At 70.3% G+C, this 52894-nt stretch carries 52 protein-coding genes; 30 read left to right on the top strand and 22 right to left on the bottom strand.

Annotated features, from left to right (window positions below; all coding sequences use genetic code 11):
* On the top strand, positions 1–718 hold a 718-nt coding region (locus tag ON31_RS15890; RefSeq protein ID WP_157533686.1), incomplete at its 5' end, for an HNH endonuclease signature motif containing protein.
* Positions 719–1027: 309 nt separating this feature from the next.
* On the opposite strand, the gene ON31_RS15885 is transcribed toward ON31_RS15890, so the two are convergent.
* Positions 1028–1246 carry a hypothetical protein gene (locus tag ON31_RS15885; RefSeq protein ID WP_115061674.1) on the bottom strand — a complete coding sequence of 73 codons (219 nt, stop codon included), beginning with the start codon at positions 1244–1246 and terminating at the stop codon, positions 1028–1030.
* A 505-nt stretch (positions 1247–1751) separates the two neighbouring features.
* Between ON31_RS15885 and ON31_RS15880 the strand changes: the two genes are divergently transcribed.
* A complete protein-coding gene (locus ON31_RS15880) occupies positions 1752–4064 on the top strand; it encodes a hypothetical protein (RefSeq protein WP_115061673.1) in 2313 nt (770 codons plus the stop codon).
* A 22-nt stretch (positions 4065–4086) separates the two neighbouring features.
* Positions 4087–4455: an arsenate reductase family protein gene (locus tag ON31_RS15875; RefSeq protein ID WP_039814492.1), complete on the top strand. Its 369-nt coding sequence runs from the start codon at positions 4087–4089 to the stop codon at positions 4453–4455.
* A 54-nt stretch (positions 4456–4509) separates the two neighbouring features.
* On the opposite strand, the gene ON31_RS15870 is transcribed toward ON31_RS15875, so the two are convergent.
* The 4 genes from ON31_RS15870 to ON31_RS15855 form a co-directional block, all read right to left on the bottom strand.
* Positions 4510–6279: a DUF4873 domain-containing protein gene (locus ON31_RS15870; RefSeq protein ID WP_039814491.1), complete on the bottom strand. Its 1770-nt coding sequence runs from the start codon at positions 6277–6279 to the stop codon at positions 4510–4512.
* Complete coding sequence (locus ON31_RS15865; protein WP_039814489.1) at positions 6276–7175, bottom strand: AurF N-oxygenase family protein; 900 nt, start codon at positions 7173–7175, stop codon at positions 6276–6278. Before ON31_RS15865 ends, ON31_RS15870 begins: the two co-directional genes overlap by 4 nt.
* A gap of 50 nt (positions 7176–7225) precedes the next feature.
* Positions 7226–7996 carry a helix-turn-helix domain-containing protein gene (locus tag ON31_RS34710; protein ID WP_051037323.1) on the bottom strand — a complete coding sequence of 257 codons (771 nt, stop codon included), beginning with the start codon at positions 7994–7996 and terminating at the stop codon, positions 7226–7228.
* A gap of 111 nt (positions 7997–8107) precedes the next feature.
* Positions 8108–8563 carry a nitroreductase/quinone reductase family protein gene (locus ON31_RS15855; RefSeq protein WP_039814487.1) on the bottom strand — a complete coding sequence of 152 codons (456 nt, stop codon included), beginning with the start codon at positions 8561–8563 and terminating at the stop codon, positions 8108–8110.
* A 144-nt stretch (positions 8564–8707) separates the two neighbouring features.
* Between ON31_RS15855 and ON31_RS15850 the strand changes: the two genes are divergently transcribed.
* Positions 8708–9400 carry a TetR/AcrR family transcriptional regulator gene (locus ON31_RS15850; RefSeq protein ID WP_039814485.1) on the top strand — a complete coding sequence of 231 codons (693 nt, stop codon included), beginning with the start codon at positions 8708–8710 and terminating at the stop codon, positions 9398–9400.
* Positions 9401–9444: 44 nt separating this feature from the next.
* On the top strand, positions 9445–10161 hold the full coding sequence (locus ON31_RS15845) for a TetR/AcrR family transcriptional regulator (RefSeq protein WP_039814483.1): 717 nt from the start codon (positions 9445–9447) through the stop codon (positions 10159–10161).
* Between the two features lie 30 nt (positions 10162–10191).
* Here ON31_RS15845 and ON31_RS15840 read toward each other — a convergent pair whose 3' ends face one another.
* Positions 10192–11403, bottom strand: a complete 1212-nt coding sequence (locus ON31_RS15840) for a cation:proton antiporter (RefSeq protein ID WP_039814481.1) — start codon at positions 11401–11403, stop codon at positions 10192–10194.
* Positions 11404–11459: 56 nt separating this feature from the next.
* Positions 11460–12695, bottom strand: a complete 1236-nt coding sequence (locus ON31_RS15835; protein ID WP_081592481.1) for a DUF418 domain-containing protein — start codon at positions 12693–12695, stop codon at positions 11460–11462.
* 192 nt (positions 12696–12887) lie between these two features.
* On the opposite strand from ON31_RS15835, the gene dop reads away from it, so the two are divergent.
* From dop to ON31_RS15775, 12 genes are all read left to right on the top strand, one after another.
* Entirely contained in the window at positions 12888–14387 is a 1500-nt protein-coding gene (gene dop, locus ON31_RS15830) for a depupylase/deamidase Dop (RefSeq protein WP_039814479.1), read from the top strand.
* 161 nt (positions 14388–14548) lie between these two features.
* Positions 14549–14740, top strand: coding sequence for a ubiquitin-like protein Pup (locus tag ON31_RS15825; protein ID WP_029927979.1), 192 nt, complete (start codon positions 14549–14551; stop codon positions 14738–14740).
* On the top strand, positions 14737–15597 hold the full coding sequence (gene prcB / locus ON31_RS15820; protein WP_039814477.1) for a proteasome subunit beta: 861 nt from the start codon (positions 14737–14739) through the stop codon (positions 15595–15597). Before ON31_RS15825 ends, prcB begins: the two co-directional genes overlap by 4 nt.
* Positions 15594–16367, top strand: a complete 774-nt coding sequence (gene prcA / locus ON31_RS15815) for a proteasome subunit alpha (RefSeq protein ID WP_039814475.1) — start codon at positions 15594–15596, stop codon at positions 16365–16367. The genes prcB and prcA overlap by 4 nt, the downstream gene beginning before the upstream one ends.
* Before the next feature lie 190 nt (positions 16368–16557).
* On the top strand, positions 16558–17916 hold the full coding sequence (pafA, locus tag ON31_RS15810) for a Pup--protein ligase (RefSeq protein WP_029927975.1): 1359 nt from the start codon (positions 16558–16560) through the stop codon (positions 17914–17916).
* A 372-nt stretch (positions 17917–18288) separates the two neighbouring features.
* Positions 18289–19281: a helix-turn-helix transcriptional regulator gene (locus tag ON31_RS15805; protein ID WP_039814473.1), complete on the top strand. Its 993-nt coding sequence runs from the start codon at positions 18289–18291 to the stop codon at positions 19279–19281.
* 56 nt (positions 19282–19337) lie between these two features.
* A complete protein-coding gene (locus ON31_RS15800; RefSeq protein WP_051037331.1) occupies positions 19338–20255 on the top strand; it encodes a helix-turn-helix transcriptional regulator in 918 nt (305 codons plus the stop codon).
* A 35-nt stretch (positions 20256–20290) separates the two neighbouring features.
* Entirely contained in the window at positions 20291–21364 is a 1074-nt protein-coding gene (locus tag ON31_RS15795) for a 2-dehydropantoate 2-reductase (RefSeq protein ID WP_051037322.1), read from the top strand.
* 62 nt (positions 21365–21426) lie between these two features.
* Positions 21427–21684 (top strand): Sec-independent protein translocase subunit TatA, encoded by a 258-nt coding sequence (tatA, locus tag ON31_RS15790; protein WP_029927968.1) that lies wholly within the window; start codon positions 21427–21429, stop codon positions 21682–21684.
* A 91-nt stretch (positions 21685–21775) separates the two neighbouring features.
* Positions 21776–22744: a twin-arginine translocase subunit TatC gene (gene tatC / locus ON31_RS15785; RefSeq protein WP_039814471.1), complete on the top strand. Its 969-nt coding sequence runs from the start codon at positions 21776–21778 to the stop codon at positions 22742–22744.
* Positions 22745–22747: 3 nt separating this feature from the next.
* Positions 22748–25441 carry a DEAD/DEAH box helicase gene (locus tag ON31_RS15780; protein WP_039814469.1) on the top strand — a complete coding sequence of 898 codons (2694 nt, stop codon included), beginning with the start codon at positions 22748–22750 and terminating at the stop codon, positions 25439–25441.
* Positions 25442–25498: 57 nt separating this feature from the next.
* On the top strand, positions 25499–26206 hold the full coding sequence (locus tag ON31_RS15775; RefSeq protein ID WP_039814468.1) for a DUF4333 domain-containing protein: 708 nt from the start codon (positions 25499–25501) through the stop codon (positions 26204–26206).
* Between the two features lie 109 nt (positions 26207–26315).
* On the opposite strand, the gene ON31_RS15770 is transcribed toward ON31_RS15775, so the two are convergent.
* Positions 26316–27269, bottom strand: coding sequence for a 5'-3' exonuclease (locus ON31_RS15770; protein WP_039814467.1), 954 nt, complete (start codon positions 27267–27269; stop codon positions 26316–26318).
* A 75-nt stretch (positions 27270–27344) separates the two neighbouring features.
* Here ON31_RS15770 and ON31_RS15765 point away from each other — a divergent pair, with 75 nt between their 5' ends.
* Complete coding sequence (locus ON31_RS15765) at positions 27345–28472, top strand: M24 family metallopeptidase (RefSeq protein WP_039814465.1); 1128 nt, start codon at positions 27345–27347, stop codon at positions 28470–28472.
* 22 nt (positions 28473–28494) lie between these two features.
* On the opposite strand, the gene ON31_RS15760 is transcribed toward ON31_RS15765, so the two are convergent.
* Positions 28495–29154 (bottom strand): phosphate signaling complex PhoU family protein, encoded by a 660-nt coding sequence (locus tag ON31_RS15760; protein ID WP_039814464.1) that lies wholly within the window; start codon positions 29152–29154, stop codon positions 28495–28497.
* Between the two features lie 94 nt (positions 29155–29248).
* Entirely contained in the window at positions 29249–29668 is a 420-nt protein-coding gene (locus ON31_RS15755) for a PPOX class F420-dependent oxidoreductase (RefSeq protein ID WP_029927955.1), read from the bottom strand.
* 65 nt (positions 29669–29733) lie between these two features.
* Here ON31_RS15755 and dprE2 point away from each other — a divergent pair, with 65 nt between their 5' ends.
* The 3 genes from dprE2 to ON31_RS15740 all read left to right on the top strand — a co-directional run bounded on the left by dprE2 (position 29734) and on the right by ON31_RS15740 (position 32126).
* On the top strand, positions 29734–30483 hold the full coding sequence (gene dprE2 / locus ON31_RS15750) for a decaprenylphospho-beta-D-erythro-pentofuranosid-2-ulose 2-reductase (RefSeq protein ID WP_039814462.1): 750 nt from the start codon (positions 29734–29736) through the stop codon (positions 30481–30483).
* Positions 30480–31721, top strand: coding sequence for a bifunctional cobalt-precorrin-7 (C(5))-methyltransferase/cobalt-precorrin-6B (C(15))-methyltransferase (locus ON31_RS15745; protein WP_051037320.1), 1242 nt, complete (start codon positions 30480–30482; stop codon positions 31719–31721). Before dprE2 ends, ON31_RS15745 begins: the two co-directional genes overlap by 4 nt.
* 75 nt (positions 31722–31796) lie before the next feature.
* The gene (locus ON31_RS15740) at positions 31797–32126 is read left to right on the top strand and encodes a hypothetical protein (RefSeq protein WP_228809709.1); all 330 of its coding nucleotides are present in this window, start codon (positions 31797–31799) and stop codon (positions 32124–32126) included.
* A 42-nt stretch (positions 32127–32168) separates the two neighbouring features.
* Here the strand turns inward: ON31_RS15740 and ON31_RS15735 are convergent, their stop codons facing one another.
* Positions 32169–32510, bottom strand: coding sequence for a putative quinol monooxygenase (locus ON31_RS15735; RefSeq protein WP_051037317.1), 342 nt, complete (start codon positions 32508–32510; stop codon positions 32169–32171).
* A 62-nt stretch (positions 32511–32572) separates the two neighbouring features.
* Here ON31_RS15735 and ON31_RS15730 point away from each other — a divergent pair, with 62 nt between their 5' ends.
* The 3 genes from ON31_RS15730 (at position 32573) to ON31_RS37965 (ending at position 34332) form a co-directional block, all read left to right on the top strand.
* The gene (locus tag ON31_RS15730; protein WP_085996432.1) at positions 32573–32905 is read left to right on the top strand and encodes an ArsR/SmtB family transcription factor; all 333 of its coding nucleotides are present in this window, start codon (positions 32573–32575) and stop codon (positions 32903–32905) included.
* 81 nt (positions 32906–32986) lie between these two features.
* Positions 32987–33589, top strand: a complete 603-nt coding sequence (locus ON31_RS37970; RefSeq protein WP_039814459.1) for a DUF8020 domain-containing protein — start codon at positions 32987–32989, stop codon at positions 33587–33589.
* Positions 33586–34332 carry a cobalt-precorrin-6A reductase gene (locus ON31_RS37965; protein WP_039814510.1) on the top strand — a complete coding sequence of 249 codons (747 nt, stop codon included), beginning with the start codon at positions 33586–33588 and terminating at the stop codon, positions 34330–34332. Before ON31_RS37970 ends, ON31_RS37965 begins: the two co-directional genes overlap by 4 nt.
* On the opposite strand, the gene ON31_RS15715 is transcribed toward ON31_RS37965, so the two are convergent.
* The 5 genes from ON31_RS15715 to ON31_RS34705 form a co-directional block, all read right to left on the bottom strand.
* A complete protein-coding gene (locus tag ON31_RS15715; RefSeq protein ID WP_039814508.1) occupies positions 34325–34867 on the bottom strand; it encodes a PadR family transcriptional regulator in 543 nt (180 codons plus the stop codon). The genes ON31_RS37965 and ON31_RS15715 overlap by 8 nt on opposite strands.
* 40 nt (positions 34868–34907) lie before the next feature.
* Entirely contained in the window at positions 34908–36449 is a 1542-nt protein-coding gene (cobJ, locus tag ON31_RS15710; RefSeq protein ID WP_039814458.1) for a precorrin-3B C(17)-methyltransferase, read from the bottom strand.
* Positions 36446–37081 (bottom strand): precorrin-8X methylmutase, encoded by a 636-nt coding sequence (locus ON31_RS15705; RefSeq protein ID WP_029927935.1) that lies wholly within the window; start codon positions 37079–37081, stop codon positions 36446–36448. The genes cobJ and ON31_RS15705 overlap by 4 nt, the downstream gene beginning before the upstream one ends.
* 519 nt (positions 37082–37600) lie before the next feature.
* On the bottom strand, positions 37601–38797 hold the full coding sequence (gene cobG / locus ON31_RS15700) for a precorrin-3B synthase (protein ID WP_039814457.1): 1197 nt from the start codon (positions 38795–38797) through the stop codon (positions 37601–37603).
* Positions 38798–39035: 238 nt separating this feature from the next.
* Positions 39036–39266 carry a hypothetical protein gene (locus ON31_RS34705; protein ID WP_051037314.1) on the bottom strand — a complete coding sequence of 77 codons (231 nt, stop codon included), beginning with the start codon at positions 39264–39266 and terminating at the stop codon, positions 39036–39038.
* 296 nt (positions 39267–39562) lie between these two features.
* Here ON31_RS34705 and cobN point away from each other — a divergent pair, with 296 nt between their 5' ends.
* The 3 genes from cobN to ON31_RS15680 all read left to right on the top strand — a co-directional run bounded on the left by cobN (position 39563) and on the right by ON31_RS15680 (position 44702).
* The gene (gene cobN / locus ON31_RS15690; RefSeq protein WP_039814455.1) at positions 39563–43387 is read left to right on the top strand and encodes a cobaltochelatase subunit CobN; all 3825 of its coding nucleotides are present in this window, start codon (positions 39563–39565) and stop codon (positions 43385–43387) included.
* A 242-nt stretch (positions 43388–43629) separates the two neighbouring features.
* Positions 43630–44166 (top strand): DUF8020 domain-containing protein, encoded by a 537-nt coding sequence (locus ON31_RS15685; protein ID WP_051037312.1) that lies wholly within the window; start codon positions 43630–43632, stop codon positions 44164–44166.
* A 152-nt stretch (positions 44167–44318) separates the two neighbouring features.
* Positions 44319–44702 (top strand): PPOX class F420-dependent oxidoreductase, encoded by a 384-nt coding sequence (locus tag ON31_RS15680; RefSeq protein ID WP_039814453.1) that lies wholly within the window; start codon positions 44319–44321, stop codon positions 44700–44702.
* A 170-nt stretch (positions 44703–44872) separates the two neighbouring features.
* Here ON31_RS15680 and ON31_RS15675 read toward each other — a convergent pair whose 3' ends face one another.
* Positions 44873–45256 (bottom strand): PPOX class F420-dependent oxidoreductase, encoded by a 384-nt coding sequence (locus ON31_RS15675; protein ID WP_039814451.1) that lies wholly within the window; start codon positions 45254–45256, stop codon positions 44873–44875.
* A 9-nt stretch (positions 45257–45265) separates the two neighbouring features.
* Positions 45266–45850 (bottom strand): PadR family transcriptional regulator, encoded by a 585-nt coding sequence (locus tag ON31_RS15670; protein WP_039814450.1) that lies wholly within the window; start codon positions 45848–45850, stop codon positions 45266–45268.
* A gap of 117 nt (positions 45851–45967) precedes the next feature.
* Here ON31_RS15670 and ON31_RS15665 point away from each other — a divergent pair, with 117 nt between their 5' ends.
* A complete protein-coding gene (locus ON31_RS15665; protein ID WP_039814448.1) occupies positions 45968–46687 on the top strand; it encodes a DUF8817 family protein in 720 nt (239 codons plus the stop codon).
* A gap of 77 nt (positions 46688–46764) precedes the next feature.
* Here the strand turns inward: ON31_RS15665 and map are convergent, their stop codons facing one another.
* On the bottom strand, positions 46765–47532 hold the full coding sequence (gene map / locus ON31_RS15660) for a type I methionyl aminopeptidase (RefSeq protein WP_039814446.1): 768 nt from the start codon (positions 47530–47532) through the stop codon (positions 46765–46767).
* A gap of 78 nt (positions 47533–47610) precedes the next feature.
* Between map and ON31_RS15655 the strand changes: the two genes are divergently transcribed.
* Complete coding sequence (locus ON31_RS15655) at positions 47611–47880, top strand: helix-turn-helix transcriptional regulator (RefSeq protein WP_029927917.1); 270 nt, start codon at positions 47611–47613, stop codon at positions 47878–47880.
* 7 nt (positions 47881–47887) lie between these two features.
* Here ON31_RS15655 and ON31_RS15650 read toward each other — a convergent pair whose 3' ends face one another.
* From ON31_RS15650 to ON31_RS15640, 3 genes are all read right to left on the bottom strand, one after another.
* On the bottom strand, positions 47888–48766 hold the full coding sequence (locus ON31_RS15650; RefSeq protein WP_051037328.1) for a S1C family serine protease: 879 nt from the start codon (positions 48764–48766) through the stop codon (positions 47888–47890).
* 223 nt (positions 48767–48989) lie between these two features.
* Positions 48990–50387 carry a metallopeptidase TldD-related protein gene (locus ON31_RS15645; RefSeq protein ID WP_039814501.1) on the bottom strand — a complete coding sequence of 466 codons (1398 nt, stop codon included), beginning with the start codon at positions 50385–50387 and terminating at the stop codon, positions 48990–48992.
* A 5-nt stretch (positions 50388–50392) separates the two neighbouring features.
* Complete coding sequence (locus tag ON31_RS15640) at positions 50393–51919, bottom strand: TldD/PmbA family protein (protein ID WP_039814499.1); 1527 nt, start codon at positions 51917–51919, stop codon at positions 50393–50395.
* A 188-nt stretch (positions 51920–52107) separates the two neighbouring features.
* Here ON31_RS15640 and ON31_RS15635 point away from each other — a divergent pair.
* Positions 52108–52894: TetR/AcrR family transcriptional regulator (locus tag ON31_RS15635; RefSeq protein ID WP_255222128.1), on the top strand; the 787-nt coding region annotated here is incomplete at its 3' end.

Below are 52894 nucleotides of genomic sequence, written 5' to 3'. Positions count from 1 at the left end.
TCCGGAGAATCTCGGGAGTCATCGGGGTGTGCCGGTGTCGGTGGTGTTGACGATGAGTCTCACCGACCTGCAGGCCGGAACCGGATACGCCCACACCGCGTCGGGGTCGGTGATGTCGATCCCCGACGCGTTGCGGATGGCCGAGGGTAGCTACCCGTTGTTGATGTTGTTCGACGGCAAAGGACTGCCGTTGCATTTGGGGCGGGGGAGGTATCGCCTGGCGTCGTCGTGGCAGCGGTTGGCGTGTATCGCCGCCGATCGGGGTTGTACCCGCCCGGGGTGTGAGGCTCCGGCGACGTTGTGTGCGGTGCATCATATGGTGCCGTGGTTGCGGGGTGGTCGTACCGATATCGACAACCTCACCCTGGTGTGCGACCGCTGCCACGCCCAGATCCCCGAGGATGTCGAGGATCCGACCGGGTGGGCCACCCTCGGACGCGGTGTCGGTAGCGGCCGGTATCCGGGTCGTGTCGCGTGGGCACCCCCGACCCGCATCGATCCGGCACGGGTCCCCCGGGTGAATCTGCACCATCACCCGGAGCAGTGGCTCACCGATACCGCGACCCGGCACGGTGCCGACCATCTCGACCGGCCCGGTCACCGTCACCGCGACCACCGAACAGCCGATCAACGACCCACCGGCCCTCACGACCGGCCGTCGACAGATCACCGCACCCAACGCCCGGACCCGACCCGAGGCGATCACTTACGCCAATAGCCAGACCCCACACAAGGCCCATCTCGAGAACGCAACCCCAGCCAGTCCGTGGGCTGGGATAGACGCGCGCGGCACCCACCCCGGCGTCAGCGAAAGCCAGGTAAGGCACCCAACGCCACCACACTCATCTTTGAAATCTCTACGGCAACACCCAACTACTCGCGCTGGCCTCGAATGCCGAAGTGACATACGTGCGCGACGTATCGGCCCACCCATGTTCCTTGCCAGTCCCAGCACATTGGCTCGACCGAACACAACACCTCGGCATCCCACCCCGACCAGGACGAAGACCCGTCCGTGACACGGAAATCAGATGTCCTCCACCGACTCCGGCTCGACATCCACAATCTCACCCATATGACCGAGCAGCTCACGGGTGTCCCGTCCATCGCTGTCGAGCTCAGCGACCTGCTCGACGGTCAGCGGCCAGCCGTCGTCGCCGACCGGCCAGATGCCGTCGTCGCGGTGCTGAAAGGAGATCGGACCGCCGTCTCGGCCATTGCGGCGTTCCGTCTCGTCTCCGATCATGCGTCGCTCCCGGCGCGTCGGGTGCACCAGCACGCCCGGCGGATCCCCGCGCCTACCCCACTCATACCCTCACGCTACGGTCGCGCGGGTGTTCTCGTAGCGAATCCGCGAACCGAAATCGTCGTTTTCGAGAGATGGGAACCACGGTTCGCGGGCAATCCGGCAGTTCCCCTCCCATTCGCTCGGATCCCTCCACCGCCTGCGGCGATGGCGCGCAGCGAGATGCTGCGCGTTCGGCGGAGCCGTGGTCCGCGCCCGATCGTGCGTCGGGCACTCGGATCGATCTTTTACGCAGCGGAAACAGGTTTGGGGTGAGGTGTGCCGTGGTGGTGTCGGTGGGGATGCGGATACTGGATTCGTAGACCCAGCGAGTGTGGTTACGGCACAGGCGGGGACGGTGGGAGTGATGCCAATGGTGTTGGCACTGTGGGATTCCCCTCACCGGCCACGCCGATCCGGGGCCGCGGCATACGATCCAGTGTTTGGATCATTCGGGAAGGCGATCATGGATCGAGAGGCGTTCGTCGCAGTGATGAACGAGGCGAGCGGCATGTTGGACCAGGGACAGGCGGTGGAGGCGCTGGAGCGGCTCACCGCGTTCGACGACTCGCTGCTGGACCAACCCGACCCGAAGGACTACGGCTGGATCGTGTCCTACCGCTTCCGAGCCGCCTTCGCCGCCGCGGATTTCGCGCAGGCGCTACGCATCGCGGAGAGCGGTCCCGCGCGATTCGCGGCCGATATCCCGGCCGGGAGCATGGCGACCATGTACTCCATGGCCGTGGAGGCGGCCACGCAGCTGGACCGGGCCGATGTGGCGGTATCCATGGCGGACAAGTGCATCGCGATTCGCCGCCAGCTCGGGGCGGAGAACGAGGTGCTGATGGCGGCCATGACCGCCTGCACCCTGCTCGGGGACATCGAAAGGCACGATCTCGCCACTCCGTACGCGGTGCTGTTGGTACGCGAGGGGGAGGGGTTCGACGACTACCGCTCCTACGGGTACTACGCACTGTGCGCCGCCGTGGAACACCAGGTCGGCGGGGACGTGTTCGACATTCTGTGGGCCGGTCGCGACTGGCTGACCGGCGTGGACAACGAATTCGCCCGGGAGGCACGCGAATACCTCGACAGCGCGCCCGCCATCAAGGACCGCATCGCCGGAGTTCACGGCACCGGTGAGCAGCTGCCCGCCGACCCGCCGTTCCCGGACGGCGCCGCAGCGGACGCGGCATCCGGCCCGGACCTGCTCGCACCGGGCAAGGCCCCCTTCGCCGCCGCCGACCCGGCCGCCCCGGACCTCGACCCGCTGGGTCTGCCGACCGTGAGCAGCGGCGCGGCCGACGAACGTCCCGCACTGCCGAACCGTCGTGCCGCGGAGCCGCTTCCACCGGAACGGGACGGCGGCGGGCTCACCACGCCGTCGGGCCGACACGCCGAGACCTCGCCGCCGCTGCCCGAATCGGACGCCGACGCTGCACTGTCACTGCCGGACCAGGAGGTCGGGAGCCTGCCGCCGCTGCCGGGCCGCCACGCCGGGGGCCCGCCGCCGGTGCTGGACCGGGAGGCTCGGATTCCGTCCCCATCGGCGGAACGTTCCGCCGGTAACCTGCCGCCGACGCCGGAGGAGGATCCGGGTGGCTTGCCGCCATTGCCGGGGCGCGGTGGGGGACTGCCATCGTTACCTGTTCGGGAGGCCGGGGGGCTACCGCCACTGTCGGGGCGGGACAGCGGGGGGTTTTCGCTTGTGCCCGATACGGACCTGGCTCCCGAAGCGGACCGTCGCGGGCTGCCGAAACCGGCAGGGGCGGACGGTGGGGGATTCCCGAGCGGGGATACCGCGGAGCCGGATATCTCCGGACTGCCGCCGCTGCCCGGTCGGCGCAGGTCCGGGCGATCACCGCTGGATGCCGACTCGCCCATACCGGACGTCGGCGCACCGTCGGGACTGCCGCCGCTGCCCACTCGCGGCGAGCGCGCCGACGCCCCGTTCGCCGATCCCGGCTCGTCGAACCTGATTCCACCGTTCGGCCAGTTGGCCGGTTCCGCCGCGGACGTGTCGTTCGACGAATTCGCCGCGCCGGAGAACGCATTCGGGGAACCGGTCCCGGCTCGGCCGTTCTCGGCGGCTCTTCCGCCGCCCACCGACCCCTCCACCATGCTGCTCGACATGAACACGGTCGCGGCCCCGGCCCCGCAGGACGCGGCGCTCCCGGCCGATGGACCCAAGCAGCCCCCCGCCGATCAGTGCGCGGGCGGGGAGACCGCCGACGCGCTGCTGGCGGCGGGCCGGGCGCAATTGGCCGCCTCCGCGTTCCGTGCACTGATCGACGACGCGCTGGAGGCCGGACAGCCCGATCCGCTCATCATGGCGAAATCGGTGCTGGGGCTGCTGACCGCGCTCATCTTCGACGATCGGGTGGCGGAGGCGCACGCGGTGTGGACCGACAACAGCGGCCCGACCTATCTGGGCATCTGGGCGCTGGAGAACGGCCAGACCTCCGTCCACGACGCCGTCGCCTACGCGCTCATCGAGGCGTTCCTGCATTCGCTGGGCACCGGCGACCCGATCACCTCCGCGAACGCCGTCGACGCCCTGATGTCGCGCTGCCTCGATTTCGCCTTCGCGCAGGACCCCGACGCGATCGGCCCCATGCTCAACACCTGGCGTCGCCACATCCACGAGATCTTCGAAGGCACCCCGCCCCCGCCGGCGCTGGCCGCCGTGCAGCACGCCGAGCAGCGCTGGGGCCACCCGGTCCCGCCCGGCCCGCTGTACTGGATGCGCCCCTACCGCTGGGTGGTGGACTGGCTGTGAGCACCGGTTAGGCTCGGGACCCATGGCATCCGAACAGACCGAGATCTGGCACAACCCGCAGTGCTCGAAGAGCCGGGCGGCGAAGGCGGTGCTCGATGCCGCCGGCGGCGATTACGTGGAACGCCGGTACCTCGACAATCCGCCCACCGTGGCGGAGCTTCGCGCGGTGCTGGCGAAACTCGGCCTGGAACCGTGGGACATCACCCGCACCACCGAGGCGCAGGCGAAGGAACTCGGCGTCTCGAGCTGGGGCCGTACTCCCGCCGACCGTGACCGCTGGATCGCCGCCCTGGCCGAGCATCCGCGGCTGATCCAGCGCCCGATCGTGCTGACCGCCGACGGTCGCGCCGTCGTCGCCCGCGACGAGGACTCGCTCACCACGCTGCTCTGACGGCGGGGCTGTCGCGCTAGCCGGGCCGCGCGCCGTTGCCGAGGCGGGTGCCGGTCAGATGTGCTCGGCCGCCACCGGTTCCAGCGGAAACGGCGGTTCGCCCGTCCCGGCGATGCGCAGATTTCCCCAAGGATCCCGTTCCTCGAGTCGGGCGGGCACCGGCTCGCGCCCGGGCAGCGCCAGATATACCCGGGCCCGGCCGGGGTCGGGCAATTCCGTCCCCGGGGTGGCGCTGATCCGCCCGTACCAGTGATACCGCCCGTCGATCGGATCCGGATAGCCGCCGAGTGTGACGGTCACCGGCAGCTCCATTCCGGGTGCGTCCAGTACGGCGGGACCCGAATACTCGTGCGCCGGTTCGCGATCGGCGGGCACGGTGAGATCGAAATGCCCGGGATTCGGGCGGCGCAGCGTGCGCCAGTAGGAGACGCTGGATCCCGGCCACGCCGCCCGGTTCACCCCGTGCTCGTCGAGATACCAGCTGTCGCAGCCGCCCGAATTCCATACGGTGCCCGCCAGTTTCGCCTGGATCCTGCGGTTGAACTCGTGCTGGGTCCCGGCCCGCACCTCCACCCGCGTGCTGCCGGTGCGCCGCGCCGACTCCAGGCACTGCCGGATATAGCGGGCCTGCGCCTCGATCATGAACACGATGGACTGATTGCCGCCGCCGGAATTCGGTCCCATGATGAGGAACAGATTGGGGAAGCCGTGCACGGCGACCCCGAGGAACGCTTCCATTCCGCCCTGCCATGCGTCGCGCAGGGAACGACCGTTCGCGCCCACCACATGCTGCTCGGCGAACCGGTCGGCGACCTGGAACCCGGTGCCGTAGACGATGGCGTCGAACTCCCGGTGCACCCCGTCGGCCGTGGTGATACCGGTCGGGTCGATCCGGTCGATCGGCTCGGTCACCAATTCGACGTTCTCCCGCTGGAGCGCGGGGTAGTAGTCGTCGGACACCAGGATCCGCTTGCAGCCCAGGCGGTACGCGGGGGTGAGCCGCCGCCGCAGCTCGGGATCGCGCACCTGGCGGCGCAGGTGCCCGCGCGCCAGGAACTCGAACCGCCGCATGACCTCCGGCCGCAGGAAGCCCACGATCGACGACTCGTAACCCCAGTAGGTGACCCAGCGGTACAGCCGCTGGGTCCCCGGTACCAGCCGGAACATCCGCCGCTCCCACGTCGACAGCGCCCGATCCGGTTTCGGGATCACCCAGTGCGGGGTGCGCTGGAACACCGACACACGGGCGGCGGCGCGTGCGATCTCCGGCACGAACTGCACCGCACTGGCACCGGTGCCGATCACCGCGATGCGCTGCCCGGCGGGATCGAAGTCGTGGTCCCAGCGCGCGGAGTGAAAACTCTTGCCGCCGAACGTGTCCCGCCCCGGAAAGTCGGGGACGGCGGGTACGTGCAGCGGCCCGGCCGCCAGCACCACGAACCGCGGCCGGAACCGTGTCCCATCGGCGAGGCGCACCTCCCAGCGGTCGGCGTCGTCGTCGAAATCCAGGGCCGTCACCTCGGCGCGCAGCCACAGCCGCTCGCGCAGCCCGAACCGGTCCACGGTGCGTTTCAGGTAGTCGAGGATCTCGTCCTGGCGGGCGAACAGCCGCGTCCACTCCCGATTGGGCGCGTAGGAGAACGAGTAGAGCAGTGACATGACATCGCAGGCGCAGCCGGGATAGGTGTTCTCCCACCAGGTTCCGCCGACCTCGGCCGACTTCTCCAGGATGACGAAATCCTCGAATCCGGCCCGCCGCAGTTCGATGGCGGTGCCGATACCCCCGAAACCCGCACCGACGATGACGATTTCGGGTTCGCTCATGCCATCAGCCCCCGGCGTCGCCAGATCGCCTTGCCGATCGGGCCGATGAGCCCGTACTTGTCCAGGAATCCGGCCAGGTTCGCCGCGCCCGCGCCGAGCGTGCGCTTGGCGTACGGGTTCTCGCGGGCGATCCGACGGGCGGCGCGCCCGTCCAGTCCGGCCCGCTCGTACATGTGCCGATTGGTCAGCAGATGGACGAACAGCGGCGCGGCCACCGCGACACACAGCCGGGTGTAGGCGAGTTCGGCCTTCGACATGGAGCCGACCCGTCGCGCCAGGGCGTCGCGGGCGAATCCGATATGCCGCGCCTCCTCGGTGACGTGCACCCGCATGGCCCGTGCCACCAGCGGTTGCAGTTCGGGATCGTCGAGGGTGCGGCGCTGCACGGCGTCGAAGATCTCCTCGCCCACCAGCGCGCCCACCCACACCATGGACCCGCGCAGGAACAGCTGCAAGCCGGAGATCACCACCCGCCCACCGGCATTGGGCCAGTACGGGCGGGCCTCGATGCGGTCGACGAGTTTGCCGAACATCATCATGTGACGGCATTCGTCACCCATCTCGGTGAGGGTGTAGTGCGACTGCCGGGAGGTGGGGTCGCCGTTCATGAGTTCGCGCAGCAGCAGGCGGTTGAGCAGGTTCTCGAACCAGATCCCGACCGACAGCACATTGGCCAACTCCTGGCGGGACAGTTCGCGGCGCTGCGCCGGGCTCAGCGCCTCCCAGAGTTCGGTGCCGTAGAGCGACACGACCTCGGGTGGCAGGAAGAATTTCTCGGGGTCGAGCGGGGCGTCCCAATCCAGGTCCACCACCGGGTCGTAGGACTTCTTCGCCGATCCGCTCAGCAGGCGCTGCGCGAAGGAATCGTGGGGGAGAAGGGTGGCCTCATTGCCCATGACAGCTCTCCGAACTCGAAGTTTCCGATACAAGCCGTTACATACACAGGTTAGTGAGACATGGTGTATCGGTCAACGTGTCCGTGGCTATCGTGACGCCTCCGCGATGGGACCATCGAATACAGCCACCACCCCCGGCGCGGCAGATCGCAGCGCAACACCTGCACGTGCATGGGCGTCCAGTCGCCGCCCTCGGGCGGGCGGATGCGGACCGGTCGCCAGTTCATCGCGGCGGGCGGAATATCGGTCGACCACAGCCGCTCCCAGTCCGGGGACCCCTCGCACTGCCGGGTGACCTCCGCGATGCGTTCCGGCGGCGTGAGTCCCGGGGCCATGTGCCGGAAGGACTGGACCATGATGTGCGCCTCCCGCTCCCAGTCCTCGAGGACCAGGCGGGCGCGCGGGTCCAGCAGCATCCAGGTCATGATGTTGGTGCCCGGCTCCTGTCCCGGAAACGCCCGCGTATACGCGTCGTTCGCGGCGATCAGGTCCAGCGTGGGTGCTAGGTGGTAGCAGGCGGGATGCGGCAGGCTGTGCAAGAAGTCGAGTTCTACCGGGGTGGGCCGGGGCGCCGGGCCGGTCGGGACGGCCGCGGTGGGTTGCAGCACCTCGACGGCGTAGGCCCGATACACCTCCGGTACCTGTAGCACGTCGAACAGCGCGCCGAGCGCCGTGGACGTGGGTGGTCGGGTGCCCTGTTCGAGCTTCTGGATGAGCGCGGCGGACACCCCGGCGCGGCGGGCCAGTTCGGCGCGAGTGAGACCCGATGCCTCGCGGCGCTCCCGGAGGTACCCCGCAATGGCCACCTGTGGTTCGACCACCGCGCACAACCTCCGACACCCACCGCTCACGACAATCCCGACTCAGCCGATGAAACTACCGTTCGGTGCGAACCTGCCGGACGGCCGACCCGGCACGCGGGCGCCGCCGGATCAGGATTCGATCCGGAAGACCGGGAAACCCGGTGCGATGGCAGCCAGTTCGGCATCGGTGGCGTCCTTGGTGACACCCTCGAAGAACCGGCCGACCTCCCAGCCCCACTTCTGCAGGTACAGCCGCAGCACCGGAATCTTGTCGGCATCGGCGACCTCGACGGCGGTGAAGACCTCCGTCCGGCGTCCGAGCCGCAGTTCCCCACCGCCCGCGACGCGCAGGTTGCGCACCCACTGGGTGCGGCCGCGCGGGGCGACCAGGTAGCGCGAACCGTCGGGGGTGGTCAGCGGGTTGACGGTGGCGGTGCGCCATTCACCGCTGGTGCGGCCGCGCACGGCCAGCAGCCGGGACCCGGCCACGCTGATACCGAGTTTGCTCAGCCGGGTGGCGAGTCGATTCACGATCGGGTCGAGTCCGGAGGGGCCGATGTGGCGGTTGGCGGCGGTGTCGTTCATGGCGTGTCCCTGTCTGCTGCACGAGCGTCAATTGTCGAGAGCGGTGCTCTCTGATGTGATCAGTGTGCACGCGGGGTCGCCGCAATGTCAAGAGCGGTGCTCTCGAAACATTCCGGTGCTCCGAACCGTGGCACACTGTTGCGTATGAGTGCACCCAGGACCGCCCGCGCCCGGGCCCGCGCCGAGATCACCCGCGAGATCACCGATGCCGCCCGCCGCCAACTCGCCGAATCCGGTGCCGCCGCGCTGTCCCTGCGCGCCATCGCGCGCGAACTCGGCATGGTGTCCTCGGCGCTGTACCGGTACTTCCCGAGCCGCGACGACCTGCTCACCGCGCTGCTCATCGAGGCGTACGACGCCATCGGCGCCAGCGTCGAAACCGCGGTGGCGCGGGCGGACGACCCGCGCGCGCAATGGCGGGCGGCGGCGCACGCGGTACGCGAGTGGGGGCGTGCCCATCCGCACGAATACGCCCTGCTCTACGGTTCCCCGGTACCCGGTTACGCGGCCCCGCAGACCACCGTCGACCCGGCCGCGCGGGTACCCCTCGCGGTGCTCGGCATTGTCGAACGGGCGTGGGCGGCGGGCACTCTCGCGGTTCCCGACGAACACCTCGACCCGCTGCTGGCCGAACAGATCGGTGCCCTCGCCGACCGGTTCACCCCGGGGGTGCCCGCGCCCGCGCTGGCCCGGATGGTGGTGGCCTGGACCCAGCTGTTCGGCGCGGTGAGCTTCGAACTCAACGGTCAGCTGGTCGGGAGTATGGACCCGGCGGCGGCGTTCTTCGACTACGCGGTGGAGACCATGGCCGATCTGCTCGGACTCCGTGATGTGTGAGACAGGCCGTCTCGGGCAGCGCGGCGGCGCGCTAAGGTGAATTGATGACCAAGACCGGCGCGAACGACACCTCCCGCGCGGCGGACGGCCGCAGCACCCGCTGGAACGGTCACAAGGCCCGCCGCCGCGCGGATATGCTCGACGCCGCCCTCGCGGTGATCTCCGAGCACGGCGTGGAGATCTCGGTGCAGCAGATCGCCGACCGGCTGCGGGTGCCGCGCCCGGTGGTGTACCGGCACTTCGACGGCCGCGCCGACCTGGACGAGCAGATCCGACGCCACATCCTGGAATCGCTGCTCGCCGAACTGCTTCCGCGCCTGCGCCCGGACGGCACCCTGCGCGACGCCGTGCGCGGCGCGGTCGGCACCTATGTGGGCTGGGTCGAGCGGCACCGGAACCTGCACCGCTTCCTCATCGCCGCCGATACCGCCGGGGACGCCTCCCGGGCCATGGCCGGCGCCCGCGACCGCATCGGCGGACAACTCGCCGACCTGTTCGCCACCACCCTCACCCGCTGGGGGATCGACGCGAATCGCGCGCGCCCCACGGCGTTCGGGATCATCGGCTTCGTGGACGGCGTGGTGAACAGCTGGCGCGCCGACCCCGCCTCCACCCTGACCTCCGAACAGGTCGAGGGCATTCTCACCGAATCGGTGCTGGCCCTGCTGGAGGGCAACGCCCGCAGCCTGGATGTGCCGCTGACCCGCGACAGCCTGGTCGCCGACTTGATCTCGCGCGCCGAAGCGCAGCACGCGAGCTGACGCGGCGGCGGTCGCCGTCGGCAGTCGGCGTCAATCGGTCGCGACCGGACGCCGACCGACCATCCGCGCCGCCAGCGGGAACAGCAGCACCGTCGCCGCACCCGCCGCCACCAGCAGCGACGCCAGTTCGTCGTCCATGAGGTCGGCCGCGGTGGCGACCTCGGTGACGGCGACGATGATGGGCAGACCGGTCGCCGAGTACAGGGCCAGCTGCGCGCGCTCCCGGCCGGAGGTCAGGTTGCCGCCGTGGTCGAACCAGCGTTCGGCCAACCACACCGGCCCGCCGCGCGCCACCGCGATGGACACCACGAACAGCGCCCAGTGCAGCGGGTTCCCGGCGATGGCGGCCGGATCGATGCCCATCCCGGACACCACGAAGAACACCGGGATCAGGAAACCGAAACCCAAGGTGTTCAACTGGTTTTCGAGCCGCGGATCGGCCTCGCGCACCAGCGTGCGCAGGATCATGCCCGCCGCGAACGCGCCCAGCACCACATCCAGATCGAACACCTCGGCAATGGCCATCAGCGTGAACAGCAGCAACAGCACCGTGCGCACCGGCAGCTGCACGGTGCCGCCGCCGAGTTCGACCAGCAGCCCGCGCAGATCCGGTATGCGGGCCAGCAGCCGCCGCGGCACCGCCGCCACCAGCGCGGCCGCGATGGCGAACAGCACCAGCACCACCACCGCCGCGAGCGGGTTGCGGCTGGACAGCAGCAGCGACATGGCCAGGATCGGCCCCAGTTCGCCGACCGCGCCGTGGCGCAGCACGGCCCGGCCCAGCGCGGAGTCGAGCATGCCGGCCTGTTTCAGGATCGGCAGCAGCGTGCCCAGCGCGGTGGAGGTCATGGCGATGGCGACCGCCACATGCGCGGTGAAACCGACCTCCGGGGCCGCCAGGGTCACCACCAGGGTGGCCAGCACCAGGCTCGCCACCCAGGTGAGCCAGGCCGCGGGTCCGGACCGGCCGCGCAGCAGCTGCGGATCGAGTTCGTAGCCCGCCAGCAGGAACAGCATGCCCAGCCCGAGCTGGGCGACCAGGTCGACCCCGCCCGCGGTCCCGGCCCAATCGAGGACGTGCGGGCCGATCAGCACGCCGAAGCCCAGCAGCAGCACCACATCCGGCACGTAGCCGCGGGCCAGCCGGGCCAGCACCGTGGCGAGCACGGTGACCAGCGCGATCTGCAACAGCGACAGAATGGCCGACCGGGTGGGGTCCGCGGCCGCGGCGAGTACGGACATGCCGTCATCCTGCCCGCCCCCGACGGCCGGTCAGGACAAGGACACGGTGGTGTTCGCTACCTGGTTGCCGGTGCGCTTCCGCGTTCGGCGATCGCGCGGTAGCAGGCGTTCCACAGCCACTCCACCGGTCCGCGGTCGAACCGGCGCAGCCACAGGTGCGCGAACACCAGCATGGCCGCGGCGACTCCCAGGTAGACCGCGATGGTGAACGGCACCCGGGCGTCGGCGGAAACCCGGGCGGCCAGCCCCAGCCCCCAGCCGTAGCAGATGGTCGACGCCACCACATTCTGGAGGATGTAGCAGCTCAGCGCCATGCGGCCGACCTCGCCGAACCGCCGCCCGACCCAGCCGGGGCGCGGCCGGTTCCGGTAGAACCAGGCCACCAGCCCCAGGATGCCGAGCGCCACGAACGGCGCGATCCCATAGCGGGTGATCAGGATCAGATCTCCGCCGCCGAAGACGCCCAGGCCCATGTCCAGTGGTGCGGCCACCGCGCCGATGATCATGAGCCGCTTGCGGATTCGCCCGCCCTCGGGTGTGAACAGACCGGCCTGGAACAGCCGCGCGCCCACCAGGAACAGGGCGATGGACATGGGGAAGATGATGATGGTCTCCAGCCGGAACAGCAGCAGATGCTCCCAGCGGAACACCACCAGATCCCAGAACGACCCGTCGGCGTAGGGGTTCGGATCCAGTGGCTCGGCGGGCCCGGCGTCCGACCGCGGCGCGAACAGCAGCGCCAGTGCGGCGAGGACCAGGAAGGTCAGGTGGACGGCGGCCGTGGACACCAGCCAGCGGCGCTGTGCGCGCGGGCTCGTCGCGAGGATGTAGGCCACCACCAGCCCGGTGACGGCATAGCCCATGAGCACGTCGAACTCGGTGAACAGCAGGAAGTGCAGCAGACCGTCGACGAACAGCAGCAGGGCTCGCCACGGATACTTGCCGGGCCACGGTCGACCGGCCCGCGCCGCCGATCGCTGCTGGATAGCCAGCCCGATGCCGAACATGATGGTGAGCAGTCCCAGGAATTTGCCCTGCGCCACCTGCTGGAGTACGCGTTCGGTCCACATCCAGGCGGTGTTCGCGGCCTCGGTGCCCTGGAGATAGCCGAGCAGGCCCTCGGGGTCGGTGAAGATCCAGACATTGGTGCCGAGGGTGCCGAGGATGGCGATTCCGCGCAGCACGTCCAGGGCGGCCACCCGGCTGGACGGCTGCGGCGCGGTGGGTCGGTCGGTGGGTCGCGCGCTGGTCGCGGACGCCGCGGTACTCGGAGCGGAAACCGGTTCGGGCATGCGGGAATTCTCCCGAAAACGCCGGTCGCGGCGCGTCGCCCGCAGGGATGACCACGGCTACGACTCGAGTCGTGGACCACCCCGAGCCGGGTCCGCCCCACGGTGGTCGCGCACGCCGCGCACCGGCCCGCGTGACACCGCACTCGCCCCGGGCGCACCCGATTCCGCCCGGTGTCGCCTAGGCTCGTTCCCATGCAGCGCATCATCGGAATCGAGGTCGAGTACGGCATTTCCACGCCTACGGAGCCGTCGGCCAACCCGATTCTCACCTCCACCCAGGCGGTGCTCGCCTACGCCGCGGCCGAGGGCGTGCCGCGCGCCAAGCGCACCCGCTGGGACTACGAGGTGGAATCCCCGTTGCGCGACGCTCGCGGCTTCGACCTGGGCAGGCTCAACGGGCCCGCGCCGGTGATCGACGCCGACGAGGTGGGCGCGGCCAATATGATCCTCACCAACGGGGCTCGCCTCTACGTCGACCACGCCCACCCGGAATACTCCGCCCCCGAGGTGACCGATCCGCTGGACGCGGTCATCTGGGACAAGGCCGGTGAGCGTGTGATGGAGGCCGCCGCCCGCTACGCCTCCAGCGTGCCCGGCGCGCCCCGCATGCAGCTCTACAAGAACAATGTGGACGGCAAGGGGGCCTCCTATGGCACCCACGAGAACTACCTGATGAACCGGGACACGCCGTTCAACCAGATCATCCTGGGTCTCACCCCGTTCTTCGCCTCCCGCCAGGTGGTGTGCGGCTCCGGGCGGGTGGGTATCGGCCAGTCCGGTGACCAGCCCGGATTCCAGCTGTCCCAGCGTGCCGACTACATCGAGGTGGAGGTCGGACTGGAGACCACCCTCAAGCGCGGCATCATCAACACCCGCGACGAACCGCACGCCGACGCCGACAAATACCGCCGCCTGCACGTCATCATCGGCGACGCCAACCTCTCGGAGTGGTCCACCTACCTCAAGGTCGGCTCGACCGCGCTGGTGCTGGACCTCATCGAGGCGGGGGAGGACCTGTCCGATCTGCAACTGGCCCGCCCGGTCACCGCGGTGCACACCATCAGCCACGACCCGAGCCTGCGCGCCACCGTCGCCCTCGCCGACGGCCGCGAGCTGACCGGCCTTGCGCTGCAACGGATCTACCTGGACCGGGTGGAGAAGTACAACGACCGCATCGGCAACGACGATCCGCGCGTCACCGACGTCATCGACAAGTGGGCGCACGTGCTCGACCTGCTCGAGCGCGACCCCATGGAAACCGCCGACCTGCTCGACTGGACCGCGAAACTGCGCCTGCTGGAAGGGATTCGCAATCGCGAAGGGCTGGGCTGGGCCGCGCCGAAACTGCACCTGGTGGACCTGCAGTACTCGGACGTGCGCTTGGACAAGGGCCTCTACAACCGCCTGGTGGCGCGCGGCTCCATGCGGCGGCTGGTGACCGAACAGCAGGTCACCGACGCCATGACCAATCCGCCCACCGACACCCGGGCCTACTTCCGGGGTGAGTGCCTGCGCCGTTTCGGGGCCGATATCGCCGCCGCCAGCTGGGATTCGGTGATTTTCGACCTCGGCGGGGATTCGCTGGTGCGCATTCCCACCCTGGAACCGCGCCGGGGGACGAAATCGCATGTCGGCACGCTGCTCGACAGCGCGCACACCGCCGCCGAGCTGGTGGATCAGCTCACCCACTGAGTTTCGCCGGGAGCGAAATCACGTATTGCGCGGGTGTCGCGGCCGGGGCACATTGCGGGCGAATCCCGCATGATGTCGCCTCGGCTGGGTAGTGTTGTGGGACGAGATCGGTTTCGAACGTCCGTTCTCGCCGATGATCAGTACAGAGGAGGTCGGCTGCTATGGCACAAGAGCAGACCAAGCGCGCCGGTGGCGGCGACGAGGACGAGGGCCCCGTCGACGGGGGAGCGGGACAGGAGCGCCGCGAGAAGCTGGCGGAGGATACCGACGACCTGCTCGACGAGATCGATGACGTCCTCGAGGAGAACGCGGAAGACTTCGTGCGCGCCTACGTTCAGAAGGGCGGCCAGTGACAGCGGGTGACCCCTTGCGTCTCCACACGGGGTACGCCCTCTCCTCCTTCTCCGAATATCTGCGAGTGAACGCGCCGGAACTGTTGCCCGCCAACAAGTTCCGGTCCGACGGCGGGCATGTCAGCGGTGTCGCGCCGTCGGATTTCGCACCGCACGGCACCACCATCGTCGCGGTCTCCTACCGCGGCGGGGTGGTGATCGCCGGTGACCGGCGCGCCACCCAGGGCAATCTGCTGGCCAGCCGGGATATCGAGAAGGTGTACATCACCGACTCGTACTCGGCGGCCGGGATCGCGGGCACCGCGGGTATGGCGATCGAGATGATCCGGCTCTTCGCCGTGGAGCTCGAGTACTACGAGAAGATCGAGGGCGTCCCGCTCACCTTCGACGGCAAGTCCAACAAGCTGTCGAAGATGGTGCGCGACAACCTGCCCGCGGCGCTGCAGGGCCTGGCGGTCGTGCCGCTGCTGGTGGGCTTCGATCCGGCCGCCCTGGACCCCGACCGGGCCGGGCGCATCGTGTCCTACGACGTGGTGGGCGGACGCAGCGAGGAGCGGTTCGGGTACACCGCCGTGGGCTCGGGTTCGCTGTTCGCCAAGTCGTCGCTGAAGAAGACCTACAGCCGCGGCCTCGATCAGGAACGAGCGCTGCGCATCGCGGTCGAGTCGCTGTTCGACGCGGCCGATGACGACACCGCCACCGGCGGCCCGGACACCATGCGCGGAATCTACCCCACGGCCATCACCATCGATGCCGAGGGCGCGGCGGAAGTGACCGAGGACCGGCTGGCAGAGATTACGCGGGCCATCGTGGACGATCGCGTCGCGGCGGCCGCTGAAGGGAGCGGCGAAGCATGACACTGCCGTACTACGCGTCGGCCGAACAGATCATGCGCGACAAGACCGAGCTCGCGCGCAAGGGTATCGCTCGCGGCCGCAGTGTCGTGGTGTTGGTGTACGACAAGGGCGTGCTGTTCGTCGCCGAGAACCCCTCGGCGACCCTGCACAAGGTGAGTGAGCTGTACGACCGGGTCGGGTTCGCCGCGGTCGGCAAGTACAACGAGTTCGAGAATCTGCGCCGGGGCGGCATTCTGCAGGCCGACCTGCGCGGCTACCAGTACGACCGGCGGGATGTGACCGGCCGGGCGCTGGCCAATATGTACGCCTCCACGCTGGGGTCCATCTTCACCGATCAGCTCAAGCCGTTCGAAGTGGAGATCTGCATCGGCGAGGTCGGCTATCCGGAGCAGGACCCGGATGCGGTGCTGTACCGGATCAACTTCGACGGCTCGATAGTCGACGAGCGGGAATTCGTGGTCATGGGCGGCAATACCGAACCCATCCAGACCGCCCTCAAGGCGTCCTATCGACCCGGCCTGGATCTGCACTCGGCAATGGGTGTGGCATTGCAGGCACTGCAGAAGGGCGCGCCCGAGGCCGAAAAGGATCGCAAGCCGCTCGGCGTCGGATCCCTGGAGGTGGCAACCCTGGAGCAAGCCCGGCCCCGGCGGGCATTCCGCCGTATTCCGGCGGCGACTCTCCAGGATGTGATCACCGGTAGAACCAGCGAGGCGACCTCGGCCGACGCGGCCGAGAAACCGTCGGCGGGAGATCCGTCGAACCCGTAGCAATTCGATTCCACCAGAGACGAAAACGGCCCCCTTTGCACTCCGCACAGCAGAGTGCGACGGGGGCTTGTTTTATGGCTGCCAGCAGGGGATGCGGCGTTGCATTCCGTGCCGAATCGTTGTCAAGACGTATGCATCGGGATCGTTCGACCGCCCTTGCGCGGCTGTCTCTCGCTGTAATGTCGATGGTGTGCAGCGACGAATTATGGGGATCGAGACCGAATTCGGGGTGACGTGTACGTTCCACGGTCACCGTCGGTTGAGCCCTGACGAGGTGGCCCGGTATCTGTTCCGCCGGGTGGTTTCCTGGGGCCGTAGCTCGAACGTGTTCCTCCGCAACGGTGCCCGGCTCTACCTCGATGTCGGCTCCCACCCGGAGTACGCGACGGCCGAATGCGACAGCCTGGTGCAGCTGGTCACCCATGACCGGGCGGGGGAGCGAGTCCTCGAGGATCTGCTCATCGACGCCGAGCAGCGCTTGGCGGAGGAGGGGATCGGCGGGGACATCTACCTGTTCAAGAACAACACCGACTCGGCGGGCAACTCCTACGGCTGCCACGAGAACTTCCTGGTGGTGCGGGCCGGTGAGTTCTCCCGCATTTCCGATGTGCTGCTGCCGTTCCTGGTGACCCGCCAGCTCATCTGCGGGGCGGGCAAGGTGCTGCAGACGCCCAAGGCGGCCACGTTCTGCCTGTCGCAGCGCGCCGAGCACATCTGGGAGGGCGTCTCCTCGGCCACCACCCGCTCCCGGCCCATCATCAACACCCGCGACGAGCCGCACGCCGACGCGGAGAAGTATCGGCGGCTGCACGTCATCGTCGGCGATTCCAATATGGCCGAGCCGACCACCATGCTGAAGGTGGGCACGGCCTCGCTGGTGCTGGAGATGATCGAGGCGGGGGTGTCGTTCCGAGACTTCGCGCTGGACAATCCGATTCGCGCCATCCGCGAGGTGAGCCACGATCTGACCGGTCGCCGCCCGGTGCGGCTGGCGGGCGGGCGGCAGGCGTCGGCGCTGGACATTCAGCGCGAGTACTACGCCCGCGCGGTCGAACATCTACGCAACCGCGAACGCGATCCGCAGGTCGACGCCGTGGTGGATCTGTGGGGCCGCACCCTCGACGCGGTCGAGGCGCAGGACTTCGCCAAGGTCGACACCGAGATCGACTGGGTGATCAAGCGCAAGCTGTTCCAGCGCTACCAGGACCGCTACAGCATGGAGCTGTCCGACCCCAAGATCGCTCAGCTGGACCTGGCCTACCACGACATCAAGCGCGGTCGCGGCGTGTTCGACCTGTTGCAGCGCAAGGGCCTGGCCAAGCGGGTGACCGAGGACGACGCCGTGGACGCGGCGGTCACCACGCCCCCGCAGACCACCCGCGCCAAACTGCGCGGCGATTTCATCACCGCCGCCCAGGAGGCGGGCCGCGACTTCACCGTCGACTGGGTCCACCTCAAGCTCAACGACCAGGCGCAGCGCACCGTGCTGTGCAAGGACCCGTTCCGCTCGGTCGACGAGCGCGTGGACCGGCTCATCGCCTCGATGTGAGCGTTCGAGGGTAGTCGAGAGGCCGGGACCCGCGACCGGGACCCGGCCTCTCGAGCTGTCCGGCCCGCCTGTCCGATCGGCCTGTCGGACCGGCCTGCACAGCCGGACGCGGCGTGCGATCGGCATCGCGCTCCGGTGCGGAGTCCAGCCGGACGCGTGGTGTGTGCCGCCGGGCCGGGCGTGGGGCGCACGTCGGCGGTGCCGAGGCGGTTGATGCGCCGGGGCGGTGCGATCCCGCGCGGACGCGCCGGGGCCGCGCAGCGTCGATGGGCCCGTCTGGCCGCGGCCCGGTGCCGCGGCCGGGGCCATGCCCGGGACGGAACCGACCGGGTCGTGCGGCACCGGCTCGGCGCGCACACTACTCTCTATCGGGTGGCGATATCCAAGGTCGAGCGGTTGATGAATCTGGTTATCGCGCTGCTGTCGACGCGCCAGTTCCTGACCGCCGAGCGGATTCGGGAATCGGTGGCGGGGTACGAGGAGTCCGCGAGTGACGAGGCGTTCAGCCGGATGTTCGAGCGGGACAAGAACGAGCTGCGCGATCTGGGCATACCCCTCGAGATCGGTCCGGTCAGCCGGTTCTCCAGCGTGGAGGGCTACCGCATCAACCGGGATGCCTACGAACTACCCGATATCGATCTGACCCGTGAGGAAGCCGCGGCCGTCGCGGTGGCCGTGCAGTTGTGGGAATCCCCCGAACTGGCGACCGCCGTGGAGGGCGCGCTGTTGAAGCTGCGTGCGGCCGGGGTGCACGTCGAACCCGAGAACGGGGTGGCGTCGGTGCCCGCGGTGCCGGCGCGCACCCGCGGCGCGGAACCGGTGCTGGGCAGGCTGCTGGCCGCCATCGACGCCGGACAGGCGGTGCGGTTCCCGCATCGCACCAGCGGCGACGAGTACATCGAGCGCGATGTGCTGCCCTGGGGTGTGGTGACCCAGCACGGCCGCTGGTACCTGGTCGGCCACGACAACGCCCGCGACGATGTGCGCACCTTCCGGATCTCCCGGATCGGGGAGCGGGTCACCCCCTACGGACCGGTCAACGCGGTGCACAAGCCCGAGAACGTCGATCTGCGCGAGATCGTGACCCGGGTGACCAGCCAGGCCCCGATCACCGGCTCCGCCACCGTCTGGGTGGCCAAGGGTCGCGGTCAGGAGATCCGCCGCCTCGGCGCGACCATGGAGGAGCGCGAGATCGGCGGCCGCCCCGGCTCGGTGGTGGAGGTGCCGGTCCGCTCCCGCGACTGGCTGGCCCGCCTGCTCACCGGCCTCGGCCCCGACGCCCTGGTGCTGGCCCCGGAAGAGTTGCGCGACACGGTGATCGGCCGCCTCCGGTCGGTGCTGGAACAGACGGAGGTCACGGCGTGAGCAGTCCCAAGGTCACCGGGAGCCGACTGTCGGTGCGGCTGTCGCGGCTGTTGAACATGGTGCCGTACTTCCTGGCGAATCCGGGGATCAGCGCCGCCGAGGCCGCCACCGAGCTGGGGGTCACCACCAAGCAGCTGATGAGCGATCTGAATCAGCTCTGGATGTGCGGTCTGCCCGGGTACGGTCCGGGTGATCTCATCGACCTGTCCTTCTCCGAGGAGAGCATCGAGGTCACCTTCTCCGCGGGCATCGACCGCCCGCTGCGCCTGACCTCCACCGAGGCGACGGCCCTGCTGGTGGCGTTGCGGTCGATCGCGGACCTGCCGGGCATGGTCGATCCGAGCGCGGCGCACTCCGCCACCGCCAAGATCGAATCCGCGATCTCCGGGCGGGAGGCCGAGATTCGCGCCGCCGCGCCGGTGGAGGCCCCAGCGGTGGCCACCGTCCGCTCGGCACTGGCCCGCAATCGCGCGCTGCGCCTGGTGTACTACTCGGCCAGCCGCGACGTGGTCTCGGAGCGCGTGGTCGATCCCATTCGAATCGTCCTGGTGGACAACAACTCCTATCTGCAGGCCTGGTGCCGCCAGGCCGAGGGCGTGCGGCTGTTCCGCCTGGACCGCATCGAGGAGGCCACCGAACTCGACGAGCCCGCCCACCCGCCGGTGGACGCCACCGACGAGTCCGCGGGGTTGAACCTGTTCGTGGACGATCCCGCGGTCCCCTTGGCGCGCCTGCGGATTCACGCCGACTACGCGTGGGTGCTGGATCAGTATCCGATGCACCGGGTGACGACGCACCCGGACGGCAGTGTCGAGGCCACCATGCGTTTCGCCACCCTGGACTGGATGGCCCGGCTGCTGCTCGGTTTCGGTTCCGGCGTCACCGTGCTGGGGCCGCCGGATCTGGTGAGCGCGGTGCGGGACCGGTCGAGTGCGGCGCTGGCCGCCTACGCCGCGCTGGCCGACGCCGGATAGCGTGGCGAGGACAGGGTGTGAGGAGGTCGGTCCCGGTGACATGTCGTGTGCTGGTGCTCGGCGCGGGCAGTATCGGTAGCTATGTGGGCGGCGCGCTGGCCGCCGCCGGGGCGGATGTCACCTTCGTCGGCCGTCCCCGGCTGCTCGACGAGCTGCGGGCCTCCGGCCTGCGGCTCACCGATCTGGACGGACGCGACGAGCGGGTCGCGCCGGACGCCTTCCGCACCGCCACCTCCACCGCCGGGGTCGATGCCGCGGATCTGGTGCTGATCTGTGTGAAGTCGCGCGATACCGCTTCGGCCGCAAGCGAATTGGCGGGACGGCTGGCCCCCGGCACGGTGGTGGTGAGCCTGCAGAACGGTATCGGCAACGATACGGTCATCCGCGAGCTGCTGCCCACCTGCGTGGTGCTGCCGGGCATGGTCATGTTCAATGTGGTGCACCACGGCGGCGGCCGCTTCCATCGCGGCACGGCGGGCGGTATCGCCGTGGCCGACGATCCGGCCCTGGACCGCTTCCGGCCGGTGCTGGACCGCTCCCGGCTGGGGGTGCGCCGCTATCCGGACCTGCTGCCGGTGCAGTGGGCGAAACTGCTGCTCAACCTGAACAACCCGATCAACGCGCTGTCCGGCCGCCCGCTGCGCGAGCAGCTGGCCCAGCGGGACTACCGGCGCTGTCTGGCGCTGGCGCAGCGGGAGGCGTTGCGCGCCATGGCCCGCGCCCGCATTCGCCCGGCCCGGCTCACCGCGCTGCCGCCGGAGCTGATGGCGCGGCTGCTGACCGTCCCCGATGCCGTCTTCACCCGGGTGGCGGGCACGGTGCTGGCGGTGGACCCGGTGGCGCGCTCCTCCATGGCCGATGATCTGGCCGCCGGGCGCAGCACCGAAATCGCCTGGCTGAGCGGTGAAATCGTGAGCCTGGGCAAGATCGTCGGGATGCCGACGCCGGTGAACCAGCGCCTCGTCGAGCTCGTCACGGCCGCCGAGAACGGCGACCGTCGCACCTGGTCGGGTGCGGAACTGCTGGCCGAACTCGGTGCGGCGGCGGATCGGTCCGCCGTGGGTAACATCCGGGCAAATCCGGGTGACCAGCGGTCGAACCAGGGTTGACAAATGGTTCGCCATATGCCGGTCGGGTAGCATCAGGTGACTACGAGTTTGGAGGAAGTCGAATGGGTTCATTGAGCGCGACGCACTGGATCATCATCGCGTTGGTGTTCCTGGTTCTGTTCGGGGCCAAGCGGCTTCCGGACGCGGCCCGGGGTCTCGGACGGTCGCTGCGCATCTTCAAGAGCGAGATGAGCGAGATGCAGTCCGAGGGTGACAAGGACAAGACCACGCAGGCCCAGGCCCCCGCGCCGGAACTGCCCGCCGCCCAGCAGCCCGGCACGCCGGTCCAGCAGCCCAAGTCCGATCTGAACAAGGCGTAACCGCCCTGTCGTAACGCCCGGGATGAGGATCTCGTCCCGGGGCGAGTTCTGTCCAGGTCCGGCGCCAGGCGATCAGCGAGGCATCACATCCATGCGCATTCCGTTCGACCCCCGGCGCAGTCGGCGTAGAACGAATCCCGACGGCACCATGTCGTTGGTCGAGCATCTGCACGAGCTGCGGTCCCGACTGCTGAAGTCCATCCTCGCGGTGGTGCTGACCTCGGTGCTCGGTTTCCTGTGGTACTCGCACTCCTTCCTCTGGATGGACAGCCTCGGCGATATCCTGCGCGGCCCCTACTGTGCGCTGGACCCGGCCAAACGCGCCGCGCTCACCGCCGACGGCGAATGCCGCCTGCTGGCCACCGGACCGTTCGAGCAGTTCATGCTGCGCCTGAAGGTCGGCCTCACCGCGGGTATCGTGCTGGCCAGTCCGGTCTGGCTGTACCAGCTGTGGGCCTTCATCACCCCCGGCCTGTACGCCAAGGAGCGCAAGTACGCGGTCTCCTTCGTGGCGTCGGGCGCGACGCTGTTCACCGCGGGCGCGGTGCTCGCCTACTGGGTGGTCGCGCACGCGCTGGAATTCCTCATGGGAATCGGCGACAACGTGCAGATCACGGCGTTGAGCGGTACGGAGTACTTCAGCTTCATCATCCAGCTGCTGATCATCTTCGGTGTCAGCTTCGAGACACCGCTCATCATCGTCGGGCTCAATTTCATCGGCGTGCTCACCTACGAGAAGCTGGTGAAGTGGCGGCGCGGCATGATCTTCGGCCTGTTCGTGTTCGCGGCCATCGTTACCCCGCAGGATCCGTTCTCCATGCTGGCGCTGGCCTTCGCGCTGACCGTGCTGTTCGAACTGGCGGTCCAGATCGCGCGGCTCAACGACAGGCGCAAGGCGCGACAGGCCGAGAGCTGGGGCGCGCTCTCCGATGATCAGGCGTCCCCGCTGAGCGGCGGACCAGGCGCGATCGAGCGCCCGGAACCGGTCGGCGCACCCGACCCGGTCGCCGCGCCGGAGAAAACCATACGTTCGACGTCGGATTACTCCGATACCCTCTGACGAGTGGCAGATCGGTCGCTCACTGGCGAACTGGCGGCATTCGCCGCCGAACTGAAATTCAGCCTGGATCCGTTCCAGGAGGACGCGTGCAAGGCCCTGGAGGGCGGGCACAGCGTCCTCGTCTGCGCGCCCACCGGCGCGGGCAAGACCGTGGTGGGTGAATTCGCGGTCCACCTGGCGCTGGCCTCCGGGGGCAAATGTTTCTACACCACTCCCATCAAGGCGTTGTCGAACCAGAAGTTCGCCGACCTCACCGAGCGGCACGGCCGCGACGCGGTCGGCCTGCTCACCGGCGACCAGTCCATCAATCCGGACGCGCCCGTGGTGGTCATGACCACCGAGGTGCTGCGCAATATGCTCTACGCCGGTTCGGACGCGCTGCACGGCCTGTCCTATGTGGTGATGGACGAGGTGCACTACCTCGCCGACCGGTTCCGCGGCGCGGTGTGGGAGGAGGTCATCCTGCACCTGCCGCCCGAGGTGCGCCTGGTCTCGCTGTCGGCGACGGTCTCCAATGCCGAGGAGTTCGGCGCGTGGATGGAGACCGTGCGCGGCGACACCGCGGTGATCGTGGACGAGACCCGGCCGGTGCCGCTGTGGCAGCACGTCATGGTGGGGCGGCGCATGTTCGACCTGTTCGACACCAAGTCCAGCGATCAGAAGGTGCTCGTGGACGAGGACCTGGTGCGCTACATCCGGCACCGGGAGGCGGTGGACCGGATGGAAGGCTGGGCGGTGCCCGGCGGCCGCGGGCGCGGCGGGGGCCGCCGCATGTTCCGGCCGCTGCCGCGCCCGGAGCTGCTGGCGCGGCTCGACGAGGAGGGGTTGCTGCCCGCCATCACCTTCATCTTCAGCAGGGCGGGGTGTGACGGCGCGTTGGCGCAGTGCCTGCGCTCCCGGCTGGACCTGTCCCGGGACGGGGACACCGACGAGGTGACGGCCATCATCGAGAAGCACACCGGGGATCTGCCCAAGTCGGATCTGGAGGTGCTCGGCTACTGGGAGTGGCGCGAGGCGCTGCACCGCGGCCTGGCCGCCCACCACGCCGGCATGCTGCCCGCCTTCCGGCACACCGTCGAGGAACTGTTCGTGAAGGGCCTCGTCCGGGCCGTATTCGCCACGGAGACACTGGCTCTGGGCATCAACATGCCCGCGCGCACGGTGGTGCTGGAGCGGTTGGTGAAATTCAACGGCGAGAGCCACGCGGAGCTGACACCGGGGGAGTACACCCAGCTCACCGGGCGTGCCGGGCGGCGCGGCATCGACGTGGAGGGCCACGCGGTGGTGATGTGGACCCCCGACGTGGACACCAGTGCGGTGGCCGGTCTGGCCTCCACCCGCACCTATCCGCTGCGCAGCTCCTTCCGGCCCGGCTACAACATGTCGATCAACCTCATCGACCGGATGGGCGCGGCGGATTCGCGTGCGCTGCTGGAGCGGTCCTTCGCCCAGTTCCAGGCCGACCGGTCGGTGGTCGGTCTGGTGCGCGGCATCGAACGCAATGAGGGCACGCTGCGCAAACTGCGCTCCCAGCTCGGCGACGACGACTTCCTGGAGTATTTCCAACTGCGCGAACGTATTCGGGAACGCGAGCGCAGCATCGAACGGCAGGGCCGCACCGACCGCCGCTCGGCGGCGGTGTCGTCGCTGAGCTCGCTGCGCCGCGGCGATGTGGTGGCCATTCCCACCGGGCGGCGCTCCGGCCTCGCGGTGATCCTGGAACCCGATGCCTCACCGGGCGATCCGCGCCCGCTGGTGCTCACCGCCGACAAATGGGCGGGTCGGATCTCGGCCGCCGACTTCCCGACCCCCGCCGAACCGCTGGGCCGCCTGCGGCTGCCCCGCCACGTCGACCACCGCACCGCGCGGGTGCGCCGCGATCTGGCGTCGGCGCTGCGCAGCACCGGGATCACCGTGCCACGGTACAAGGGCGGCAAGAAGTCCCGCGCCGCCGACGATGCGCAATTGCAGTCGCTGCGGCGGGCGCTGCGCGCGCATCCCGCGCACACCCGCCCGGATCGGGAACAGCTGGCGCGCATCGGCGAACGCTACAACCGGGTGCAGCGCGAGACCGACTCCATGCGCCAGCAGGTCGCCGCCACCACCAACTCCCTGGCCCGCACTTTCGACCGCATCGTCGGCCTGCTCGAGGAACGCGGCTACGTCGACGACGGCGAGGTCACCGCGGACGGACGGCGGCTGGCGCGCATCTACGCCGAGGCCGATCTGGTGGTGGCCGAATGTCTGCGCCAGGGGCTGTGGCGCGGGCTGGGACCGGCCGAGCTGGCGGCCGTGGTGTCCATCCTGGTGTACGAATCCCGCCAGGAGGGCGGCTATCTCGGGGCGTCCGGGCCGACCGCGCCCAGCCGCCGCGCGGTGGAGGCCACCATCGGGGTGTGGTCGCGGCTGCGGTCCGACGAGGCCCGGCACAAGCTGTCGCCGACCCGGGAACCCGACCTCGGGTTCCTGTCGGGCATCCACACCTGGGCGCGCGGCGACGATCTGGTAGACGCGCTGCTGGCCAGCGGGGATCGCGGGAATCCGCTCTCGGCGGGCGATTTCGTGCGCTGGTGCCGCCAGGTGATCGACCTGCTGGACCAGATCCACAATACGGCCGACGATGAGGAGGTGGCGGCCACGGCGGCCAAGGCGGTGCGCGCCATCCGGCGGGGTGTCGTGGCGGTGGACGCGGCGTGATGACAACGGTTGTGCTTTGATTCCTCGAGTACGACGATCGCGAGTGGAGGCAAGCAGATGAGCGGCCCGTACGGACCGAACGACGCACCGGGCGGAGGACAGGGTAGTCACGACCCGACTCAGCAGTGGACCGGTGGCGTACCCGGACAGCAGTGGGGCGGCCAGCAGCAGCCCGCGCCGCCCACCCAGCAGTGGGGCGATCAGCAGCAGCCCCAGGGACAGTGGGGCCAGCCGCCGCAGCAGCCCGGTGGGCAGCAGTGGGGGCAGAGCCAGCCGCAGTGGCCGCAGCAGGGCCAGTCCGGCACCGACTGGAACCAGCAGCAGCCCGGTGGGCAGCAGTGGGGCCAGAGCCAGCCGCAGTGGCCGCAGCAGGGGCAGCCGGGGCAGCCGGGCTGGGAACAGCAGCAGCCGGGTCAGCCGGGTCAGCCCTGGCCGGGCGCTCAGCCGCCGCAGCAGAAGAAGACCGGCGTCATCATCGCGGCGGTGGTCGGCGCGGTCGTGGTGGTGGCCGCGGTCATCGGCGGCGTGTTCTTCCTGACCGCCAAGGATCAGCTGGACAACAACGCCGTGCAGAACGGCGTGCAGAAGGTGCTGAAGGATTCCTACGGCATCGAGGACGTCAAGGACGTCAGCTGCCCGTCCGGTCAGAAGGTGGAGATCGACAACACCTTCGACTGCACCCTGAAGGTGGGCGGCGAGGACAAGAAGGTGACCATCAAGGTCACCAAGGAGGACGGCACCTACGAGGTCGGCCGCCCCAGCTGAGTCGTTTTCAGCCGAGTCGATCGCGGACACCCCGATCGCGAACGCCCGGTACGAGAGTCGGCTTCCCGCGACATGCGTCACTGGGAACCGGCTCTCGCCGTTCCGGTGCTCAGGCGTTGGCGCGCATGGCGGTCACCAGACGCTTGATCGGGCTCTCGGCGTTGTAGGCGGCGGCCAGCCCGTCCAGTGCGGCGGGATCGACCGGTGCCGCGGGCAGCGCGTCGGTCCGGGAGAACTCCACCTCGGCATCGCGCACCACCCGCACCACCTGGGCCGCGGCCCGCAGATAGTCGTCGGCCGCGGCGAGTTTGGCGCGCACCCCCTTGGCCAGGTCGGCGGCCGGATCGGCCACCGCCGCGCGCAGCGCCTCGAGTGAGCCGAATCGGGAGATGAGGGTGGCGGCGGACTTGTCGCCGATGCCCGCCACGCCGGGCAGTCCGTCCGAGGCGTCACCGCGCAGGGTCGCCATATCCGCGTAGGCCGGGCCCGCGTTCTGCTGGGGCACACCGTATTTCGCCGCCACCTCGGCCGGACCCCACAGCTGTGCCTTGGCCAGCCCCTGACCCACGTAGAACAGCCGTACCGGCGGCGCCGGGTCGTCGCGCACCAGCTGCATGAGGTCACGGTCGCCGCTCACCACGATCACCTCGCTGTCGCGCTCCCGGGTGGCGAGGGTTCCGATCACGTCGTCGGCCTCCAGCCCGTCCGCGCCCGCGGTGGCGATCCCGGCGGCCTCCAGCATCCGCAGGATCATGTCGACCTGCGGGGTGAGGGTGTCGGGCACCTCCTCGACCTCCGGATCGGCGGCGTCGGCGAGCCGGTGCGCCTTGTAGGAGGGCACCAGATCCACCCGGAAGGTCGGCCGCCAGTCCAGATCCAGGCAGACCGTCAGCCGACTCGGCCGATGCTGTTTGATCAGCGCGGCGACCATATCGGTGAACCCGCGCAGCGCGTTCACCGGCTGTCCGTCGGGTGCGGTGATCTTCTCCGGGATGGCGTAGAACGCGCGGAACCAGAGACTGGCTCCGTCGAGCAGCAGCAGCGGACCGGTGGGGTTGCTCATGGTCTCCAGACGCTACCGCCCGCCGCCGACAGACGGTGTCGAGGTCGCGCCGCGACACGGGTAACGTCGAACCCTATGAGCTCTCACGACGAGTCACGGTTCACAGCGGACGTCTACGGAGCGCGACTGGAGCGGGCGGCGGAGTTGACCCGCGCCGCCCATCTGGACGCGCTGCTCATCACCCCCGGCCCCGACCTGCAATATCTGATCGGTTCCCGGGCGCAGTCGTTCGAACGGCTCACCTGCCTGGTGGTTCCGGCGTCCGGGGAGACGCCGTCGGTGATCATCCCCAAGCTGGAACTGGCCGCGCTGGGCGGTTCGGCGGCGGGCGAACTGGGCCTGCAGGTGGTCGACTGGACCGACGGGGTCGATCCGTACGCGCTGGTGAAATCGGTGCTGAACGCGGGCGCGCGCACCGCCGTGGACGACCACATGCCCGCCCTGCACCTGCTGCCCGTCGCCGAGACCCTGCGCCAGCTGCCCGTCTCGGCCACCCCGATCCTGCGGCAGCTGCGAATGATCAAGGACGCCACCGAGATCGACGCGCTGCGCCGGGCGGGCGCCGCCATCGACCGGGTGCACGCGCGGATGGGCGAGTTCCTGCGCGTCGGCCGCACCGAGCGCGAGGTGGCCGCCGACATCACCGCGGCCATCGTCGAGGAGGGCCACACCGGCGCCGCCTTCGTGATCGTGGGCAGCGGCCCGCACGGCGCGGATCCGCACCACGAGGTGTCCGATCGGGTGATCTCCGACGGGGACGTGGTGGTCGTCGATATCGGCGGCCCGGTCGAACCCGGCTACTTCTCCGACTGCACCCGCACCTATGTGCTCGGCGAACCGTCCGAGGAGATCGCGGCCCAGTTCACCGAATTGGAGCGCGCCCAGGCCGCCGCGGTGGCCGCGGTCCGGCCCGGCGTGACCGCGCACGCCGTCGACGCCGCCGCCCGCGATCGCCTGGTCGCCGCCGGGTTGGGCCGCAACTTCGTGCACCGCACCGGGCACGGCATCGGCCTGTCGGTGCACGAGGAGCCCTACATCGTGGCGGGCAACGACATTCCGCTCGCGGCGGGGATGGCCTTCAGCGTCGAACCGGGCATCTATTTCGCCGGTGAGTGGGGCGCCCGCATCGAGGACATCGTCGTGGTGACCGAGGACGGCTGCGAATCGGTCAATACCCGCCCGCACGGCCTGACCCGGCTCTAGCGGACCGTGGACGCGCTCGGCGTCAGGGTTCCACCTGCGCCGAGAGCGGAATTCCGGTGTGCAGGAAGCGGATCAGGCGTCCGATGCGGACGCAGTGTGCGGCGCAGCGGTCGTAGTGCTGCGCCAGCAGGGCCACGTCCACCGCCATGGCGGCGCCGTGCGCCCAGCTGGTGTCGCCGACCACCCGCAGCACTTGGCGATGCAGCCGGTCGAGGGTGTCGTCGGCGGGAATCGGCGCCAGATCCGGGGAGGGTGGTCGAGCGACGATGGCCGCCACCGCGGCGGCGGCCAGATTCGTGGTGGCCGTGGCCATTCCGGTCAGCAGGGTGACCACGTGCGGCGGCGCCACGGGCAGCGGGTGGCGGCGCACCACGCTGTCGGCCACCCGGCTGAGCGCGCCGCCGATGCCGTTGAGGTCGTCGGCGATCTGGATGGCGGTCACCACATGGCGCAGGTCGCGTGCGACGGGCGCCTCCAGCGCCAGCAGGATGACCGATCTGTCCTCGCAGGTGGCGTGCTTGGCCTGTAGCTGCTCCTCGAGGGCGAAGACCTCGTAGGCGGCGCCCAGATCGGTGTCGGTCAGCGCGGCCGTGGCCCGCTCGGTGGCCTCGTGCGCGAGTCGCGCCATGTGGGCGAGCTCATGGGTCAGCGTGGTGAGCTCGTAGGAGAATTTCGTCCGCACGGAGTTATCTTCGCTGCCGAGTGGGCGGGACGCACAAATTCGCGAAATGGACCGGCAGGTATGCGAATTCGGAGTGACATGCCCCCGATGCGACTCAGTGCGCGGCCGCGCCGCCGTTCTTCAGCGTGCCGCTCGACAGCACCCGCTGCACCTTGATGGCGATGACCACCCGGTTCGGGTTCTCCCGCGGCACCCGGTAGCGCCGCGCGTACCGCCGCTCCGCGTCGGCCACGCTCACCGCGTCGTCGAGCACCTCGGCCGGACCCTCCAGGGTGAGCCACCGGGGGCCGTCCACCTGACTCACCGCCGCGTACCCCGACCGGCGCACATTGCGCACCTTCACCTTGTCGTCGCTGGTGATCACCCGCGCGACCCCGGCCTCCGGATCCCAGGTGAAACCCACCGCCACCACATGCGGGGTGCCGTCGGCGCGCAGCGTGCTCAGCGTCGCCAGGTGGCGTTCGGCGACGAATTCGAGGGCGGCGGCGGACAGCTCGGGGCGCGGGGTCGGCATGGTCCGACGCTACCAACTCCGGGCGGCGGCCGGACCGCACCGGTCCCTTTGGCAGACTGAGCGCCATGGCCGAGATCGACGATGGCGTGGTGCTGGTGCTGGGTGGGCGCAGTGAGATCGGGGTGGCCGTGGCACGGCGGCTCGCACCCGGGCGGGTCGTGGTGCTGGCCGCGCGCCGCAGCGGCGATCTCGACGAGGAGCGGCGCGCGCTCACCGCCGCGGGCGCCGCCGCCGTGCACGCGGTGGAATTCGATGCCGACGATACGGCGGGCCATCAGCCGCTGCTGGAGAAGGTGGCGGCCGAGTACGGCCGGATCGGCGTCGCGGTGGTGGCCTTCGGCGTACTGGGCGATCAGGCGCGAGCCGAGCGGGATCCGGCGCACGCGGTGGCGGTGGTGCACACCGACTACGTGGCCCAGGTGAGCATGCTGACCGTGCTCGCGAATCTGCTGCGGGCCCAGGGCGGCGGGCAGATCGTGGCCTTCAGCTCCATCGCCGGGGTGCGGGTGCGCCGCGCCAACTACGTGTACGGCTCGGCCAAGGCCGGACTGGACGGATTCGCCAGCGGCCTCGCCGACGCCCTGCACGGCAGCGGGGTACACCTGCTGCTGGTGCGGTCGGGCTTCGTGATCGGGCGGATGACCGCGGGCATGGAACCGGCCCCGCTGTCCAGCACCCCGGACCAGGTGGCCGACGGCGTGGTGGCGGGGCTGCGGCGGCGCTCGCGGGTCGCGGTGGTGCCCGGCGCGCTGCGGTTGATGTTCCTCGCCATGCGGCTGGTGCCGCGGTCGGTCTGGCGGCGGATGCCGCGATGAGCGCCGCGGCGCTGGATTGGCCGGTCGCGCAGCCGATCACGGTGATCGGCATCGGCGCGGACGGCTGGGACGGCCTCGGCGGGCTGGCGCGGCGGGCGCTGACCGACGCGGAGGTGGTGCTCGGGTCGGCGCGGCAGCTGGCACTGCTGCCCGACGACGGCCGCGCCGCCCGGGTGAGCTGGCCCTCGCCGCTGCTGCCCGCCCTCACCGGACTGCTGAAACGCTATGCGGGGGAACGAGTCTGCGTCCTCGCCAGCGGTGATCCGATGTTCTACGGCATCGGCGTGACACTGGCCCGGCTGGTCGGCGCGCACGCCCTGCGGGTGCTGCCGCAGCCGTCCTCGGCATCGCTGGCCTGCGCTCGGCTCGGGTGGGCGCTGGCCGAGACGCCGGTGGTGAGCGCGGTGGGGCGGCGGCTGGAGACGGTGCTGCCCGAACTCGCCGACGGCCGTCGCGTGCTGCTGCTGAGCACCGACGAGCACACCCCGGCGCGGCTGGCGGAACTGCTGGCGCGCAACGGTTTCGGCGAATCGACGGTGACGGTGCTGGAGCAGTTGGGCGGTCCGGGGGAGCGGATCGTCGCGGGGACGGCCGCGACCTGGGCGCATCCGCCCGGGGACGCCCTCAATATCGTGGCCGTGGACTGTGTGGCCGATCCGGCGGCGGTGCGCCTGAGCCGCCTGCCCGGCCTGCCGGACACGGTGTACGGCGGCGACGGTCAGCTCACCAAATCGGAGGTGCGTGCGCTCACCATCGCCGCGCTGGCCCCCGCGCCGGGCGAGCTGCTCTGGGATGTCGGCGGCGGCTCCGGCACCATCGCCATCGAGTGGTGCCGCACGCATCCCAGCTGCCGCGCCGTCACCTTCGAACGGTGGGAGGCGCGGCGGGAGCAGATCGGCGCGAACGCCACCGCCCTCGGCGTCCCCGGCGTCGAGGTGCGTGGGACGGCCCCGCAATCCTTCGTCGACCTGCCCGCCCCGGATGCCGTCTTCCTCGGCGGCGGCCTGACCCAGGACGGCCTGGTCGACGCCTGCTGGGGCGCGCTGCGTCCCGGTGGCCGCCTGGTCGCCAATGCCGTCACCGCCGAATCGGAGTCGTTGCTGCTCACCCTGTCCGCCACCCACGGTGGCACGCTGCGCCGCATCCAGATCCACCGCGGCGAACCCCTCGGCGGATTCACCGCGTGGCGACCGCAGTTGCCGGTGGCCCAATGGTCGGTGCGCAAACCTGGCGACTGAGGTTCGCCCGCCGTACGCTGGGTAGATCCCAGCTATCGGGCGGACGTTTCGCCACCGCCCCGATGGAGGTGTCTCATGACTCGGATTCGACATCGATGGACAGGATCGGAGGCGCTGCCGGTCTTCGCCCGCACGGAACTCGGACGGCGGTCGCGAAGAGTTCGCCACCACGCCGGTGAGGGTATCGAGGACGGCTACAACGTGCCGGGAATCGTGCTGTGCGGACTGGGTGTCGTGGCCTTGGCCCTGGCGCTCACGGCTGCGGGCTACGGATTCACCGGATGGGCGACGATCGCGGCGTTCAGCTGCGCGGCACTGCTGCTGTGCGGTGCGCTGTGGCTCTACGTCGAGTGGCGTCGCGACCGTCGCCACCATCCCGATCCGACCGCGCGGCAGGGCCATTGACCCGCGCCCACCGTCGGCCCTCGAGCGGGCGGGGCCGGGAGCCTATGCGGCCATCGGGCGGGGGTAGGGGCTGCGCATGGTGAGGTAGTGGATGTCGAGGTCGCGTTCCAGGTAGTCCATGCGGCGTTCCCAGAACTCCCGCATATGCGGCAGGGCCAGGTGCCGGTCCAGATCGGCGGCTGAGCGCCACACCTCGTAGAAGACGAAGGTGGTCGGGTCGTCGGCGAGTTCATGGAAGTGGTACTCGAGCGCGCCGTCCTCCTCCCGGGTGGGGGCGACGAAGGACAGCAGTAGTTCGCGCAGCTCCTCGACCTTGTCCTGCTTGGGGTGGGCGAAGCCGACCAGTGTGAACGGAATCCCCTCGAAAGGTACGGTGTTTGTCATACCTCGAACGCTAGCGGCGTCTGAGGTATGATGCAAACCGTACCTATGGAAGGTGGGTGGACGTGGTCGCCGACGAACCGAGCACGGCGGAACTCGACCTGGGCGCGGTACTGGCCGCCCTGGCCGACAAACACCGCCTGGCGGTGGTGCTGGCGCTGTTGGCCGATGCCGAGGATGCCGAGCGGCATTGCAGCTCCTTCGGACTGCCGGTCTCGAAAGCCACTCGGACGCATCACTTTCGGATACTGCGGCAGGCGGGGTTGATCCGGCAGGTCGATCGGGGCAACAGCAATATGGCGCGATTGCGTCGCGCCGATCTGGCCGAGCGCTTTCCCGGCCTGCTCGAGCTGCTGGCCGACGAGGTCGCGCGGCGGACCGCGGCCGCCCCGAACTGAAACATCGATAGGTCAACGGTATGGTGACGTGCCGTGACTCGATTGTCATCGGGTCCTGTATCAGCCATATCGGGAGACTTGATGAAGTACACGAAGTTCGCCGCCACCGCCCTGTTCGCCGCCGCCGCCACCGGAATCGCCGCCGGGACCGGATACGCTGCACCGGTGGAAGCGCCCACCGCACCGCAGCCGGTCTCCGCGCAGGTGCACGGGCAGGATCAGGGTGTCGACTACACCATCGCGCTGGCCGAGGCGGGCGACGCCATCGTCACCAGCGTCACCGGCGGTCGGTTCAGCGTCGACGCCGACGGGCAGGCCGTGAGCCTGACCAACGAATCCGGTGCGGTGGTGGCGCAGGTGCCGCTGACCGGAAAAGCCGGTGGGGAGGACGTGCGGATCGTCGCGGCCGTCGCCGACAACGGTCAGGAACTGTCGCTGACCCCCGAGGTCGGGCCGCACGCGCACGCGCGGGCCATCTCCGCGCAACAGTGGTTCTTCGCCGAATTGCAGCGCGCCGCGCTCGGCGCGGCCGTGGGCGCGGTGATCGGCGGCGCCATCGGCCTGCTCGGGCTGGTCGTCTCCGCGATTCCCGGCGCCATCATCGGCGCGCTCATCGGCCTGCTGGTCGCCGGTGGTCAGCCGCTGATCGACTCGGGCTCCGCCTACTTCAGCGGGCAGCCCTGAGGGCCCTGATTCTCGGCGGCACCCGCGAAGCTCGGGTGCTCGCCGAAACTGCTTCCGGCGAGCGGGGATTCGAGATCGTCTCCTCGCTCGCCGGACGCGTCCGCGACCCGCTGCTGCCGGTGGGGCAGGTGCGGATCGGCGGCTTCGGCGGCGTGGACGGACTGCGGACCTGGTTGTCGGACAATCGCATCGAGGCCGTGGTCGACGCCACCCATCCGTTCGCGGCCGGTATCACCGACCATGCCGCCGCGGCCGCCGCGAGTCTGGGGCTGCCGATCCTGCACGTGCGCCGACCGGGCTGGACGCAGCGCCCGGGGGACAGCTGGATCCGGGTGCCGGATCTGTCCGCCGCCGCGACAGCCGTTGCCGGACTGGGGGACCGGATCTTCCTCACCATCGGCCGCCAGGGCGTGAGCGCCTTCGCCGCGCTGCGCGGGCACTGGTTCCTCATCCGGGCCATCGATCCGCCCGAGGGCGCGCTGCCGCCCCGGCACGAACTGCTGCTGGCACGCGGCCCGTTCACCGTCGCCGACGAAACGGCGCTGCTCACGGCGCATCGGATCACCGCCCTGGTCACCAAGGACAGCGGCGGCGCGCAGACCGAGGCCAAACTCGACGCCGCGCGCGCCCGCGGGCTGCCCGTGGTCGTGGTGGACCGCCCGCCGCTGCCGACGGGGGCGCGGTCCGTGGATTCCGTTGCCGGCGCCTGGGATTGGCTGCGCGCGGCGCAGCGGCTCAGCTGAGCCGACTGGTCTCGCTGAGCAGTTCGGGCAGCCGATCGAACCATTCCAGCACCGCGCGTTCGTAGCGGATGCCGAAATCCAGGGTGGCCCGCTCGAACGGGGACTGCCGCTGCTCGTCGTGACCGGTGAGGTATCCGGCCAGGCGCTGTTCGTGGATCTCCCGGTTGGCGTCGATGATGCGGCGCAGCCGGTCGGGTTCCACGAAGTCGCCGAAGGACAGGGTGAGCAGCAGCGGCACCCGGATGGTCTCCGCGCCCGGATCGCGGGCGATCCACTGGGCGAACGCCTCGCGGCCCGCCTCGGTGATCCGGTAGGGGGTGCGGTCGCGCGCGCCGGCCTCGCCCTTGTCCACCAGGCCGTGCTGATGCATGGTGGCGAGTTCGCGGTACACCTGGCTCTGGGTGATGGTCCAGAAGTCACCGATCTTGTCCTGGGCCAGGGCGACCAGATCCCAGCCGGACATGGGGCCCTGGTGCAGGAATCCCAATAGCGACGCGGCCGTCGAATTGAGCGGGCGTTGCGATGTGTCTGCCACCTGCACTCCCTTCCTCCGGGCCATCTTCCACTATGGAATATTAATCGGTGTAGCGGCGGGAGGTGAACACGCGTGGCCCACCCGCCGTCTCGAACACCGTGGTGCTGGACGCGCCGACGATGAGCAGGGTACGCATATCCACCTCGACCGGATCCAGCTCCGCCAGGGTCACCACCCGCACCGATTCGGTCGGCCCGCCCACATCGCGGCCGAGCACCACCGGGGTATCGGGTTTGCGGTGTTCGAGCACCAGCTCCCGCATGGCCGCCACCTGCCAGGTGCGCTGCGAGGAAGCCGGGTTGTAGACGGCGAAGGCCATATCGGCGGCGGCCACGGCGGCGATCCGGCGCGCCACCACCTCCCACGGCTTGAGGCGGTCCGACAGCGAGATCATGGCGAAGTCGTGGCCCAGCGGTGCGCCGACCCGGCTCGCGACCGCACTGGCCGCGGTCATTCCGGGCAGCACCCGCACCGGAACATCGCACCACTGCGGATCGGCCGACTCCTCGATCACGGCCGCCGCCATGGCGAAGACGCCGGGATCGCCCGAGGACACCACCGCCACCCTGCCTCCGCGCTTGGCCAGATCCAGGGCCATGGCGGCACGCTCGGACTCCACGCGGTTGTCACTGGCGTGGCGGCGCTGCCCCGGACGCTCGGGCACGCGATTCACATAGGTGCTGTAGCCGACGATGTCGGTGGCCTCGGCCAGTGCCCGCGTGACCTCGGGGGTGGTCCATTCGGCCGCGCCGGGACCGAGGCCGACCACGACGACTTCGCCGTGTACGGCCGTCTTTTCGGCGGTCGCGGAGGCGACCGGAACGGGGGCGGCGGTGGCGGCGGGGGTCAGCGGGATCGGGGTCGCCGGTTCGGGGCCGGGGACCACGGTGATGGCGAAGTACGGCACGCTGGCGTCGTCCACGTCGGCGGCGCGCAGCACGCGCTGGCGGGTGCTGCTGGCGCGTTCCACGTAGTAGGCGTCGTCGAGTCGCCCGGCATCGGAGAGGGCTTGGTGCACACCGGGATAGGTGCGGCCCAGTTTCATGATGGCGGCGGCGTCGGTTTCCCGCAGGCGGCGGGTGAGCTCGTCCACCGGCATGGTGCCGGGCAGCACCGTCAGCACCTGGTCGCCCTCGACGAGCGGGGTGCCCAGCGCCGCCGAGGCCGCGCTCACCGAGGTGACGCCCGGAATGATCTCGGTGTCGAAGCGGTCGGCGAGGCGGCGGTGCATATGCATGAAGGAGCTGTAGAACAGCGGGTCACCGGCGGCGAGCAGGGCCACCGACCGGCCGGCGGCCAGATGGTCCGCCAGCAGGGCGGCGGCGGATTCGTAGAACTCGTCGATCGCGCCCTGATAGCCGCCGGGATGGTCGGTGGTCTCGGTGGTCACCGGATAGACCAGATGCTCCTCGAGCTGGCCCGCCCGCATATACGGTGCCGCGATGCCGCGGGAGATGCTGCGGCCGTGGCGGGCACTGTGGAAGGCGATCACGTCGGCCGCGCCGATCACCCGCGCCGCCTTGACCGTCACCAGTTCCGGATCGCCCGGTCCCAATCCGACACCCCAGAGCTTGCCGCTCATTCCTGTTCGCTCGCAATCGCATTGAGGGCGGCGGCGGTGATGGCACTGCCACCCCGGCGGCCGCGCACCGTCAGAAACTCCACGCCGCCGTATTCCGCGAGGGCCTGTTTGGATTCGGCCGCGCCGATGAAACCGACCGGAATCCCGAGCACCGCGGCCGGGCGCGGCGCACCCGCGTCCAGCATGTCCAGCAGATGGAACAGCGCGGTCGGCGCGTTCCCGATGGCCACCACCGCCCCGTCGAGCCGGTCGCGCCACAGCTCCAGCGCCGCCGCCGACCGCGTATTGCCCAGCGCCGCCGCCAGTTCCGGCACCCGCGCATCATCCAGCAGACACAGCACCTCGTTGTCGGCGGGCAGCCGCTTGCGCGTCACCCCCGACGCCACCATCTTGGCGTCGCACAGAATCGGCGCACCGCCCCGCAGCGCCGCCCGCGCCTTCGCCACCACATCGGTGCTGAATTCCACGTCGGCGGCCAGATCCACCTGCCCGCAGGCGTGGATCATCCGCACCACCACCTGCGACACGTCCGCCGGAAACCGCGCCAACTCCGCCTCCGCGCGAATGGTGGCGAACGAGCGCCGATAGATCTCGGCCCCGTCGGTGAGGTAGCTGGCACGCACGTCGGACATGGCGTCCAGACTAGGAGGAGCGCGCGCGACCCCCGCGCGCCGGGTACGGGCTACGAATCCGAACCGAGTGCGAACTTCCGGCCGATGCTCGGCGGCGGGTGCGGATCCGGCCTTGCGGCGTGCGGGGCTCCGGCGCGCTGCTCGGCGTTGGGCGCGGACGGCCTTGCGGTGCGCGGGAGCGGAGGTGGTGGTGTCGGGGCCGTGCGCGGTGCCCGAGGAATGAGAGGCGGGGTGGGCAGCAGATGCGCTGGCGAGCGGGGTACCGGTGGCGGGCCGCGAGACGGTGCGGACCGGGGCCACGGCGGTACCGACCGCCGACGCGCCACCCAGGTGGTGGCGCGGTCGGCGCGGCGCGCCAACTCCCGGGCGAGGCCCGCCGGATGCGCGAGTGTTTCAGGTCCGTGCGGCAATCGAGCCGCCGCGTGGACACGGCCGGCGCACGCGACGGGCTGCCGTACGCACCCGCCCGGGTGGTGCCGCCACCCGAACGACGCCGAACGCGGTGCGTCAGGCGGCAGGCTACGCGGGCGGCACCACCCGGTAGCCGGTCGGCGTGGCCGTGACCTCGGTGGCGGGGCCGCGGGGGCGGCCGCAGCGGCGGTCGCAGCCGGACCAGTGCTGGCGGCCGGTGGCGACCACCTCGTCGGCCGCCAGCTCGTCGGCGGCGGGTTGCGGTGGGCCGGAAGGCAGTACGCGGCCCGCCTCGACGGCGGCCGCGGCGTCGGCGCGGACGTCGGTGCGGGATTTGGCGCAGCCGGGCTGGCCCGCGCAGGCGGTGACCTGGAGCCAGGGGGAGGCGGCGTCGAAGATGAGACCCATGGGGGCCAGCACGCGCACCACCTGTTCGGCGGCCCACTCGTCGAGGTCGGTGATCACCAGACCCCGCCACGGGGTGATGACGACCGGGCGGTCGACGGCGGCGATGAATTCGGCGGTGCGGGCGGGCAGCGAGCCCAGGCGCACGCCCGCGCCCAGCGCCACCCGGTCGTCGGACTGGGTCAGCCAGCCGATCGGAGGTTCCTGGTGTGGCGGCAGCGCCACGGTCTCGGCGGTGGTGAGATGCGGATGCGCGGCGCGCAGGCGGTCCGCCAGCGCCGCCGGGCCGTCCGGGATCTCGTGCAGCCGCCACTGGTCCTCGCGCAGTTCCAGGAAACCGTGCGCGGCGTGCAGCACGGTATCCACGGCATGTTCGGCGGTCACGCGCAGACCGGAGTCGCGCCCCGCCAGCACCACGGCGTAGGTGTCCTCGTCGACGGCGTGCACCCCGATATCCGCGCCCAGCCCGCTCACATCGCCGCGACCGTCGTCCAGGGTGAACAGCACCCGGCCGGGCAGCTCGGCCAGTCGCGGCGCGGCGCGCACACCGGCATCGAGTGCCGGAACCAGCGCGTGCACATCGGTCCAGCCGCCGACCCGGCCCGACAGCGGGGACGCGACGATATTGCGCACTCGTTCGTGCGTGCCGCTGGGCAGCAGCCCGGCCGCCCGCAGCCGCCGCTCCAACTCGGCGGCGTCACGTACTCCGCGCAGCTGCGCGTTGGCGCGGGAGGTGAGCTCGATGCCGCCGTCGGCGAGTTCCCGCGCCGCCTCGGCCAGCGCCTGCATCTGGGCCGGTGCCAGCCGACCGCCGGGCACGCGAATGCGGGCGAGCGGCCCGTCGGCGGCCTCGTGCAGTCGCAGCACGCCCGGGCAGGAATCGGGATCTGTTCGAGTCATGACCCGATCCAGCCTACGGACACCCGGGTGGACCCGTCGCCGGGGCACCGAGTCGCGGCGGGCCTGCGATGCCCGCCATCCTCGGGTGTCGCACTCCGTGCACCGTCGGCGAACTCGACCGGCACCGGCCTGCTCGGATCCCTGCGCCGACACCGGTGGCGTGCGCGCCGATTCCGGCATCCTGCGATCGCGCCGTCGCCGCCCGCGGCACTCACGCCGGTCGGGGTGGATACGGGCCTCAGCGCAGGTGATGCGGTTCGATTCCCGGCGTCGCCCCGCGCCCGCTCGCCCAACTCGGACCGGTGGCGTAGGTGTCGTTGAGCAGGCTCGGGCTGTCGTGGTGTTCGAGGTGGTCGCGGTGCACGGTCGTGGTCATGAGCATCAGCGCGAACAGGAGTGTGGCCGCGCAGATCCCGCCGGCGACGATCGCCCACTGCGAATGTCCGGTGCCGGCAGCGGTCAATGCCATTGCCAGCGTTGCGAAAGCAACCAATGCGCACAAGTACCCTGACCAGGCGGCGAACCGATTCCGCCTGACCCAACCCGGAGTGTTCGGCATACGCGCAGCGTACGCCCGCGCGTGGGTCGTGGCACCGGGCCGGGCGGAGAGGTTGCAGCACTGTGATCCCCGCGCGATAGAGTCGCGAGGCTCGTCGGACGGAAGAAACCGGTGCAATTCCGGTGCGGTCGCGCCACTGTGACAGTCAGACCTTCCCCATGAGCGCCGAACCGTGCCGGGCGCGTCACCCCAAGGAAGGCCGAACCGTGATTCTGCTGCTGTCCACCTCCGATACCGATCTGCTCAGTGCCCGCGCCAGCGGGGCCGAGTACCGGCTCGCCAATCCGGCGCGGCTGCTGCCGGAGGATCTGCCCGCCCTGCTCGCGGGCGCCGATCTGGTGATCGTGCGCATCCTCGGCGGCGTCCGCGCCTGGGAGGAGGGACTGGAGACGCTGCGCGCCAGCGGTGTTCCGCTGGTCGCGCTGGGCGGTGAGATCGCACCCGACGCCGAACTCATGGAACAGTCCACCGTGCCCGGCGGTGTGGCCGCCGACGCGCACAACTACCTCGCCGCGGGCGGGCCGCTGAACCTGCGGCAACTGCACAACTTCCTGTCCGACACGGTGCTGCTCACCGGGCACGGCTTCGAACCGCCGGTGGAGATGCCGCGCTGGGGTGAACTCGAGCGCACCGCGCAGCCGGTCGCCGCGGACGCGCCCACCGTCGCGGTCGTCTACTACCGCGCCCAGCAGCTGGCCGGGAACACCGCCTATGTCGACGCGCTGTGCACCGCCATCGAAGCGGCCGGGGCGCGGCCGCTGCCGCTGTACTGCGCCTCGCTGCGCGCCGCCGAGCCGGAACTGCTGGCCCGGCTGCGCGAGGCCGACGCGCTCGTGGTGACCGTGCTGGCCGCGGGCGGCACCAAACCCGCCACCGCCTCGGCCGGCGGCGAGGACGAGGCGTGGGATGTGGGCGCGCTCGCCGACCTGGATGTGCCCATCCTGCAGGGCCTGTGCCTGACCAGCAGCCGGGTCCAGTGGGAGGACAATGACGACGGGCTGTCGCCGCTGGATGTGGCCACCCAGGTGGCGGTGCCGGAATTCGACGGCCGCATCATCACGGTGCCGTTCTCCTTCAAGGAGTTCGACGCCGACGGCCTGTCGGCCTACGTGCCCGATCCGGAGCGGGCGGCGCGGGTGGCCGGGATCGCGGTGCGCTACGCCCGGCTGCGCCACATCCCCAATGCCGACAAGCGCGTGGTGCTCATGCTGTCGGCGTATCCGACCAAGCACGCCCGCATCGGCAATGCCGTCGGCCTGGACACCCCGGCCAGCGCCATCCGGCTGCTCACCGAGATGCGGGCCGCCGGATACGATCTCGGCGCACCGGGGGAGATCCCGGGCCTCGAACAGGGCGACGGCGACGCGCTCATCCACGCCCTGATCGCCGCGGGCGGTCAGGATCCGGACTGGCTCACCGCCGAACAGCTCGAGGGCAACCCGATCCGCATCGGCGCCGACACCTATACCGCCTGGTTCGACACCCTCCCGGACGACCTGCGCGAGAACGTGATCGAGGCGTGGGGGCCGCCGCCGGGTGAGCTGTACGTGGACCGCTCCGCCGATCCGAAGGGCGAGATCGTCATCGCCGCACTGCGTTTCGGCAATGTGGTGCTCATCGTGCAGCCGCCGCGCGGCTTCGGCGAGAATCCGGTGGCCATCTACCACGATCCGGATCTGCCGCCCAGCCATCACTACCTGGCCGCCTACCGCTGGCTCGCCGCGCCCGAGGGCTTCGCCGCCGACGCCATGGTGCACCTGGGCAAGCACGGCAATCTGGAGTGGCTGCCCGGCAAGACCCTCGGCATGTCCGCCTCCTGCGGCACCGACGCCGCACTGGGCGATCTGCCGCTGATCTATCCGTTCCTGGTGAACGATCCGGGCGAGGGCACCCAGGCCAAGCGCCGCGCCCACGCCACCCTGGTCGACCACCTCATCCCGCCGATGGCGCGCGCCGAAACCTACGGTGACATCTCGCGGCTGGAGCAGCTGCTCGACGAGCACGCCAATATCTCCGCGCTCGACCCGGCCAAGCTGCCCGCCATCCGGCAGCAGATCTGGACCCTCATGCGCGCCGCCAAGATGGACCACGACCTGGGCCTCGAGGAGCGCCCGGACGAGGACGTCTTCGACGATATGCTGCTGCACGTCGACGGCTGGCTGTGCGAGATCAAGGATGTGCAGATCCGCGACGGCCTGCACGTGCTCGGCCAGGCCCCGGCGGGGGAGACCGAGGTCGACCTGGTGCTGGCCATGCTGCGCGCCCGGCAGCTGTGGGGCGGCGAGGTGTCCGTGCCCGGTCTGCGAGAAGCGCTGGGGCTCAGCGAGTCCGGCGACGAATCCCGCAACCGGGTGGACAGTTTCGAGGCACGCGCCCGCGCTCTCGTCGCCGCCTTGCAGGCCGCGGACTGGTCGGTCGACGCCATCGACGCGATCGTCGACGCGCAGATCGCGGCGGGCGGCACGGGTGAGAACGCCGAGGCCACACCGGCACTCGCGGACGCCGCCGCCTCCGGGGACGCGGCGGCACCGGGCGCGGCCCTGGCGGGGGACACGGAGAAGCGCGGGGATTCGGTGGTAGCCGAGGCGGGCCGTTCGGCCGCAGGCGGGACGACGGCCGTGCCCGGAAACGCTGTCGCACCCGGCGGTGCGGCCACATCCGCCGGTTCGACCGCGCCCGCCGCCGGTCCGGACGCCGTGCGGGCGGTGCTGCGGTTCGCCGCCACCGAGGTGGTGCCGCGACTGCGGCAGACCGAGGTGGAGGTGCAGCGGGTGCTGCATGCCCTGTCCGGGGGTTTCATTCCGGCCGGACCGAGCGGCTCCCCGCTGCGCGGCCTGATCAATGTGCTGCCCACCGGCCGCAACTTCTACTCCGTCGACCCCAAGGCGGTGCCCTCGCGGCTGGCCTGGGAAACCGGTCAGGCCATGGCGGATTCGCTGCTCGAGCGCTATCTCGCCGACCACGGGGAGTACCCGAGGTCGGTGGGCCTGTCGGTGTGGGGCACCTCCGCCATGCGAACCGCGGGTGATGACATCGCCGAGGTGCTCGCACTGCTCGGGGTGCGGCCGGTGTGGGACGAGGCCAGCCGCCGCGTCACCACCCTCGAACCGATCGCGCTCGACGAACTGGGCCGCCCGCGCATCGACGTGACCGTGCGCATCTCCGGCTTCTTCCGCGACGCCTTCCCGCACGTGCTCGCCCTGCTCGACGACGCGGTGCGGCTGGTGGCCGGGCTCGACGAATCCGCCGAGTCGAATTACGTGCGCGCCCACGCCCAGTCGGATCTGGCCGCGCACGGCGACGAGCGTCGCGCCACCACCCGCATCTTCGGCTCCAAGCCCGGCACCTACGGCGCGGGACTGCTCCAGCTCATCGACTCCAAGAGCTGGCGCACCGACGACGATCTGGCGCAGGTGTACACCACCTGGGGCGGTTACGCCTACGGCCGCGATCTCGACGGTGCGCCCGCTTCCGACGACATGCGCTCGGCGTATCGGCGAATCGCGGTGGCGGCCAAGAACACCGACACCCGCGAGCACGATATCGCCGACTCCGACGACTACTTCCAGTACCACGGCGGCATGGTGGCCGCGGTGCGCGCGCTCACCGGCAAGAATCCGGAAGCCTATATCGGTGACAGTACCCGCCCGGATTCCGTGCGCACCCGCACCCTCTCGGAGGAGACCACCCGCGTGTTCCGGGCGCGCGTGGTGAATCCGCGCTGGCTCGACGCCATGCGGCGGCACGGCTACAAGGGCGCGTTCGAAATGGCCGCCACCGTCGACTATCTCTTCGGCTACGACGCCACCACCAATGTGGTCGCCGACTGGATGTACGAGAAACTCGCCGACAGCTACGTATTCGACGATGTGAACCGCAAGTTCATGGAACAGTCGAATCCCTGGGCGCTGCACGGTATCGCGGAGCGTTTGCTGGAGGCGGCGGAGCGGAACCTGTGGGAGCGGCCGGAGGACGAGACGCTCGCGCGGTTGAAGCAGATCTACCTCGAAACCGAGGGCGAACTCGAATAATTCGGCCCGTGGTGCGCCCGCGGCGGCGCGGGCGCACCAACGCGGGCGCGGCGGCGTGTCCTGCGGACATCGGCGGACAACCCCGGTTCAGGGGGCTTCCGCACCGCCAACTCTGAGAGGATCATAAGAATCGTTCGATGTCATTTCGGGGAGGCATCGGATATAACTGATCCCCCGATTCGCCGCACTGATCGAATTCACCGAACTCGGGCCTGCGGTGAATCGGCTCTCGATTGCGAGTAATGATCATGAGTATCGCCAAATTCGCCGCTACCGCATTCATTTCCGCCGCCGCGCTGGGCATTGCCACGGCGACGGCACAGGGCGCTCCGGCCGCGCCGGGCATCAGTGGTGTCGATCGAGGGGTCGAGTACACCACCACGCTGGCTCCCGACCGCAGCGCCGTCACCACCACCCTGGCCTCCGGCCGGTTCGAACTGGGTCACGACGCGGTGGCCGTCATCGCGCCCGGCGGGGCCACCATCGCGGCCATTCCGCTCACCTACCAGGTGGCGGACCGCTCCATCAGCGTTGTGCCGCAACTGGATGCCAGCGGCACCGTGTTGACCGTCCACCCGGCCAGCGCCGCGGACCTCGCGCCCGCCACGGCCGAAACCGTTGCGCTGCAACATGTCGCCGATGCCGGATCGATCGTGGCCGGTGCGATCATCGGCTGTGTGGTCGGCGCGGTGATCGGGGTGTTCTTCTTCGTGGTCGGCGCGGTCGTCGGCTGTGGGGTAGGCGGCCTGCTCGGTGCCATCATCGCGAGCCAGCGCTGACATCGAGGCGGGAGGCAGCCGCCACACGGCACCGCCGGAGTCCGACTCCGGCGGTGCCGCGTCCGCCAGACATCCGACTCCGTCCACGGTCGTAGACGGCACTGCGCTCCGGGACGGATGTGATCGGCCGCGCCCCGTCCTACCGTGGGGACATGACGTGGAACGATGTGGCCGAGGCCAAATACGCCCTGCTCACCACCTATAAGAAGGACGGCACGCCGGTCGGCACGCCGGTGTGGGTCGCCCCCGACGGCGACCGCATCCTGGTGTGGACCAATGCCGACGCCTGGAAGGTCAAGCGGATTCGGCGCGACCCCCGGGTGACATTGCAGATCAGCGACAATCGCGGTAAGCCGCGCGGCCACGAGGTGGTCGAGGGTACCGCGAGCGTGCTCGACGCCGACGGCACCGCGCGGGCGCGCACCGTGCTGGCGGACAAGTACGGCCTGCTCGGCAGCCTCGCGATCAAGGGGCACAAGCTGATTCGCGGGGCGGGCAGCTCGGTGGGGCTGGCCGTCACCCCGCGGGCGTCGTAACCGTTCCGCGGGCCGGAAGAACCGCGAGCACCGCAGCACTCCGCCGACACCGGAGCGCGTGCGCCGGGTTCACGGTGCCGCCGCGGGTCCGGCGATCGGGCGCGCACCCTGCCCGGGTCGCGCGGTGCGAGTCGGCCGGGGCATGCGATCGGATGCTCCGCCCGGCCCGCTCAGCTGTCGGCGGTGATCTCCAGGCCGATGGTGCCGCCCCGGCCGCGGCGCAGCAGGCTGCCCTGCACGCCGAGCCAGCCCATGATGCCGTACTTGCGTTTGATGAGGGCGCGGGCGCGATCGGTGCCCTCGGCATCGAGTACGACGCCGGTTCCGGAGACCACCGCACCGCGCGGTTTGCCCATGGCGTCGCAGGGTTGCAGGGTGACCCGGGGGTCGCGGCGCAGCCGCTTGACCTTCCAGCTGTCGGTCACGGTCCAGACATAGAGGCGACCGGCGTCGAGCACCGCCCAGACCGCGGTGCCGACCGGCGTGCCGTCCTTCTTGTAGGTGGTCAGCAGCACGTATTTGGAGTCGCCCACCGGGCCGAACGGATTGTCCACGCCCGCAGCCTAACCCGCGTCCCCATCGACCGCCGTGTCCGGATCGTCCGCCATGCGGTATTCGCCCGCTTCCAGTCGGGTCAGCAGTCCGGCGGTCCAGCCGGTGAGATTGCCGAAGACGCCGCTCCACAGCTCCAGCAGATCCGTCGAGTACGGGGCCTCGTGGCGGCTCGGGAACTCCGGAATCATATCGAGCAGCCCGACCCGGATCTCCTCGCTGCGGGCGCGCTGCTCGCGCAGCAGTTCGATCACCCGGGCCCGGGGGAGAGCGTCCATGAAGGCGATACCCGCGCCCAGCTCCTCCATATCCACGCTGACGAGCGCGGATTCCAGCAGGTGCAGGAACTCGCGGTCACCGGCGGGGGTGAGCTCGTAGAGGGTGCGGCCCGGACCCTGGCTGCTGCCCTCGGTGCCGAGCGGCCGCAGGCAGCCCTCCTGGGCGAGCTGTTTGAGCGCGTGGTGGATCGAGCCGGGTTTCACATTCGTCCAGGTCTCGGCCCGCCAGGACAGCAGTTCCCGGCGCACCGCGTAGCCGTAGGTCGGCTGGGCGTGCAGACGCACCACGCCGAGGACGAGCAGGCGCACGGTGGACATGGCGGTCTCCTTCGGCGGCGGTGACGGTCCCGCTCATGGTAATCAAACTTGACTTCCGCTTCGAAGCGCCCCTAGGCTGAGGTAGTCAAATTTGATTACCAAGAGTGAGGTGATGGGATGGCGAACCTCTCGGTGCCGGTGCTGTGGGGCGGAGACCTGCCCGAGACCCTGGACTTCTACCGCACGCTCGGCTACGAGGTCACCAGCGAGCAGACGCGCCCGTACACCTACGGGACGGTCGAACGCGACGGCTGGCACGTGCACTTCGGACCGACCCCGCACGGCGGCGTCGACGCGCAGACCGCGCACGTCGGCTGCCTGGTCTTCGTCGAGGATGTCGAGAAGTTGCACGCGGAGTTCACCGCCGCCCTGCGCGCTCGCTACGGCAGGGTGCCCGCGCGCGGCAATCCGCGCATCACCCGCTTCCGGCCCGGGCAGACGCGCTTCACGGTGGTCGACCCGGTCGGCAACGCGATCATCTACATCCGGCCCGACGAGCCGGATCCCGAATACGGCGGCGCGCGCAATCTCGAGGGCTTGGCGCGCGTCCTCGACAATGCCCGCATCCTGCGGGATTCCAAGATGGACGACAAGGCCGCCGCCCGCGCCATCGTGACCGGGCTCAAACGGTTCGGCGCCACCGCACCGGCCGTCGACAAGGGGCGGGCGCTGGCGCAGCTGCTGGAGATCGCGGTCGCCACCGGGGATACCGCGCGGGCAGCCGACGTGCGTTCGGAACTGGCGGAACTCGAATTGTCCGAGGCCGACCGCGCGGTGGTCGCGGCGGAACTGCGCGTGGTCGGTGCGCTGGAGGAATGGCTCGATACGACGGACTGATCGCCGTTGCCACCCCATGCTGCGGTGCTGTGCGCGGCCGCCGGACCAGACGTGCGGTATCCGAGCCGCGACGAAACTCAGGCCGCGACGGTCAGCACCTCCGGCCCGTCGGCGGTGATCGCCACCGTGTGCTCGGAGTGCGCGGTGCGCGAGCCGTCGGCGGAGCGGATGGTCCAGCCGTCCGGGTCGGTGACCACGCGATCGGTGGTGCGGGCGAACCAGGGCTCGATGGCGATGGTGAGGCCGGGGCGCAGCCGGTAGCCGCGTCCCGGCTGGCCCGCATTGGCGATATGCGGGTCCTCGTGCATGGTCCGGCCCAGGCCGTGCCCGCCGAACTCGGTGTTCACCCGGTAGCCGTAGCCGCGCGCCACGGCCGCGATGGCGGCCGAGATGTCGCCGACCCGATTGCCCGGACGGGCGACGTCGATGGCGGCGGCGAGGGCGTCCTCGGTGGCGCGGACCAGGTGCTGATCCTCGGCGGCGGGAGTGCCCACGATGACGGTGGTGGCGGCGTCGGCCACCCAGCCGTCGATGCCGACCGCCAGATCCATGCTGAGCACATCGCCGTCGCGCAGGGCGTAGTCGAAGGGCAGGCCGTGCAGGACGGCGTCGTTCACCGACAGGCAGACGGTATTGCGGAACGGGCCGCGACCGAAGGAGGGTGCGTAGTCCCAGTAGCAGGACTGTGCGCCGCGCTCGCGAATCCGTTCCCGCACATGGCGTTCCAGGTCCAGCAGATTCACGCCGACCTGGGCCCGCGCCCGCAGTTCGCCGAGCACCTCGGCCACGAACCGGCCGGTGACCCGCATGCGGTCGATCTCCGCGGGCGATTTCAGTTCCACCATCACAACCTCCGATTGGTATTTTAATACCACCCTAGCCCGCGTCGGTATTTAAATACCAAATCGAGTAGAGTGACCCGCATGGTCCGACTTCCGCTGACCCCCGCCCAGATCGAGGCCGGACGCCGCCTGGGCCACGCCCTGCGCACCGCCCGCGCCGGCCGCGATCTCGCCGAGGTCGCCGCCGCGTCGGGCATCTCCCCGGAAACCCTGCGCAAGATCGAATCGGGGCGGCTGCCCACCCCCGCCTTCGGCACCATCGTGGCGCTGAGCCGCACCCTGGACATCCCGCTGGACGATCTCGCCGAAAGCTGTCAGCCCACCGCGTCGCCGCAGCGTTCGGCGTCCTGACCGCCGCTCAGTCCACCGACAGTTCGACGGGGACCGCGATGACATCCACCATCGCGCCGTTGCGCAGCACCGTGACCGGCAGCGGGCGGCCGATGGCCTCGTCGAACAGCTGGCGCTGAATGCCCTGGGCGTCACGCACTTGCGCCCGCGCCACACTCAGCACCAGATCACCCTTGCGCAACCCCGCCCGGTCGGCGGGGCCGCCGCGCACCACCTCCACCAGGCGCAGCCCCGCACCCTGACCGGTGCGGTCGGCTACCGCGCTCGGCAGCGGCGCGGGCACCCCGACCACGCCGAGGTACGCGCGACGCACCCGGCCGTCGCTGCGCAGTATGGCGACGATGCGGCGGGTGGTGGCATTGATGGGAATGGCCAACCCCAATCCGATCCCCGCCACCGCGGTATTGATCCCGATCACCCGACCCGCCGAATCGGCCAGCGCGCCACCGGAATTGCCGGGATTGAGGGCGGCATCGGTCTGGATCACGTCCTCGATCACACGTACGGTGCGCCGGTTGCCGACCGGAACGGCCCGCCCCAGCGCGCTGACCACGCCCGCCGTCACCGATCCGGCCAGGCCCAGAGGACTGCCGACCGCCACCACCAGTTGCCCCACCGCGAGCCGGTCGGCGTCGCCGAGCGTCACCGCCGCGGGCGCGCCGCCGCGGGCGCGCAGCACCGCGAGATCCGACAGCGGATCCACGCCCACCACATCGAATCTCGACTCCGCACCGTCGGCGTACACCACGCCGCCGCTGCCGGACGAGCCGACCACATGGGCATTGGTCAGCAGGAACCCGTCATCGGTGAACACCACGGCGGAGCCGCCGCCCCGCCGGGTCTGCACACTCGCCACATGCGGCGTCACCGACTCGGCGACCGCCATCACCGTCCGCGAGTACGCGTCCAATGCGGCGGCGTCCGGTGTGCCGCCCAGCAGTTCGCGCCCACCCGGGGACGTCGCGTCCGCGGCATCGTCCGGCATGGACAGGGTCGACTCGTCGTCCATGACGACCACCACCCGAATTACGTGATTACAGTGTTGCTTCCAGCATGCCCCGCGCCCGGCGGTCCCGGCACGCTGTTCGCCCCCGGCGCAATCGCGCGGATCAGGTCGCCTGACTCACCGACGACATGTGGAAGTCCGGAATGCGCAGCGCGGGCATGGCGGTGCGGGTGAACCAGTCCTTCCATTCGCGGGGGAGGGTGATCTCGGTGCGGCCCGCCTCGCCGACCCGGCGCAGCAGATCCAGCGGGCTCTCGTTGAAGCGGAAGTTGTTGACCGCGGCGGTCACCGCACCGTCCTCCACCAGGTAGACGCCGTCCCGGGTGAGGCCGGTGAGCAGCAGGGTGGCCGGATCCACCTCGCGGATGTACCACAGGCAGGTGAGCAGCAGTCCGCGTTCGGTGCGCGCCACCATCTCCGCGAGCGAGGCGTCGGTGCCGCCGGTCATGAGCAGGTTCTCACCGGGCGGCGTGACGGCGGCATCGAATTCGGCGGCGGTGGCGCGCGGATACACCAGGTTGGCGATCGCGCCGTCGCGCAGCCAGTCCACCCGGCGCGCGGTGAGTCCGTTGTCGAAGACCGACAGCGACTCCGAGGACGACGGGGTGGCCACGAACGGCCGGTACTCCAGACCGGCGGCACTCGGATCGGAATACAAAGTGAGTGGAATTTCGGTGAGCCGCTCGCCGATCCGGGTGCCGCCCGGACGGGAGAAGGCGGTGTGACCCTCCTGCGCGCCGCGACCCTCCATACTCCACGCCATGTAGATCATGAGGTCGGCCACGGCGGACGGCGGCAGCAGGGTTTCGTAGCGTCCGGCGGGCAGCTCCACCCGTCGCGCCGACCAGTCCAGGCGGCGGGTGAGTTCGCCCAGCAGGGCCGGGGTGTCGACATCGGTGAAATCGAGGGTGCCCGCGCCGACCCAGGCGCTGGCCAGTTCCGCGCCCACACCGCGCTTACCGTTGATCTCCACCGACCCGGTGGGCTGCACCCAGCGGCGGCGGATCCCGGTGGAGGTGCCCAGCCAGCTGGAATGCATCTGGTGGTGGGCGAATCCGTAGAGGCGGTCCGCGCCGTCGAAGCCGGCCGCGAGATCGCGGGCCAGGCCCTCGAAGACGGTGATGTCGGTACCGGCGGGGGAGCCGTTCCAGGGCAGCTCGCCGTCCGGGCCGGCGGGGCCGACCGTCTCCGGGGTCAGCAGCGGCATGGCGTCACGGGCCGGTTCGGCGTCGCGGGCCGCGGCCTCGCTGGCGCGCACCACGGATTCGATCTCGGCTGGATCGACACTGGTGGAACCGACACTGCCGACCCGTGCGACCCGCGGGCCGTCCCGGAAGATCGAGACGACCGCCCAGTCACGCGATATCGAGGAACCATTGGTGGTCATGGAGTTTCCGGCCCAGCGCAGCGAGGCGTCGTGGGCATCGGTGACGATGACGACGGCCTCGTCCGCGCGCGAGTGCCGCAGCGCGGTCTCCACCACCTCGGGTGCTGCGATCATGCTGTTCACTGCCCGGCCTCCGTGCGCGTATTGAGGACATTGATCCCGCGGACCAGCACCGACGGGCAGCCGTGGCTGACCGCCGCCACCTGACCGGGCTGCGCCTTCCCGCAATTGAACGCACCGCCCAGCACCCAGGTGGACGGGCCGCCGACGGCCTCCATGGCGCCCCAGAAGTCGGTGGTGGTGGCCTGATAGGCGACGTCGCGCACCTGCCCGGCCAACTCGCCGTCGCGGATGCGGAAGAAGCGCTGGCCGGTGAACTGGAAGTTGTAGCGCTGCATATCGATCGACCAGCTCTTGTCGCCGACGATGTAGAGGCCGTCCGCCACTCGGGAGATCAGCTCGGCGGTGGTGGTGTCGCGCTCGGGATCCGGTCGCAGCGACACATTCGCCATGCGCTGGATCGGCACGTGGTGCGGGGAGTCGGCGTAGGAGCAGCCGTTGGATCGCTCCATGCCCAGGCGCGGGGCGAAGACGCGATCGAGCTGATAGCCCACCAGAATGCCGTCGCGCACCAGATCCCAGCGCTGCCCGGCCACACCGTCGTCGTCGTAACCGACCGAGGCCAGCCCGTGTGGCTCGGTGCGGTCGCCGGTGACATGCATGATCGGGGTGCCGTAGCGCAGGGTGCCGAGGGTGTCCGGGGTGGCGAAGGAGGTGCCCGCGTAGGCGGATTCGTAACCGATGGCGCGGTCGTACTCGGTGGCGTGGCCGATGGACTCGTGAATGGTCAGCCACAGGTTGCTGGGATCGATCACCAGATCGGTGGGGCCGGGGACGACGGTCGGGGCGGCCACCTTCTCGGCCAGCCATTCCGGGATGCGCGCGAGTTCGCCGTCCCAATCCCAGACGCCGTCCGCGCCGGTCACGTACTCCCAGCCGCGACCCGCCGGGGCGGCGAGGGTGCGCATGGTGTCGAAGACGCCCGCCGCGGTGTCGACGGCGATGGCCTCGAGTTGCGGTTGCAGCCGCACCCGCTGCTGGGTGATGCGGGAGCCGAAGGTGTCGGCGTAGTAGGTCTGCTCCTTGACCTGGTACAGCGACGCCGTCACGTGATCCACGCCGGCGGCGGTGTGCAGCCGCCGCGAATAGTCCAGCAGCAGCGCGGTTTTCTCGGGGGTGGGCACGGTGAATGGGTCGATGTCGTAGCCCGACACCCACTCCACGCCGTCGTACACCGGCTCGGCGGCGAGTTCGACGCGCTCGCGATTCAATGCCCGCAATGTCGTGGCAACGGTGACCGCGCGGCGCGCCACCTCCGCCGCCGACTCCGGATTCAGCACGGCGTGCGAGGCGAAGCCCCAGGTGCCGTCCACGATCACCCGGACCGCGAAGCCGAGATCGATGCTGTCGCCCACCGATTCGACCCGGCCGTCCCGCAGCCGGATGGACTGCGACACCAGCCGGTGCACCCGCAGATCGGCATAGCTCGCGCCCGCCGACCGCGCCGCCGACAGGGCGGCATCGGCGAGCGCGGCCAGGGGCAGTGCGCGGAACTCGTCGTCCACGGCCTTGGTTGCGATGCTCACCCGGTCCACGCTAAGCCGGACATCCGACACGCGCCAACCACATCCGCGAGCGATCCGGAATACACAGCGTGCGAAGCTGCACACGCTGCAACAATGCACGGACTGCGAAGTCGCACACCAGGAAACGCGCGCGACAAACCCATGGACATGCCACGTTTTGCTGCTCGGATGCCGTAGCGTCTGCCCGCGTGCCGCCATCCGCACTTCGTGACCGCAAACGTGAACGCACCCGCCGAGCCCTGCTCGAGGCTGCCGTCGAACTGTTCGAGACCCGAGGCTATGAGGCGACCACGGTCGCCGATATCGCCGCCACCGCCGAGGTCGGCACCAGAACGTTCTTCAACTACTTCGCGAGCAAGGAAGAACTGCTCTTCCCGGAACCCGACGAACGGGTCCAGGCCGCCGTCCGGGCCATCGCCACCCGCCGCCCCGGCGAACGTCCCGTGGAGGTGCTGCTGCGCGCCCTGCGCGCGGCGGGCGACAATCCCGGCGACCACCTCGGCGACACCCTGGCATCGCGCATCTCGGTGCTGCGCGCCCGGATCTCGCGCACCGTGCCCGCCGTGAGCGGCCGCGCGGCCTACGCCCAGCTGGCCTCGCAACAGGAGATCGCCAGACAGTTGCGGGCGGCCTTCCCGGCCGAGCTCGACGACGTCGGCGCCGCCGCCCTGGTGGGCGCGGTGGTCGGCGCGGTCTCCGGCGCCCTCACCGTCCTGTTCCAGCAACCGGGCCTCGAGGACGGCGACCAACTGCACCGCAAGATCCAGGAGACCACCTCGAAGGTGCTGGCCCCCTGGCTGAACGAGCGTCCCGCCGACACCGGCTCGGCGACGCGGACCTGGCCGCGGCCCGCCACCGAGACCGGCGACGCCGGGGCGACGGCGGCGCACGGGTTCGACACCCGAGGCGATACCGCCGTATCGACCGACCATGACAGCGAGTCGGAGGCGATCGGGCCGGAGGCGATCGGATCGG

Source organism: Nocardia otitidiscaviarum NBRC 14405, assembly GCF_000308635.1.
Taxonomy (GTDB): domain Bacteria; phylum Actinomycetota; class Actinomycetes; order Mycobacteriales; family Mycobacteriaceae; genus Nocardia; species Nocardia otitidiscaviarum.
Note: the sequence above shows the minus strand (reverse complement) of the source record. Positions and strands in the feature narration are given on the sequence as shown.

Coding starts and splice junctions, on each gene's coding strand:
- ON31_RS15655 (WP_029927917.1), top strand. CDS start 47,611: ATGGTCCGACTTCCGCTGACCCCCGCCCAGATCGAGGCCGGACGCCGC.
- ON31_RS15885 (WP_115061674.1), bottom strand. CDS start 1,246: ATGATCGGAGACGAGACGGAACGCCGCAATGGCCGAGACGGCGGTCCG.
- ON31_RS15865 (WP_039814489.1), bottom strand. CDS start 7,175: ATGGGCAATGAGGCCACCCTTCTCCCCCACGATTCCTTCGCGCAGCGC.
- ON31_RS15680 (WP_039814453.1), top strand. CDS start 44,319: ATGACGTGGAACGATGTGGCCGAGGCCAAATACGCCCTGCTCACCACC.
- ON31_RS15645 (WP_039814501.1), bottom strand. CDS start 50,387: ATGATCGCAGCACCCGAGGTGGTGGAGACCGCGCTGCGGCACTCGCGC.
- ON31_RS15775 (WP_039814468.1), top strand. CDS start 25,499: ATGAGCGGCCCGTACGGACCGAACGACGCACCGGGCGGAGGACAGGGT.
- map (WP_039814446.1), bottom strand. CDS start 47,532: ATGGTGGAACTGAAATCGCCCGCGGAGATCGACCGCATGCGGGTCACC.
- cobG (WP_039814457.1), bottom strand. CDS start 38,797: ATGACTCGAACAGATCCCGATTCCTGCCCGGGCGTGCTGCGACTGCAC.
- ON31_RS15665 (WP_039814448.1), top strand. CDS start 45,968: ATGGCGAACCTCTCGGTGCCGGTGCTGTGGGGCGGAGACCTGCCCGAG.
- ON31_RS15825 (WP_029927979.1), top strand. CDS start 14,549: ATGGCACAAGAGCAGACCAAGCGCGCCGGTGGCGGCGACGAGGACGAG.
- ON31_RS15745 (WP_051037320.1), top strand. CDS start 30,480: ATGAGCGCCGCGGCGCTGGATTGGCCGGTCGCGCAGCCGATCACGGTG.
- ON31_RS15765 (WP_039814465.1), top strand. CDS start 27,345: ATGAGCTCTCACGACGAGTCACGGTTCACAGCGGACGTCTACGGAGCG.
- ON31_RS15670 (WP_039814450.1), bottom strand. CDS start 45,850: ATGTCCACCGTGCGCCTGCTCGTCCTCGGCGTGGTGCGTCTGCACGCC.
- ON31_RS15755 (WP_029927955.1), bottom strand. CDS start 29,668: ATGCCGACCCCGCGCCCCGAGCTGTCCGCCGCCGCCCTCGAATTCGTC.
- ON31_RS15875 (WP_039814492.1), top strand. CDS start 4,087: ATGGCATCCGAACAGACCGAGATCTGGCACAACCCGCAGTGCTCGAAG.
- dprE2 (WP_039814462.1), top strand. CDS start 29,734: ATGGCCGAGATCGACGATGGCGTGGTGCTGGTGCTGGGTGGGCGCAGT.
- tatA (WP_029927968.1), top strand. CDS start 21,427: ATGGGTTCATTGAGCGCGACGCACTGGATCATCATCGCGTTGGTGTTC.
- ON31_RS15705 (WP_029927935.1), bottom strand. CDS start 37,081: ATGTCCGACGTGCGTGCCAGCTACCTCACCGACGGGGCCGAGATCTAT.
- ON31_RS15855 (WP_039814487.1), bottom strand. CDS start 8,563: ATGAACGACACCGCCGCCAACCGCCACATCGGCCCCTCCGGACTCGAC.
- ON31_RS15870 (WP_039814491.1), bottom strand. CDS start 6,279: ATGAGCGAACCCGAAATCGTCATCGTCGGTGCGGGTTTCGGGGGTATC.
- dop (WP_039814479.1), top strand. CDS start 12,888: ATGCAGCGCATCATCGGAATCGAGGTCGAGTACGGCATTTCCACGCCT.
- prcA (WP_039814475.1), top strand. CDS start 15,594: ATGACACTGCCGTACTACGCGTCGGCCGAACAGATCATGCGCGACAAG.
- ON31_RS15845 (WP_039814483.1), top strand. CDS start 9,445: ATGACCAAGACCGGCGCGAACGACACCTCCCGCGCGGCGGACGGCCGC.
- ON31_RS15840 (WP_039814481.1), bottom strand. CDS start 11,403: ATGTCCGTACTCGCCGCGGCCGCGGACCCCACCCGGTCGGCCATTCTG.
- ON31_RS15735 (WP_051037317.1), bottom strand. CDS start 32,510: ATGACAAACACCGTACCTTTCGAGGGGATTCCGTTCACACTGGTCGGC.
- ON31_RS15770 (WP_039814467.1), bottom strand. CDS start 27,269: ATGAGCAACCCCACCGGTCCGCTGCTGCTGCTCGACGGAGCCAGTCTC.
- ON31_RS15800 (WP_051037331.1), top strand. CDS start 19,338: ATGGTGCCGTACTTCCTGGCGAATCCGGGGATCAGCGCCGCCGAGGCC.
- ON31_RS15685 (WP_051037312.1), top strand. CDS start 43,630: ATGATCATGAGTATCGCCAAATTCGCCGCTACCGCATTCATTTCCGCC.
- cobJ (WP_039814458.1), bottom strand. CDS start 36,449: ATGAGCGGCAAGCTCTGGGGTGTCGGATTGGGACCGGGCGATCCGGAA.
- ON31_RS15650 (WP_051037328.1), bottom strand. CDS start 48,766: ATGGCGGTCGCCGAGTCGGTGACGCCGCATGTGGCGAGTGTGCAGACC.
- ON31_RS15740 (WP_228809709.1), top strand. CDS start 31,797: ATGACTCGGATTCGACATCGATGGACAGGATCGGAGGCGCTGCCGGTC.
- ON31_RS15850 (WP_039814485.1), top strand. CDS start 8,708: ATGAGTGCACCCAGGACCGCCCGCGCCCGGGCCCGCGCCGAGATCACC.
- ON31_RS37970 (WP_039814459.1), top strand. CDS start 32,987: ATGAAGTACACGAAGTTCGCCGCCACCGCCCTGTTCGCCGCCGCCGCC.
- ON31_RS34705 (WP_051037314.1), bottom strand. CDS start 39,266: ATGGCATTGACCGCTGCCGGCACCGGACATTCGCAGTGGGCGATCGTC.
- ON31_RS15880 (WP_115061673.1), top strand. CDS start 1,752: ATGGATCGAGAGGCGTTCGTCGCAGTGATGAACGAGGCGAGCGGCATG.
- tatC (WP_039814471.1), top strand. CDS start 21,776: ATGCGCATTCCGTTCGACCCCCGGCGCAGTCGGCGTAGAACGAATCCC.
- ON31_RS15835 (WP_081592481.1), bottom strand. CDS start 12,695: ATGCCCGAACCGGTTTCCGCTCCGAGTACCGCGGCGTCCGCGACCAGC.